This window comes from Nocardioides sp. Z38_18, from assembly GCF_058215695.1.
Genome location: NZ_JBZAJE010000001.1, coordinates 1,853,364 through 1,909,108, shown reverse-complemented (window position 1 = coordinate 1,909,108; position 55,745 = coordinate 1,853,364). Strand labels below are relative to the sequence as shown.

54 protein-coding genes, 1 tRNA gene and 1 pseudogene (2 of these 56 cut by a window edge) are annotated in these 55,745 nt (G+C 69.8%); 17 read left to right on the top strand and 39 right to left on the bottom strand.

Annotation, left to right across the window (positions count from 1 at the left end):
* A protein-coding gene (locus AC4BGC_RS09215; protein WP_490555278.1) for a helix-turn-helix domain-containing protein crosses the window boundary here: on the bottom strand, nucleotides 1-435 show its 5' portion. 144 nt of this gene lie to the left of the window's left edge; the window shows 435 of its 579 coding nt (coding positions 1-435); the start codon lies at nucleotides 433-435; its stop codon lies beyond the left edge, outside the window.
* A 95-nt stretch (nucleotides 436-530) separates the two neighbouring features.
* Here AC4BGC_RS09215 and AC4BGC_RS09210 point away from each other — a divergent pair, with 95 nt between their 5' ends.
* Nucleotides 531-1,448, top strand: a complete 918-nt coding sequence (locus AC4BGC_RS09210; RefSeq protein WP_490555277.1) for an NAD(P)/FAD-dependent oxidoreductase — start codon at nucleotides 531-533, stop codon at nucleotides 1,446-1,448.
* A gap of 120 nt (nucleotides 1,449-1,568) precedes the next feature.
* On the opposite strand, the gene AC4BGC_RS09205 is transcribed toward AC4BGC_RS09210, so the two are convergent.
* The 11 genes from AC4BGC_RS09205 to AC4BGC_RS09155 form a co-directional block, all read right to left on the bottom strand.
* Nucleotides 1,569-4,382 (bottom strand): DEAD/DEAH box helicase, encoded by a 2,814-nt coding sequence (locus AC4BGC_RS09205; protein ID WP_490555276.1) that lies wholly within the window; start codon nucleotides 4,380-4,382, stop codon nucleotides 1,569-1,571.
* On the bottom strand, nucleotides 4,379-5,254 hold the full coding sequence (locus AC4BGC_RS09200) for a diacylglycerol kinase (RefSeq protein ID WP_490544139.1): 876 nt from the start codon (nucleotides 5,252-5,254) through the stop codon (nucleotides 4,379-4,381). Before AC4BGC_RS09200 ends, AC4BGC_RS09205 begins: the two co-directional genes overlap by 4 nt.
* Nucleotides 5,255-5,301: 47 nt before the next feature.
* A complete protein-coding gene (tatC, locus tag AC4BGC_RS09195; RefSeq protein ID WP_490544140.1) occupies nucleotides 5,302-6,141 on the bottom strand; it encodes a twin-arginine translocase subunit TatC in 840 nt (279 codons plus the stop codon).
* An 18-nt stretch (nucleotides 6,142-6,159) separates the two neighbouring features.
* On the bottom strand, nucleotides 6,160-6,447 hold the full coding sequence (gene tatA, locus AC4BGC_RS09190; RefSeq protein ID WP_490544141.1) for a twin-arginine translocase TatA/TatE family subunit: 288 nt from the start codon (nucleotides 6,445-6,447) through the stop codon (nucleotides 6,160-6,162).
* Nucleotides 6,448-6,451: 4 nt separating this feature from the next.
* The gene (locus AC4BGC_RS09185) at nucleotides 6,452-7,483 is read right to left on the bottom strand and encodes a helix-turn-helix transcriptional regulator (protein ID WP_490555275.1); all 1,032 of its coding nucleotides are present in this window, start codon (nucleotides 7,481-7,483) and stop codon (nucleotides 6,452-6,454) included.
* Nucleotides 7,480-8,478, bottom strand: a complete 999-nt coding sequence (locus AC4BGC_RS09180) for a helix-turn-helix transcriptional regulator (RefSeq protein ID WP_490555274.1) — start codon at nucleotides 8,476-8,478, stop codon at nucleotides 7,480-7,482. Before AC4BGC_RS09180 ends, AC4BGC_RS09185 begins: the two co-directional genes overlap by 4 nt.
* 21 nt (nucleotides 8,479-8,499) lie before the next feature.
* Nucleotides 8,500-9,453, bottom strand: coding sequence for an FKBP-type peptidyl-prolyl cis-trans isomerase (locus AC4BGC_RS09175; protein ID WP_490555273.1), 954 nt, complete (start codon nucleotides 9,451-9,453; stop codon nucleotides 8,500-8,502).
* Nucleotides 9,450-10,811 (bottom strand): Pup--protein ligase, encoded by a 1,362-nt coding sequence (pafA, locus tag AC4BGC_RS09170; protein WP_490544145.1) that lies wholly within the window; start codon nucleotides 10,809-10,811, stop codon nucleotides 9,450-9,452. Before pafA ends, AC4BGC_RS09175 begins: the two co-directional genes overlap by 4 nt.
* Nucleotides 10,812-10,845: 34 nt before the next feature.
* Nucleotides 10,846-11,637, bottom strand: coding sequence for a proteasome subunit alpha (gene prcA, locus AC4BGC_RS09165; protein ID WP_490555272.1), 792 nt, complete (start codon nucleotides 11,635-11,637; stop codon nucleotides 10,846-10,848).
* A 109-nt stretch (nucleotides 11,638-11,746) separates the two neighbouring features.
* Entirely contained in the window at nucleotides 11,747-12,577 is an 831-nt protein-coding gene (gene prcB, locus AC4BGC_RS09160; protein WP_490555271.1) for a proteasome subunit beta, read from the bottom strand.
* Nucleotides 12,578-12,583: 6 nt separating this feature from the next.
* Nucleotides 12,584-12,784, bottom strand: coding sequence for a ubiquitin-like protein Pup (locus AC4BGC_RS09155; RefSeq protein ID WP_490544148.1), 201 nt, complete (start codon nucleotides 12,782-12,784; stop codon nucleotides 12,584-12,586).
* Between the two features lie 133 nt (nucleotides 12,785-12,917).
* Here AC4BGC_RS09155 and AC4BGC_RS09150 point away from each other — a divergent pair, with 133 nt between their 5' ends.
* On the top strand, nucleotides 12,918-14,372 hold the full coding sequence (locus AC4BGC_RS09150) for a phospholipase D-like domain-containing protein (RefSeq protein WP_490555270.1): 1,455 nt from the start codon (nucleotides 12,918-12,920) through the stop codon (nucleotides 14,370-14,372).
* 6 nt (nucleotides 14,373-14,378) lie between these two features.
* On the opposite strand, the gene dop is transcribed toward AC4BGC_RS09150, so the two are convergent.
* On the bottom strand, nucleotides 14,379-15,899 hold the full coding sequence (gene dop, locus AC4BGC_RS09145; protein WP_490544150.1) for a depupylase/deamidase Dop: 1,521 nt from the start codon (nucleotides 15,897-15,899) through the stop codon (nucleotides 14,379-14,381).
* 188 nt (nucleotides 15,900-16,087) lie between these two features.
* Here dop and AC4BGC_RS09140 point away from each other — a divergent pair, with 188 nt between their 5' ends.
* Nucleotides 16,088-17,458 carry a phospholipase D-like domain-containing protein gene (locus AC4BGC_RS09140; protein ID WP_490555269.1) on the top strand — a complete coding sequence of 457 codons (1,371 nt, stop codon included), beginning with the start codon at nucleotides 16,088-16,090 and terminating at the stop codon, nucleotides 17,456-17,458.
* 102 nt (nucleotides 17,459-17,560) lie between these two features.
* On the opposite strand, the gene arc is transcribed toward AC4BGC_RS09140, so the two are convergent.
* The 3 genes from arc to AC4BGC_RS09125 form a co-directional block, all read right to left on the bottom strand.
* Complete coding sequence (gene arc, locus AC4BGC_RS09135) at nucleotides 17,561-19,306, bottom strand: proteasome ATPase (protein WP_490555268.1); 1,746 nt, start codon at nucleotides 19,304-19,306, stop codon at nucleotides 17,561-17,563.
* A 145-nt stretch (nucleotides 19,307-19,451) separates the two neighbouring features.
* Nucleotides 19,452-20,390 (bottom strand): tRNA (adenine-N1)-methyltransferase, encoded by a 939-nt coding sequence (locus AC4BGC_RS09130; RefSeq protein WP_490544153.1) that lies wholly within the window; start codon nucleotides 20,388-20,390, stop codon nucleotides 19,452-19,454.
* Nucleotides 20,387-21,556 (bottom strand): site-2 protease family protein, encoded by a 1,170-nt coding sequence (locus AC4BGC_RS09125; protein ID WP_490544154.1) that lies wholly within the window; start codon nucleotides 21,554-21,556, stop codon nucleotides 20,387-20,389. The genes AC4BGC_RS09130 and AC4BGC_RS09125 overlap by 4 nt, the downstream gene beginning before the upstream one ends.
* A 54-nt stretch (nucleotides 21,557-21,610) precedes the next feature.
* On the opposite strand from AC4BGC_RS09125, the gene AC4BGC_RS09120 reads away from it, so the two are divergent.
* On the top strand, nucleotides 21,611-22,636 hold the full coding sequence (locus AC4BGC_RS09120; protein ID WP_490555267.1) for a RecB family exonuclease: 1,026 nt from the start codon (nucleotides 21,611-21,613) through the stop codon (nucleotides 22,634-22,636).
* On the opposite strand, the pseudogene AC4BGC_RS09115 reads toward AC4BGC_RS09120, so the two are convergent.
* Nucleotides 22,631-23,107: pseudogene (locus AC4BGC_RS09115) on the bottom strand (HAD family hydrolase); the annotation flags it as partial. The gene AC4BGC_RS09120 and the pseudogene AC4BGC_RS09115 overlap by 6 nt on opposite strands.
* A 496-nt stretch (nucleotides 23,108-23,603) precedes the next feature.
* Here AC4BGC_RS09115 and AC4BGC_RS09110 point away from each other — a divergent pair.
* The gene (locus AC4BGC_RS09110; RefSeq protein ID WP_490555266.1) at nucleotides 23,604-24,617 is read left to right on the top strand and encodes an AI-2E family transporter; all 1,014 of its coding nucleotides are present in this window, start codon (nucleotides 23,604-23,606) and stop codon (nucleotides 24,615-24,617) included.
* A 19-nt stretch (nucleotides 24,618-24,636) separates the two neighbouring features.
* Here AC4BGC_RS09110 and metH read toward each other — a convergent pair whose 3' ends face one another.
* Nucleotides 24,637-28,422, bottom strand: coding sequence for a methionine synthase (metH, locus tag AC4BGC_RS09105; protein ID WP_490555265.1), 3,786 nt, complete (start codon nucleotides 28,420-28,422; stop codon nucleotides 24,637-24,639).
* Between the two features lie 115 nt (nucleotides 28,423-28,537).
* Between metH and AC4BGC_RS09100 the strand changes: the two genes are divergently transcribed.
* Nucleotides 28,538-29,389, top strand: a complete 852-nt coding sequence (locus AC4BGC_RS09100) for a PAC2 family protein (RefSeq protein WP_490555264.1) — start codon at nucleotides 28,538-28,540, stop codon at nucleotides 29,387-29,389.
* A 10-nt stretch (nucleotides 29,390-29,399) separates the two neighbouring features.
* Here AC4BGC_RS09100 and mshC read toward each other — a convergent pair whose 3' ends face one another.
* Genes mshC through AC4BGC_RS09080 form a run of 4 tightly spaced genes read right to left on the bottom strand, consistent with a single transcriptional unit; the run spans nucleotide 29,400 to nucleotide 32,816 of the window.
* Complete coding sequence (gene mshC / locus AC4BGC_RS09095) at nucleotides 29,400-30,665, bottom strand: cysteine--1-D-myo-inosityl 2-amino-2-deoxy-alpha-D-glucopyranoside ligase (RefSeq protein WP_490555263.1); 1,266 nt, start codon at nucleotides 30,663-30,665, stop codon at nucleotides 29,400-29,402.
* Between the two features lie 23 nt (nucleotides 30,666-30,688).
* Nucleotides 30,689-31,492, bottom strand: coding sequence for an SCO1664 family protein (locus tag AC4BGC_RS09090; protein WP_490555262.1), 804 nt, complete (start codon nucleotides 31,490-31,492; stop codon nucleotides 30,689-30,691).
* A gap of 4 nt (nucleotides 31,493-31,496) precedes the next feature.
* A complete protein-coding gene (locus AC4BGC_RS09085; protein WP_490544161.1) occupies nucleotides 31,497-32,090 on the bottom strand; it encodes a DUF3090 family protein in 594 nt (197 codons plus the stop codon).
* A 9-nt stretch (nucleotides 32,091-32,099) separates the two neighbouring features.
* The gene (locus tag AC4BGC_RS09080) at nucleotides 32,100-32,816 is read right to left on the bottom strand and encodes an MSMEG_4193 family putative phosphomutase (RefSeq protein ID WP_490555261.1); all 717 of its coding nucleotides are present in this window, start codon (nucleotides 32,814-32,816) and stop codon (nucleotides 32,100-32,102) included.
* A gap of 35 nt (nucleotides 32,817-32,851) precedes the next feature.
* On the opposite strand from AC4BGC_RS09080, the gene corA reads away from it, so the two are divergent.
* Nucleotides 32,852-33,832 carry a magnesium/cobalt transporter CorA gene (corA, locus tag AC4BGC_RS09075; protein WP_490544163.1) on the top strand — a complete coding sequence of 327 codons (981 nt, stop codon included), beginning with the start codon at nucleotides 32,852-32,854 and terminating at the stop codon, nucleotides 33,830-33,832.
* Here the strand turns inward: corA and AC4BGC_RS09070 are convergent.
* A complete protein-coding gene (locus AC4BGC_RS09070) occupies nucleotides 33,829-34,653 on the bottom strand; it encodes an undecaprenyl-diphosphate phosphatase (protein WP_490555260.1) in 825 nt (274 codons plus the stop codon). The two genes, corA and AC4BGC_RS09070, sit on opposite strands and share 4 nt — an antisense overlap.
* Before the next feature lie 100 nt (nucleotides 34,654-34,753).
* Between AC4BGC_RS09070 and AC4BGC_RS09065 the strand changes: the two genes are divergently transcribed.
* A complete protein-coding gene (locus tag AC4BGC_RS09065) occupies nucleotides 34,754-35,716 on the top strand; it encodes an aldo/keto reductase (RefSeq protein ID WP_490544165.1) in 963 nt (320 codons plus the stop codon).
* Nucleotides 35,713-35,952, top strand: coding sequence for a DUF5703 family protein (locus AC4BGC_RS09060; RefSeq protein WP_490544166.1), 240 nt, complete (start codon nucleotides 35,713-35,715; stop codon nucleotides 35,950-35,952). The genes AC4BGC_RS09065 and AC4BGC_RS09060 overlap by 4 nt, the downstream gene beginning before the upstream one ends.
* Here the strand turns inward: AC4BGC_RS09060 and AC4BGC_RS09055 are convergent.
* The 3 genes from AC4BGC_RS09055 to AC4BGC_RS09045 all read right to left on the bottom strand — a co-directional run bounded on the left by AC4BGC_RS09055 (nucleotide 35,949) and on the right by AC4BGC_RS09045 (nucleotide 37,970).
* Nucleotides 35,949-37,268, bottom strand: a complete 1,320-nt coding sequence (locus tag AC4BGC_RS09055; RefSeq protein ID WP_490544167.1) for a M20/M25/M40 family metallo-hydrolase — start codon at nucleotides 37,266-37,268, stop codon at nucleotides 35,949-35,951. The two genes, AC4BGC_RS09060 and AC4BGC_RS09055, sit on opposite strands and share 4 nt — an antisense overlap.
* A 33-nt stretch (nucleotides 37,269-37,301) precedes the next feature.
* Nucleotides 37,302-37,667 carry a hypothetical protein gene (locus tag AC4BGC_RS09050; RefSeq protein ID WP_490544168.1) on the bottom strand — a complete coding sequence of 122 codons (366 nt, stop codon included), beginning with the start codon at nucleotides 37,665-37,667 and terminating at the stop codon, nucleotides 37,302-37,304.
* A gap of 108 nt (nucleotides 37,668-37,775) precedes the next feature.
* Nucleotides 37,776-37,970, bottom strand: coding sequence for a CsbD family protein (locus AC4BGC_RS09045; RefSeq protein ID WP_490544169.1), 195 nt, complete (start codon nucleotides 37,968-37,970; stop codon nucleotides 37,776-37,778).
* 324 nt (nucleotides 37,971-38,294) lie between these two features.
* On the opposite strand from AC4BGC_RS09045, the gene AC4BGC_RS09040 reads away from it, so the two are divergent.
* Both AC4BGC_RS09040 and AC4BGC_RS09035 read left to right on the top strand, forming a co-directional pair.
* Nucleotides 38,295-39,047 carry a M23 family metallopeptidase gene (locus tag AC4BGC_RS09040; protein WP_490555259.1) on the top strand — a complete coding sequence of 251 codons (753 nt, stop codon included), beginning with the start codon at nucleotides 38,295-38,297 and terminating at the stop codon, nucleotides 39,045-39,047.
* A gap of 358 nt (nucleotides 39,048-39,405) precedes the next feature.
* On the top strand, nucleotides 39,406-40,089 hold the full coding sequence (locus AC4BGC_RS09035) for a M23 family metallopeptidase (protein ID WP_490555258.1): 684 nt from the start codon (nucleotides 39,406-39,408) through the stop codon (nucleotides 40,087-40,089).
* A gap of 22 nt (nucleotides 40,090-40,111) precedes the next feature.
* Here the strand turns inward: AC4BGC_RS09035 and AC4BGC_RS09030 are convergent, their stop codons facing one another.
* The 4 genes from AC4BGC_RS09030 to AC4BGC_RS09015 are packed head-to-tail and all read right to left on the bottom strand — an operon-like array spanning nucleotide 40,112 to nucleotide 44,836.
* Entirely contained in the window at nucleotides 40,112-41,110 is a 999-nt protein-coding gene (locus tag AC4BGC_RS09030; RefSeq protein ID WP_490544172.1) for a TIGR03617 family F420-dependent LLM class oxidoreductase, read from the bottom strand.
* Nucleotides 41,111-41,124: 14 nt separating this feature from the next.
* Nucleotides 41,125-42,579, bottom strand: a complete 1,455-nt coding sequence (locus AC4BGC_RS09025; protein ID WP_490555257.1) for an aldehyde dehydrogenase — start codon at nucleotides 42,577-42,579, stop codon at nucleotides 41,125-41,127.
* Nucleotides 42,580-42,596: 17 nt separating this feature from the next.
* A complete protein-coding gene (locus AC4BGC_RS09020) occupies nucleotides 42,597-43,709 on the bottom strand; it encodes an Rv3169 family protein (RefSeq protein WP_490555256.1) in 1,113 nt (370 codons plus the stop codon).
* Complete coding sequence (locus tag AC4BGC_RS09015; RefSeq protein WP_490555255.1) at nucleotides 43,709-44,836, bottom strand: phosphotransferase family protein; 1,128 nt, start codon at nucleotides 44,834-44,836, stop codon at nucleotides 43,709-43,711. Before AC4BGC_RS09015 ends, AC4BGC_RS09020 begins: the two co-directional genes overlap by 1 nt.
* 92 nt (nucleotides 44,837-44,928) lie before the next feature.
* On the opposite strand from AC4BGC_RS09015, the gene AC4BGC_RS09010 reads away from it, so the two are divergent.
* Nucleotides 44,929-46,026 carry an NAD(P)-dependent alcohol dehydrogenase gene (locus tag AC4BGC_RS09010; RefSeq protein WP_490555254.1) on the top strand — a complete coding sequence of 366 codons (1,098 nt, stop codon included), beginning with the start codon at nucleotides 44,929-44,931 and terminating at the stop codon, nucleotides 46,024-46,026.
* Here AC4BGC_RS09010 and AC4BGC_RS09005 read toward each other — a convergent pair.
* Entirely contained in the window at nucleotides 46,004-46,438 is a 435-nt protein-coding gene (locus tag AC4BGC_RS09005) for a DUF309 domain-containing protein (RefSeq protein WP_490555253.1), read from the bottom strand. The two genes, AC4BGC_RS09010 and AC4BGC_RS09005, sit on opposite strands and share 23 nt — an antisense overlap.
* A gap of 59 nt (nucleotides 46,439-46,497) precedes the next feature.
* On the opposite strand from AC4BGC_RS09005, the gene AC4BGC_RS09000 reads away from it, so the two are divergent.
* Nucleotides 46,498-47,649: an FUSC family protein gene (locus AC4BGC_RS09000; RefSeq protein WP_490555252.1), complete on the top strand. Its 1,152-nt coding sequence runs from the start codon at nucleotides 46,498-46,500 to the stop codon at nucleotides 47,647-47,649.
* Here AC4BGC_RS09000 and AC4BGC_RS08995 read toward each other — a convergent pair whose 3' ends face one another.
* Nucleotides 47,650-48,708 (bottom strand): hypothetical protein, encoded by a 1,059-nt coding sequence (locus tag AC4BGC_RS08995; RefSeq protein WP_490555251.1) that lies wholly within the window; start codon nucleotides 48,706-48,708, stop codon nucleotides 47,650-47,652.
* Nucleotides 48,709-48,819: 111 nt separating this feature from the next.
* Nucleotides 48,820-48,987: a hypothetical protein gene (locus tag AC4BGC_RS08990; RefSeq protein WP_490555250.1), complete on the bottom strand. Its 168-nt coding sequence runs from the start codon at nucleotides 48,985-48,987 to the stop codon at nucleotides 48,820-48,822.
* Between AC4BGC_RS08990 and AC4BGC_RS08985 the strand changes: the two genes are divergently transcribed.
* Nucleotides 48,979-49,230, top strand: a complete 252-nt coding sequence (locus tag AC4BGC_RS08985) for a LuxR C-terminal-related transcriptional regulator (RefSeq protein WP_490555249.1) — start codon at nucleotides 48,979-48,981, stop codon at nucleotides 49,228-49,230. The two genes, AC4BGC_RS08990 and AC4BGC_RS08985, sit on opposite strands and share 9 nt — an antisense overlap.
* Before the next feature lie 72 nt (nucleotides 49,231-49,302).
* Entirely contained in the window at nucleotides 49,303-49,812 is a 510-nt protein-coding gene (locus AC4BGC_RS08980) for a VOC family protein (protein ID WP_490555248.1), read from the top strand.
* Between the two features lie 259 nt (nucleotides 49,813-50,071).
* Here AC4BGC_RS08980 and AC4BGC_RS08975 read toward each other — a convergent pair whose 3' ends face one another.
* A complete protein-coding gene (locus AC4BGC_RS08975) occupies nucleotides 50,072-50,302 on the bottom strand; it encodes a helix-turn-helix domain-containing protein (RefSeq protein WP_490555247.1) in 231 nt (76 codons plus the stop codon).
* 95 nt (nucleotides 50,303-50,397) lie between these two features.
* Between AC4BGC_RS08975 and AC4BGC_RS08970 the strand changes: the two genes are divergently transcribed.
* The gene (locus tag AC4BGC_RS08970; protein ID WP_490555246.1) at nucleotides 50,398-50,631 is read left to right on the top strand and encodes a helix-turn-helix domain-containing protein; all 234 of its coding nucleotides are present in this window, start codon (nucleotides 50,398-50,400) and stop codon (nucleotides 50,629-50,631) included.
* Nucleotides 50,632-50,654: 23 nt separating this feature from the next.
* Here AC4BGC_RS08970 and AC4BGC_RS08965 read toward each other — a convergent pair whose 3' ends face one another.
* From AC4BGC_RS08965 to AC4BGC_RS08950, 4 genes are all read right to left on the bottom strand, one after another.
* Complete coding sequence (locus AC4BGC_RS08965) at nucleotides 50,655-51,350, bottom strand: MAE_28990/MAE_18760 family HEPN-like nuclease (RefSeq protein ID WP_490555245.1); 696 nt, start codon at nucleotides 51,348-51,350, stop codon at nucleotides 50,655-50,657.
* Nucleotides 51,351-51,355: 5 nt separating this feature from the next.
* Complete coding sequence (locus AC4BGC_RS08960) at nucleotides 51,356-52,501, bottom strand: GmrSD restriction endonuclease domain-containing protein (RefSeq protein WP_490555244.1); 1,146 nt, start codon at nucleotides 52,499-52,501, stop codon at nucleotides 51,356-51,358.
* Nucleotides 52,502-52,860: 359 nt separating this feature from the next.
* Nucleotides 52,861-52,946 (bottom strand) — tRNA-Leu (locus AC4BGC_RS08955).
* 57 nt (nucleotides 52,947-53,003) lie between these two features.
* A complete protein-coding gene (locus tag AC4BGC_RS08950) occupies nucleotides 53,004-54,440 on the bottom strand; it encodes a GuaB1 family IMP dehydrogenase-related protein (RefSeq protein WP_490555243.1) in 1,437 nt (478 codons plus the stop codon).
* Between AC4BGC_RS08950 and galK the strand changes: the two genes are divergently transcribed.
* Nucleotides 54,421-55,539 (top strand): galactokinase, encoded by a 1,119-nt coding sequence (gene galK, locus AC4BGC_RS08945; RefSeq protein WP_490555242.1) that lies wholly within the window; start codon nucleotides 54,421-54,423, stop codon nucleotides 55,537-55,539. The two genes, AC4BGC_RS08950 and galK, sit on opposite strands and share 20 nt — an antisense overlap.
* Nucleotides 55,540-55,700: 161 nt before the next feature.
* Here galK and AC4BGC_RS08940 read toward each other — a convergent pair whose 3' ends face one another.
* Nucleotides 55,701-55,745: the 3' end of an HNH endonuclease signature motif containing protein gene (locus AC4BGC_RS08940; RefSeq protein ID WP_490555241.1), read on the bottom strand. Its footprint extends 1,302 nt past the window's final position; 45 of the gene's 1,347 nt are visible here — the last part of the coding sequence; its start codon lies beyond the right edge, outside the window; its stop codon occupies nucleotides 55,701-55,703.

The following is a 55,745-nucleotide window of genomic DNA, read 5'->3' as shown; positions in this document are numbered from 1 at the left end:
GTCGTGCTCGCCCAGCCGCATCCGCAGCCGGCCGTTGAGCACGTAGAGCCAGTCGTAGCCCTCGTGGGTCTGCAGGTTCGGCGTACGCCGGTCCGACCCGGCCGGGATGGTGATCTTGTACGCCTGCAGGCCGCCTGCTCGCCGGGTGAGCGGGACCATCGTCATCCCGTGCATCCGGATCGGCTCGGTGCGGACCCTGGGGTCGTCGGTCGCCGGCGCCCCCACGAGCTCGTCCAGCGGGACCTGGTAGGTCCTGGCCAGCGGGAGCAGCAGCTCCAGCGTCGGCTTGCGCTGCCCCGACTCCAGCCGGGAGAGCGTGCTGACCGAGATGCCGGTGGAGCCGGAGAGCTCGGCCAGGGTGAGCTCGTGCTCCTGGCGCAGCACCCGCAGGCGCCCTCCCACAGCATCGAGCACGTCATCGGTGACCTCGTCCATGCCGACCAGTTTGCCAGTGTGGCAACGAAGGTTGTCAAGCTGGCCGCACGCGGCGCAGGGTGGGCGTCAAGGAAGTCCGAGGTGAGGAGCAGGACATGGACATCGATCACGAGGTCATCGTCATCGGCGGCGGAGCAGCCGGCCTGAGCGCGGCGGTCGCGCTCGGCCGCTCCCGCAGGAGCGTGCTGGTGATCGACGCCGGCGAGCCGCGCAACGCACCGGCCGAGGGCGTCCACAACTTCCTCTCCCGGGAGGGGACCGCACCTGGGGAGCTGCTCGCGATGGGCCGCAGCGAGGTGGAGGCCTACGGCGGGCAGATCCGTGCGGGCCGGGTCGTCCGCGCCGAGAGGACCGATGACGGTTTCAGGGTGGTCCTGGAGGACGGCGCCGTGGTCACCGCGCGGCGACTCGTCCTGGCGACCGGTCTCGTCGACGAGCTCCCCGAGGTCCCCGGCCTGCGGGAGCGCTGGGGCCGAGATGTCCTGCACTGCCCCTACTGCCACGGGTACGAGGTGCGCGACCAGCAGCTGGTGGTCCTCGGGACCGTCCCAGGGTCAGTGCACCAGGCGCTGCTGTTCAGCCAGCTCACCGACGACCTGACCTTGCTGGCACACGGATTCGAGCCCGACGAGGAGGCGCGCCGGATGCTGGCCGCCGCCGGGGTCGCGGTGGTCGAGGGGCGGGCCTGCGCGGTCGAGGTCGAGGACGACGCCGTCCGCGGCCTGCGGCTGGAGGACGGTCGGCTGCTCCCCGCGGAGGCGATCACCGTGGCGTCGTACCTGCGGCCGAGCGGCGACCTCCTCAGCGGGCTGGGGGTGGAGGTGGCCGCGCACTCCTCGGGCCTGGGCGAGCACGTGGTCGTCGACGAGATGCGGCGTACCTCCGTGCCCGGGGTGTACGCCGCCGGCAACCTGACCGACCTCGGCGCCCAGGTGATGGCGTCGGCTGCCAGCGGGACGGTCACCGGCGCGATGGTGAACCTGGACCTGGTGATGGCGGGGATCGGGGCCTGAGCTGGACGCAGCGGCGTGGTGCGGGGTTCTTCTGCGGGGTTGTGGACGCTCTGGGCCCGGCAGGGGGCTTGATGAGCGTCCATAACCCCGATTTACATAGGGCTCGGGGCCAGCCCCCTGCTACTCGCTGACGCTGGAGTAGGCGACGACCCCGCGGCGCAGGCGGGCCGAGGTCTCGCGGGCGACCTTGCGCAGCTCGGCGCTGGTGGTCGCCCCCGCCACCTGGTCGGTGAGGTCCAGGAGCTGCTTGACCCAGCGGACGAAGTCGCCCGCGGCGAGGTCGGTGGCCTCGAGGATGTCGTCGAGCTCGTCGCCCTCGGCCCAGCGGTGCGCCGCCCAGGCGAAGCCGAGGTCGGGCTCGTGCAGCTGGTCGAGGTGGTGCTCCCGCTCGAGTACCTCGAGGTCGCCCCAGATCGAGACCATCTCGGCCAGGATCCCCTTCACCGCTCCCCCGGGCAGCCGCGGGGCCACGGCGTCGTCGGGCCGGCGGGACTCGTAGACGAGCGTGGAGAGCACCGCGGCCAGACCCGAGGGGTCGAGCCCGTCCCAGAGGCCGGCCCGCAGCGACTCCGCGGTGAGCAGGTCCATCTCGTTGTAGATCCGCATCAGGGTGCGGCCGCGCTCGGTCACCGTCGACTGCCGGCCCTCACCCTCGAGGTAGCCCAGCGTGGTGAGCACGTCGCAGACCCGGTCGAACTGCCGCGCGATGGTGTTGGTGCGCTGCTCGATCCGGCGCTTGAGCGTCTTCGCGTCGCGGTCGAGCTTGAAGTAACGCTCCGACCAGCGCGCGTGGTCCTCACGGTCCGGGCAGCCGTGGCACGGGTGGGACCGGAGCTCGCGGCGCAGCTCCTCGATCCGGCGGTCCTCGACCGGGTTGTGCGCGGACGGGCCGTGGCCGCCGCGCTTCCACGGTGGCGGCTGGGTCAGCCCGTGCGTCCGGTCCCGCAGGGCCGAGGCGAGGTCGCGACGCGACTGCGGGTTGCGGCCGTTGAAGTTCTTGGGGATCTTCACCCGGGTGATCGCGGCGACCGGGGTCGGGAAGTCGATCAGGCTCAGCCGCCGGGCGTGCCGGTCGGCGGTCAGCACGTAGGGCCGGGGGCCCTCCCGGTCCGCCCGGGCCCCGGGGTCGAGGACCACCGCCATCCCGGAGAAGCGGCCGGACGGCACCTCGATCACGTCGCCGGGGCGCAGGGCCTCCAGGGAGTCGACCACTTCCTGGCGCTGGTCGAACCGGCGGGACTTGGCCAGCTTCTTCTCGGTCTCCGAGAGCCGGTGCCGCAGGGCGGCGTACTCCATGAAGTCGCCGAGGTGGCACGCAGCCGCGTCGGCATACCCCGCCAGCGCGTCCTCGCTCTTGCGCAGCTGCCGCGCCAGCCCGACCACGGCCTTGTCGGCCTGGAACTGGGCGAACGAGGACTCCAGCAGCTCACGCGCTCGCTCGCGGCCGAACTGGTGCACCAGGTTGACCGCCATGTTGTACGACGGCCGGAAGCTCGACTTGAGCGGGTAGGTGCGCGTCGAGGCGAGGCCCGCGACCGCCTTGGGGTCGAAGCCCTGCTGCCACAGCACGACGCCGTGGCCCTCGACGTCGATGCCGCGACGCCCGGCTCGGCCGGTGAGCTGGGTGTACTCCCCCGGCGTGATGTCTGCGTGCGTCTCGCCGTTCCACTTCGAGAGCTTCTCGATGACCACCGAGCGCGCGGGCATGTTGATGCCGAGCGCGAGCGTCTCGGTGGCGAAGACCACCCGGCACAGGCCGCGCAGGAACAGCTCCTCGACGCACTCCTTGAACGTGGGCAGCATCCCGGCGTGGTGCGAGGCGATGCCGCGGGAGAGCCCGTCGAGGAACTCGTGGTAGCCGAGCACCTGCAGGTCCTCGTCGGGGAGGTTCGAGCAGCGCTCCTGGACGAACGCGACGATCTCGTCTCGCTCCTCCGGTGAGGTCAGCCGCAGGTTGGCGTTCAGGCACTGCTGCACCGCCGCGTCGCAGCCGACCCGGCTGAAGATGAACACGATCGCCGGCAGCAGCCCGGCCCGGTCGAGCTGGGCGACCACGTCGCTGCGGCTCGGGGTCCAGGCGGCGCGGGGGTTGCCCGGCCCGCGGGCACCCCCCTTGGCCTTGCCGCCGCGGGGCGTGCGGCGGTCCTTCATCCGGCCGCGAGCCCAGTCGTCGCGGGCCACGCGGACGAGCTCGGGGTTGACCTGGGGCTCGCGCTGCCTGGCCTCGAGCTCGGCGGGGTCGGTGCCGGTCTCGTCGGCGAACAGGTCATACATCCGGCGGCCCACGATCACGTGCTGGTAGAGCGGCACGGGGCGGCGCTCCTCGACGATCGTGGTCGTCTCCCCGCGGACGGTGCCCAGCCACTCCCCGAACTCCTCGGCGTTGCTGACCGTGGCCGAGAGCGAGGCCAGCGCCACCGACTCGGGGAGGTGGATGATGACCTCCTCCCACACGGCGCCACGCATCCGGTCGGCGAGGTAGTGCACCTCGTCCATCACCACGAACCCGAGCGAGTCCAGGGTCCGCGACCCGGCGTACAGCATGTTGCGGAGCACCTCGGTGGTCATCACGACCACGGGCGCCTCGCCGTTGATGCTGTTGTCGCCGGTGAGCAGGCCGACGTTCTCGGCGCCGTACCGCCTGGCGAGGTCGTTGTACTTCTGGTTCGACAGCGCCTTGATCGGCGTGGTGTAGAAGGCCTTGCGGCCGCTCTCCAGCGCGAGGTGCACGGCGAACTCGCCGACGATCGTCTTGCCGGACCCGGTCGGGGCAGCGACCAGCACCGAGCGGCCCTCCTCGAGCTCGCGGCAGGCGCGCACCTGGAAGTCGTCGAGGCCGAAGTCGAGCCGGGAGGCGAAGTCCGCCAGCCGGGGGTGCTCACGGTTGCGGCGGTAGCGGGCGTACTGCTCCGAGGGGGAGGTGCCGGTGCTCATGGGACCAGCACCCTCAGCGCGAGCGGGGCGACCTCGACGGTCAGGGGCAGGGCGGCGATCCGCTCGCCGTCGGCGTACGCCGTGATGCCGGGAGCGGCGATGGTGATCTTCCTGCCCTGGTGGTGCCGGTAGTCGCGGTGGTGCACGTGGGTGCCCTTGAACAGCTTCGGGTAGGTGCGGATCAGCGCCGGCTTGCTCATCGGCCGGATCACGACCACGTCGAGGAGCCCGTCGTCGAGAAGGGCGCCTTCGGTGATCCGCAGGCCGCCGCCGAACGAGGGACCGTTGCCGACCGCGACCATCATCGCGTCGAAGCGGTGCTGCACCCCGTCGATGTCCAGGGTGTAGGGCAGCGGCTTGAAGGTGCGCAGCTCGGCGAGGGTGGCCACGTTGTAGCGCATCTGCCCCCGGGGCCAGGACATGTTGTTGGCGCGCTCGTTCACGACTGCGTCGAAACCGGCCGCGAGCACGGTCAGGAAGTACTTCGAGCCGATCCGGGCGAGGTCGACGCGCCGCTCCCTGCCGCCGATCACCACGTCGGTGGCGGCAGCGACGTCTCCGCGCGGGAGGTCGAAGTAGCGCGCGGTGTCGTTGCCGGTGCCGGCGGGGATCAGCCCCAGTCGGGTCTCGCTGCCGGCCAGTGCCTGGAGCGCGAGGTGCACCATCCCGTCGCCCCCGACGACCACCAGGGTGCTCACCCCGTCCTGGACGCACTGGCGGGCCAGGTCCAAGGACTCGTCGGCGTCACGGCCCACCAGGTTGCGCACCGTGTAGCCGGCGTCCCGCAGGCGGGGAAGGGCCTCCTCGACGATGCGCGGCCCCTTGCCCCGACCTGCCTGGGGGTTGGTGAGCAACGCGATCTGGGTGGACACGGTGAAACCCTATCTGCCGTGGTGGGGCCGTCCCGGACGGTCGGTGCTCACAGGGGCGAGGCGGTGTCGTCGTCCCACTGCGAGACAGCCTGCTTGCGGGCGCGCCTGCGGTCGGCGACGCGGGCGATGATCTCGCTGATGAAGATCAGCGCGAGCATCGGCAGGGCCAGCATCAGCATCGAGAACGGGTCGGTGGAGGGGGTCGCGACCGCGGCGAAGATGAACGTGCCCACCACGATCCAGGGGCGGTACTGGCCCAGCGACTTGCCCGAGATGACGCCGGCGAAGTTCAGCAGCACGATGAACAGCGGGATCTCGAAGGCGACGCCGAAGACCAGGAGCATCCGGGTGATGAACGTGAAGAAGTCGCCGAACTCGGTGAGCTGGGTCAGCTCGAGGGGCGTGAACCCGATCAGGGCCGCGATGCCCTTGGGCAGCACGTAGTAGCCCACGGCGACGCCGGCGATGAACAGCGGGCCGGCCACGACGGCGAACAGCCGGGTCCACCGACGCTCGTTCGCGTGCAGGCCGGGGACGATGAAGGCCCAGATCTCGTAGAGCCACAACGGTGAGGTGCCCACGATCCCGGCCACGCCGCACAGCTTGAGCTGCAGGAGCAGCGGGCTGCCGATGCCGGTGATCACCGCCTGGGTCTGGACCTCCTGGTCGAGAGCCTTCGAGGCATCGAGGTAGGGCTGGTAGATCAGGTCGAAGAGCTGCTGCCAGAAGAAGAGCGCGATGATCGTGCCCACGACCAGGTAGAGCGAGCACCGCATGATGCGGGCTCGGAGCTCACGGAAGTGGTCCCCGAGGGACATCCGGCCGCCCTCGCCGACGGGATCCCGTGGGCGACCACGGAAGAGCTCGACGACACCGCCGAGTGACACTGCTGCGCTGCTCCGTCGTCAGATGCTGCCCGGGCCGGCGGGGCCCTCGGGCCGTACGTCGCGCTCGGTGTCCGCGGCGGCACGGTTCTGGGCGTTGATCTGCCGCTGCTCGGGGGTCAGGTCGTCGTCGTCGTCATCGATCAGGCCCTTGGTCTCGGCCTTGAAGATCCGCAGGGCGCGACCGCTGCCGCGAGCCAGCTCGGGCAGCTTCTTGGCCCCGAAGAGGAGCACGAGCACCCCGAAGATGATCAGGAGCTCGGTGGTACCGAGGCCCGCGAACAGAGGAGTGACCAGTGCTGATGTCATGCACTCATCCTACGCCGCCATCATCTGCTTGTGCGGACGCTTGGCCGGAGTGGTCGCTGCCGTCCTCCGCGTAGAGGCCCAGTGTCGCGCGTGCGGTGCGGACCACCTCGTCGCGCAGCGTCGTGGGGGCCACGACGGTGACGGCCGGTGCCAGGCGCATCGCCAGGCGCACCAGCCACCGTGGGTCGCTGACCCGGAGACTGACCTCGAGCCGGCCCTCGCCGAGCTCCTCGACGCTGTCGACCGGGTAGTAGTCGGCCATCCACCGGGCGGGGCGCTCGAGGTGGACCACGGCCACGATGTCGTCGGGGCCGGGCTCGAAGAGTCCCTCGGAGAGGTCGCGCCGCTCCAGGGAGTGCTCCTGGCGCGGTGCGTCGACCAGCTCCACGGCGTGCATCCGGTCCAGCCGGAACAGCCGCCGCGCCGAGGTGAGGTGGCACCAGGCGTCGAGGTAGTCGTGACCGTCGCTGCTCAGCAGCTCCAGGGGGTCCACGGTGCGCTGGGTGGTCTCGTCGCGGGTGGGGACGTAGTAGTCCAGACGGGCCTGCCGGTCGGTCGCGATCGCCTCGGCCAGCAGCTTCGCGTGCTGGTCGGCGAGGTCGGAGCGGGGCAGGTGCACCTCGACGCGTGGGGTGGCCGTGCCGGTGGCGGCGGCGTCCTCGAGCTTGACCAGGCACCGTTCGATGACCTCGTGCGAGGCCTCGGGGCTGCCCTCCCGGAGGGCGCGCAGCGCCACGATCAGCGCGGAGGCCTCCGAGCTGCCCAGCCGGACGGGACGGGCGAGGAACTCCGCGTTCTCGATGTGTACGACGCCTTCGGGATCGTCCTCGATCGCCTCGAAGTCGACCTCGATCATCTTGTCCGGGGTCAGGCCGGGCAGCCCGCACATCCAGAGCACCTTCAGGTCCTTCATGATCTGCTCCGGACCGACCGAGAAGTCCGCCGCGACCTCGGTGAGGGACACGCCGCTGCGGCTCTGCAGGTACGGAACCAGCGCGAGCAGTCGCGAGACCTGCTCCCGGGCGCCGCCGCTCACAGCGACGCCCCCGCCGGGCTCGCCGGGGCGCACAGGTGCTCGAGCCGGTTGCGGACCGAGGTGCGCAGCTCGGCCGGGGACTCCACCACGACCGTGTCGGCGTACCCCAGCAGCTCGCCGGCGAAGTCCGTCTCCGACACGTAGGGCACCTCGAGCCGGTCCCAGCCGGGCGTGCCGTCGGGTCCGGTCAGGTCGCGCGCAGCGACCTCGGCCCGGCGTCGCAGGTCGATGGCCGAGCCCGCCCTGACCAGCACGGTGGCGGTGCGGTCCGGCTGGCGCGGGGCCAGCGACTGCGACAGCGTCCGCAGGTCGGTGCCCTCGGGCACGGTGAACGACCCCGCGGGGCCGGTCGGCTCGACCTCCGAGACGATCCGGCTCAGGCGGAACATCCGCGGCTCCCCCCGGTCGGTGTCGAGCCCGGCGACGTACCACCGGCCCTGGGCGGTGACCACGCCCCAGGGCTCGACGTGGCGGGTGGAGGCGTCTCGCTGGCCCGCCCGCTTGTAGTCGAACCGGACCGGGGTCCGGTGCACGGTCGCCTGCCACATCGACTCGAACGCGGGCTCCTCGGCCACCAGGGTCGGCTGGACCTGCTCCAGCTGCTCGCGGTCGAAGCTCAGGCCGGCGGCCTTCAGCTTCACCAGGGCGTCCGAGGTCGCGGCCGCGAGTCCGGCGTGACGCCACACCCGGGCCGCCAGGCCGAGGACCGCCACCTCGTCGGCGGTGAAGTCGATCGCGGGGAGCTCGAAGGCGTCCCGCTTGATCCGGTAGCCCTGCTCGTCCTCGAAGAACTTGTCCACGAACCCGGTCTCGAGCGGGATGCCCAGCGCACGCAGGTCGTCCTTGTCGCGCTCGAACATGCGATCGAACGCCTCGTCGCTGCTCTCGCGGTAGGGCTCCATCAGCGCACGGATCTGCTCCTTGGTGGTGTAGTTGCGCGCCACCAGCAGCAGGATGACGAGGTTGAGCAGGCGTTCGGACTTCGCAGCGGACACGTGTCTCCTATTTCGGATCGCTCAGCCCACGCCGAGCAGGTCGACGATGAAGGCCAGGGTCGAGTTGGCGGGGATGCCGGGCTGGGGCGTCTCACCGTAGGCGAGGGACGGCGGGGTCAGGATGAGCAGCCTGGCGCCCTCTCGGCGGCCCGCCAGGGCCCGGTCCCAGGCGGGGATCATGCCGGTCGCGGTGCCGAGCGAGACGAACGTGGGCTCGGTGCTGAACGTCTCCTGCGCGGGTTCCTCGGCCCCCCACACCTGCAGGAGGTAGTCCACGGCGACCCGGTCCGGAGTCTCCACGACGTCGCCGGTGCCTTCGCGCAGGGGGATCACCACCAGGGACCGCGGCGCGCGGACACCGGTGAAGTCGAAGCCGGTGGGCGTGCCGTCCTTCTCCACGAGCCGGGGCGCGGCCGTCGAGGAGGCGTTGCTCGCCACGTCCGGCCCGGTGGGGCCGTCGAGCACGGAGGTGGGGTCGGTGGAGAGGATGTCGGCGACCATCACCACGGGGTCGCCCCCCTTCATCCCGAACTGGGGGGCGCCGCTCGAGCCGTAGGCGTCGTCGGAGGTGGAGACGACCACCACCCTGGTGTCAGCCGACTTGCCGACCAGCGCCCGTGCCAGCGCGGGGAACACCTGGTCGCCGAGCTTGATGTCGAGGGGCCGCTGTCCCGCGTCGAGGGTGGAGATCGTCCGCTCCCCGGTGCGACCGTTGGCCAGGGTGAGCTGAAGGATCACGGTGGAGTCCTCCCCCACCTTGTCGCCGTCACCGGGGACCGTGACCCACGCCGTGGTCTCGTCGAGGTCGAGCGGGGCCTGGATGTCGATGCTGGGGAGCCGGTTGAAGCTGCCGCCCACCTTGACCTGGTCACGCAGGCTGGCCACCTGGTCCTGGCCGGCTGAACCGCAGGCCGAGGCCGCCAGCACCGCCGTCATGGTGAACGCGGCAGCGGCGATGCGCTGCCGTTGCGTCACATTCCCTCGATCAGACGCTCGACGCGCTCGTCGTGGGACCTGAACGGGTCCTTGCACAGCACGGTGCGCTGGGCCTGGTCGTTGAGCTTGAGGTGGACCCAGTCGACGGTGAAGTCGCGGCGCCGCTCCTGGGCCCGCTTGATGAAGTCGCCGCGCAGCCGGGCCCGGGTGGTCTGCGGGGGCACGGACTTGGCCCGGTAGATCGCGAGGTCGGTGGTGACCCGCTTGACTGCCCCACGCTTCTCGAGCAGGTAGTAGAGCCCGCGCTCGCGGTGGATGTCGTGGTAGGCGAGGTCGAGCTGGGCGACCCGGGGGTGGCCGAGCGGGAGCCCGTGCTTGGCCCGGTACCGGTCGATCAGCTTCCACTTGATCACCCAGTCGATCTCCCGCTCGACCAGGGACAGGTCGCCGGAGTCGACTGCCTTGAGGCCGCGCTCCCACAGGTCGAGCGCCTGCTCGATGATCGGGGTGCTCAGCTCGCGCCGGTCCACGAAGTCGCGCGCGCGGGAGAGGTACTCCCCCTGGATGTCGAGGACGCTGGCCTCGCGGCCGTTCGCGAGACGCACCTTGCGGCGCCCGGTCATGTCGTGGGAGATCTCGCGGATCGCCCGGATGGGGTTCTCCATGGTGAGGTCGCGCATCACCACGCCCTCCTCGATCATCCGCAGCACGAGGTCGCAGCTGGCCACCTTGAGCATGGTGGTCGTCTCGCTCATGTTGGAGTCGCCCACGATCACGTGCAGGCGGCGGAAGCGCTCGGCGTCGGCGTGCGGCTCGTCGCGGGTGTTGATGATCGGTCGCGAGCGGGTGGTCGCGCTGGAGACGCCCTCCCAGATGTGCTCGGAGCGCTGGCTGACCGAGTACGACGCCCCTCGCGGGGTCTGGGTGACCTTCCCGGCCCCGACGATGATCTGGCGGGTGACCAGGAACGGGATCAGCACATCGGCGAGCTTGCTGAACTCCCCGTGCCGGCTGACCAGGTAGTTCTCGTGGCAGCCGTAGGAGTTGCCGGCGCTGTCGGTGTTGTTCTTGAACAGGTAGACGTCACCGGAGATGCCCTCGTCGCGCAGACGACGCTCGGCGTCGACCAGCAGGCCCTCCAGGACCCGCTCCCCCGCCTTGTCGTGGGTGACGAGGTCGACGATGTCGTCGCACTCGGGGGTGGCGTACTCGGGGTGGCTGCCGACATCGAGGTACAGCCGCGCTCCGTTCGCCAGGAACACGTTGCTGCTGCGACCCCAGCTGACGACCTTGCGGAACAGGTAGCGAGCCACCTCGTCAGGTGAGAGGCGTCGCTGCCCCTTGAACGTGCACGTGACGCCGTACTCGTTCTCGATTCCGAAGATTCGCCGGTCCACGTGTCCAGACTAGGTGGCCACTGGGGATAACGGGTCAGGGCGCGACAGGTGGATCGTCCTCCGGACGTTCGGTGTCTCCCCCGGCGTCCCCCCCGGCGTCCCCCCCAGCGTCCCCCGCAGCCTCTCTCGCGGTGTCCCCCAGGACACCGCGGAGCACGACCTCGTCGAGGCGCTTGAACTTGCGCTCCTGGGTGCGGGTGCGGTCCAGGACGGCAACCTCGAGGTCGCCCGCCGCGATGTCGCGGTGGCCGCTCTCGCTGTGACCCAGTGCTGCCGCGGTGAGCTTGAGGGCGTCGTCCCTGGACAGCCCCAGCGTGTACCGCTCCTGGAGGTACGCCGTCACGGAGTCCGCCGCGCCACCCATCACCGCGAAGTCGCGCTCCTCGACGACCTGGCCGTCGAAGGTGAGCCGGAAGATCTGGTCGTCCCCGGGCGTGTCCCCGACCTCGGCGACGAAGATCTCGATCTCGTAGGGCTTCTCGGCCCCGCTGGAGAAGATCGTGCCCAGGGTCTGCGCGTAGGCGTTGGCCAGGCCCCGCCCGGAGACGTCGCGCCGGTCGTAGGAGTACCCCCGCATGTCGGCGAGGCGGACCCCGGCGATGCGCAGGTTCTCGAACTCGTTGTAGCGCCCCACGGCCGCGAACGCGATCCGGTCGTAGATCTCGCTCACCTTGTGCAGGGCCGCGGAGGGGTTCTCGGAGACGAACAAGACCCCGTCGGCGTAGCGGACGACTGCGACGGACCGCCCGCGGCCGATCCCCTTGCGGGCGAAGTCGGCCCGGTCCTTCATCAGCTGCTCGGGCGAGACGTAGAACGGCATGCTCATGAGCGACCTCCGGTCGCCCATGAGCATGCCGGAGCATGACTGTGTTCGATGGTTCCCTCGCTGCGCTCGGTCACGTGCTCGCTTCGCTCGCTCATGGGTTCGGTCTCTTTCAGATCAGGGGGGCCGCGGGACCGTCGGGACGCTGCATCCGGCCCCCGAGCACCTCGTCGGCGATCGCGGCGACCTCGTCCTGGCTGAGCCGGAGGTGTCCGTCGGCGGTGATCACGCTCACGACCGGGAAGATCCGCCGGGTGATGTCGGGACCGCCGGTGGCCGAGTCGTCGTCGGCAGCGTCGTAGAGCGCCTGGACGACCGCGGTGACGCACTGGGTCTGGTCGAAGTCGTCGCGGTAGAGCTTCTTCAGCGCCCCGCGGGCGAACACCGAGCCGGAGCCGACCGAGTGGAAGGCCGTCTCCTCGTAGCGCCCGCCGGTGACGTCGTAGGAGAAGATCCGCCCGTGCCGGGTGACGAGGTCGTAGCCCGCGAACAGCGGCACCACCGCCAGTCCCTGCATCGCCATCCCCAGGTTGCCCCGGATCAGCGCCGAGAGCCGGTTGGCCTTGCCGTCGATCGAGAGCGTGGCGCCCTCGATCTTCTCGTAGTGCTCGAGCTCGACCTGGAACAGGCGCACCATCTCGACCGCGAGACCGGCGGTGCCGGCGATCCCGACCGCGGAGTACTCGTCGGCGGGGAAGACCTTCTCGATGTCGCGCTGGGCGATGATGTTGCCCATCGTGGCTCGGCGGTCCCCAGCCATCACCACGCCGTCGCGGAACGTCGCCGCCACGATCGTGGTGGCGTGCGGCGCCAGCGAGGTGGCGTCCCCGGGCGGCAGCGGCCTGCGGGAGGGCAGCAGCTCGGGTGAGACCTGGGAGAGGAACTCCGCGAAGGAGGACGTCCCGGGAGTCAGGTAGGCGGCGGAGAGCCGGGCGTCACTCATGGAGGCTCACTGCCCGCCCTTCTGGATGAACGACTTCACGAAGTCCTCGGCGTTGGTCTCGAGGACGTCGTCGATGTCCTCGAGGATCGCGTCGATGTCCTCGTCGAGCTGTTCCTTGCGCTCGGTGACGGAGTCGGCGGGGGCAGCCGTCTCGCTGACCTCCTCCTCCTGCTGGGACTTGCGCGGTTGCTTGTGCTCCTGAGCCATCGCGGACCTCCTAGGTACGTCGGTGTCTCGACCCTATCCAGACGAGGGTCGATCGCGGCCCGCCTCCCACCAAACACGACAAATACGTGGTCCGATGACCCGGTCACACCCCTAGATCTCGCGAAGAGGAACGATGGCTTTCCTTCCCCAGGCCCTCGCCCACGCCCGCAACCGGCACCCGAGCAGTCGCAGGCGCCTCGGGCTGGTGCCCGTGCTCGTCACGGTGCTCGCCCTCGTGGCCGTGCTGCTGCCTCTCTCCGGCCCCGCAGCGGCGGCGCGCAAGCCCAAGCCGCGCGCGCCCAAGGCGGCTGCCGCGCCCGCCGTGGTCGGTAAGCCTCCCAGCAACTACGTGCCGGCGCAGACCAGCTACTTCAGCTACCCCAACCGGGGCAAGCGCGAGCAGCGGATCATCCGTGCCCGCGTGCTGAGCACCATCAACAGCGTCTGGGGCGGGCCACGGACCTCGATCGGCACGCCCAGGCCCGGGAACGGCTCCATCCGGATCGTGACGTGGACGTTCAACGACTGGGCCATCGCCAAGGCGCTGGTCGCCGCCCGCAAACGGGGGGTCACGGTCCAGGTGGTGTCGACCAAGAAGGCCAACAAGCCCCACGCGCCGTGGAAGTATCTGCGCAAGAAGCTCGGCCAGAAGCTCTACCGACCGGGTCACCCGAGCACGGCGGCCACGGTGAGCTTCGCGCGGCAGTGCAAGGGGGCGTGCCGGGGACCGGGAGGAACCGCCCACTCGAAGTACTTCCTGTTCGACAACGTCGGTTCGCGCCACGTGCGCAACGTCGTGATGCAGACCTCGGCGAACCTGACCACGACGGCGTTCCAGTCGCAGTGGAACCACGCGCAGGTGCAGCACTCGAAGGCCGTCTACCAGGACTTCCTCAAGGTGTTCTGGGAGTCCCGGGTGGGCCAGCCCACGGTCAGGCCCTTCCACGCGGCCAGGTTCGGCTCGCTGGTGAACTACTTCTTCCCCCGCATCGGCGCCACCCCGGCCCAGGACCCGGTGCTGCAGACGCTTGCCCCGGTCAAGTGCACCGGCGCCCGCACGGGCGCTCGCGGGGGTCGCACCGTGATCCGGGTGATGCAGTACGCCACCTTCGGTGACCGGGGCGTCTGGATCGCCAAGCGGCTGCGCCAGCTGTGGGAGGCGGGCTGCAACGTGGCGATGGTCTACACGGTGGTCAACCGTCCGGTGATGCAGATCCTCAGCCGGAAGACCGGCCGCGGCCCGGTCCCGATGAAGCAGTCGGTGGTCGCCGACTCCGCGGGCCACATCGTGAAGTACAACCACAGCAAGTACATGGTGGTCGCGGGTCGCTGGGGCAACCGGCCGGCCGCGTTCCTGACGTTCACGGGCTCGGCGAACTGGTCGGACCTGTCCTTCACTGCCGACGAGCAGATGCAGCGCCTGGACAACGAGGCCCAGGCGAAGCGCTACATCACCAACTTCAAGAAGGTCTGGCGGCAGAAGTCCTCGAAGCGGGCCCGTCCCGGGCAGATGGCCGCCTTCGGCCGTGGTGCGGCGGACGAGCCCGTGTTCGGCAAGGGCATCTACCGCTACCTGCCGCCGGACTGAGTGGGCTCAGCGTCCCCTGGTCAGGGCCTCGAACAGCCCGGCCGCGGTGTCGTGGCTGTCCAGGAGCGCCCCCACGTGCGCCTTGCTGCCGCGCAGCGGATCGATGGTCGGGACCCGCTGCAGTGACTCGTGCCCCGGGAGATCGAAGATCACCGAGTCCCAGGAGGCCGCGGCGATGCTGTCGGAGTACTTGCTCAGGCACCGTCCGCGGAAGTAGGCGCGGGTGTCCTCCGGAGGCTCGTGCATCGCTTCCTCGACCGCTGCGTCGTCGACGAGCCGCTTCATCCGGCCGAGCTTGAGGAGCCGGTGGTAGAGCCCCTTCTCGGGCCGCAGGTCGGCGTACTGGAGATCGATGAGGTGGAGCTTGGCGTCGGACCAGGACAACCCGTCGCGGTCCCGGTAGGAGTTCAGGAGCCTCAGCTTGGCCACCCAGTCGAGCTCGTCGGCACACTCGAAGGGATCGCGCTCGAGCCGGGTGAGCACCGACTCCCACCGCTCGAGGACGTCGCGGGTGGCGGCGTCGGCCTCGCCCCCGCGGCGCTCGGCGATGTAGCGCTGGACGAGGTGGAAGTACTCCCACTGCAGCTGCACCGCCGTCATCGTGCGGCCCTCGCCGACCTCGAGCAGGTGGGTCAGCCCCGGGTCGTGGGAGACGTGCTTGAGCGAGGCCACCGGGCGCGAGACGCTCAGGTCGGTGGTCAGGAACCTGTCCTCGATCATGCTCAGCACCAAGGCTGTGGTCCCGACCTTGAGGTAGGTGGAGATCTCCGCGAGGTTGGCGTCGCCCAGGATGACGTGCAGCCTGCGGTACTTCTCCGGGTCGGCGTGCGGCTCGTCCCGGGTGTTGATGATCGGCCGCTTGAGGGTGGTCTCGAGTCCGACCTCCACCTCGAAGTAGTCCGCGCGCTGGCTGATCTGGAAGCCGTCGCCCTGCCCGTCCTGTCCCAGCCCGACCCGGCCGGCGCCGCAGACCACCTGGCGGCTGACGAAGAACGGGGTCAGGTGCCGGACGATGTCGCCGAAGGGTGTGGAGCGCCGGACGAGGTAGTTCTCGTGTGCGCCGTACGAGGCGCCCTTGTTGTCGGTGTTGTTCTTGTACAGCAGCAGGTCGCCCTGGTCCCCCTGGCCGCCGGTGGAGGCGAACCGGCACGCGTCCAGGGCGATCTGCTCCCCCGCCTTGTCCCACCGGACCACGTCGAGGGGCGTGGTGCACTCGGGGCTGGAGTACTCCGGGTGGGCGTGGTCGACGTAGAGGCGCGCGCCGTTGGTCAGGATCACGTTCGCCAGTCCGAGGTCCTCGTCGGTGAGCTGGCTGGGGTCGGCGTTCTCCCGCGACATGTCGAAGCCCCGGGCGTCGCGCAGCGGGGACTCCTCCTCGAAGTCCCACCGGGCGCGGCGGGCCTTGAGCGTCGCCGAGGCGTAGGCGTTGACCAGGCGGGTGCTGGCGACCATCGGGTTCGCGTGCGGGTGTCCCTGCACCGAGATGCCGAACTCGGTCTCTGTCCCCATGACCCTGTGCACGCTCACGTGGCGAGCGTACGTGGGACCCCGGCGAGTGCCCGGGAAGACTCCATCGTGAGACTGGAAATGGATTGCTGAGGGCCCCCACATGTTAGGTTTCGGGTGCCCCGGAGCGGGCATCTCGGTTTCTTTCCTCTGGGGGCATCACCTTGTTCACACGCCGAAGCATCACCTCGTTGGCCAGCCTGGCCCTGATGGTCAGCACGCTCACCGTCACCGGATCGGTCGCCGAGGCTGCAGGCGCACCCGCCGCGATCAGCCCGAGCCAGCCCTCGATCGCCGTCAAGGCCGCAGTCTGGGGCACCCCTCCACGCAACTACGTGATGCCTCCCGGGTCCGCCTTCACCTTCCCCAACGGCTCGAAGGCCGACAAGGTCGCCATCCGCAACCGCGTCCTGGGCACCATCCAGAGCACCTGGGGTGGCTACCGCGACGCCCACCGCCTGCCGGCGGCCGGCAACGGCTCGATCCGCATCGCGACCTGGACCTTCAACGACATGGGGATCGCCAAGGCGCTCGTGGCCGCCCACAAGCGGGGCGTCAGCGTCCAGGTCCTCGCCGCAGCCAAGGCCAACAAGAAGCACAAGTCGTGGAAGTTCCTGCGCAAGAACCTCGGCACCGCCTACTACAAGCGGGGCGTCGCGGGTTCCACCGACAAGGTCAGCTTCGCCCGCTCGTGCCCCGGCGCCTGCCGTGGACGGGGCGGTACGCCGCACTCGAAGTTCTTCCTGTTCAACAACGTGGGCGCCAAGCACGTCAAGAACGTGGTCATGTCCACCTCCTCGAACCTGACCAACTTCGCGGTGCGGGGCCAGTGGAACGAGGCCCAGACCTACCACTCCGCGCAGATCTACAACCAGTTCCTCACGATCTACCGCGAGGCCCGCCTGGCCAGGCCCCAGCGCTCGACCTACCGGGTCTACCCGGCCGGCAACGTCACCAGCCTGTTCTTCCCCCGCTACGGCACCAACGCCGCGAACGACCCGGTGATGCAGGCCCTGAACCAGACCACCTGCACCGGCGCCGGCCTCTCGGGCAAGGGTCGGACCCAGGTCCGCGTCTCGATCTACGCGCTCTACGACAAGCGCGGCACCTGGATCGCCAAGAAGTTGCGCTCACTGTGGAACGCCGGCTGCGACCTCAAGATCATCTACGCGGTCTCCACCCGCCCGATCCTCTCGATCCTGCGCAGCGGCAGCGGCCGGGGGCCTGTGCCGATGAAGCAGTCGGTGATCACCAACAGCAAGCGCATCGTGACCAAGTACAACCACAGCAAGTGGCTCACGATCGCCGGCAACTGGGGCGGCTACCGGGCCAACTACCTGACGTTCGCGGGCGCCGCCAACTGGAGCAACGCGGCGTTCTACAACGACGAGCAGATGACCCAGGTCAGGGACTACGGCACCGTCCAGGCGCACCACCGCAACTTCAACCGCACCTGGGCGCAGAAGTCCTCGCACCCGCCGGGCTACGGCAGCCACTCCACAGAGGGGCGCGCGATGCCCTCGGGCAACACGATCCCCTGGGGCAAGGGCGTGTTCAAGAACATGACCCCCAACGGCTGACCGCTCCCCCGGGCCGAGCAACGGACCCCGGCAACGGGGCCGAGCACGACGAAAGGCGCCGACCACCTGGTCGGCGCCTTTCGTCGTGTCTGCCCAGAGGTCCTAGAGGTACTGCCCGGTGTTGGCCACGGTGTCGATGGAGCGGCCGGGCTCGGTGCCCTGCTTGCCGGTGATCAGCGTCCGGATGAACACGATCCGCTCACCCTTCTTGCCCGAGATCCGCGCCCAGTCATCGGGGTTGGTGGTGTTGGGCAGGTCCTCGTTCTCCTTGAACTCGTCCACGCACGCTTGGAGCATGTGCTGGACCCGCAGTCCGGGACGGTCGTGGTCGAGGACGTCCTTGATCGCCATCTTCTTGGCCCGGTCCACGATGTTCTGGATCATCGCGCCGGAGTTGAAGTCCTTGAAGTACAGGACCTCCTTGTCCCCGTTGGCGTAGGTGACCTCGAGGAAGCGGTTCTCCTCGGACTCGGTGTACATCCGCTCGACGGTGGCGGTGATCATCCCCGCGACGGTCGCGTCGCGGTCGCCCCCGAACTCGGCGAGGTCGTCGGCGTTCAACGGCAGCTCGGCGGTGAGGTACTTGGTGAAGATGTCCCTGGCCGACTCCGCGTCGGGACGCTCGATCTTGATCTTCACGTCGAGCCGTCCGGGGCGCAGGATCGCCGGGTCGATCATGTCCTCGCGGTTGGAGGCGCCGATGACCAGGACGTTCTCCAGACCCTCCACACCGTCGATCTCCGAGAGCAGCTGCGGCACGATCGTGTTCTCGACGTCCGAGGAGACCCCCGAGCCGCGGGTGCGGAACAGCGAGTCCATCTCGTCGAAGAACACGATCACCGGCGTGCCCTCGCTGGCCTTCTCCCGCGCCCGCTGGAACACGAGCCGGATGTGCCGCTCGGTCTCGCCGACGTACTTGTTCAGCAGCTCGGGGCCCTTGATGTTCAAGAAGAACGACCGACCGGACTGACCGGTCCTCTCCGCCACCTTCTTGGCCAGCGAGTTGGCCACGGCCTTCGCGATCAGGGTCTTGCCGCAGCCGGGAGGGCCGTAGAGCAGCACGCCCTTGGGTGGCTTGAGCTGGTAGTCCTTGAACAGCTCGGGGTGGAGGTAGGGCAGCTCGACCGCGTCGCGGATCTGCTCGATCTGTCCGGCCAGCCCGCCGATCGAGCGGTAGTCGATGTCGGGGACCTCCTCGAGCACGAGCTCCTCGACCTCGGACTTCGGCACCCGCTCGTAGACGTAGCCGGACTTGGAGTCCAGCAGCAGGGAGTCGCCGGCGCGCAGGGTGACGTCGCGCAGCGGCGCGGCCAGGCGCACGACCCGCTCCTCGTCGGCGTTCGCGATCACGAGGACCCGCTCACCGTCGGCGAGGACCTCCTTGAACATCACGACCTCGCCGACCTTCTCGAAGTCGAGTGCCGCGACGACATTGAGGGCCTCGTTGAGCATCACCTCCTGCCCCTTGGTCAACGCGTCGAGGTCGACCGAGGGACTGACGTTGACCCGCAGCTTGCGGCCGCCGGTGAAGACGTCGATGGAGTCGTCGTCGTTGCGCTTGAGGAAGGTGCCGAAGCCGGTCGGTGGCTGGGCGAGCCGGTCGACCTCCTCCTTGAGGGTGACGATCTGGTCGCGAGCCTCACGCAGCGTCTGGACCAGCCTCTCGTTCTGGGAGGTGACCCCTGCCAGGGTGCGCTGGGCGTCGAGCAGCCGCTGGTCGAGGGCACGGGCGGTGCCCGGCGCCTCGACGAGACGACGGCGCAGGTCCGCGACCTCCGCTTCCAGGTAGGCGACCTGGTTCAGGAGCTGGGCAGTGGTCGGTCCTTGTTCGGCACCTGACTCAGGCACGTGAACCACCTCCGGATGGGCTGGGGCTGGATTTCGACCCTACTCGGCTGCGCCCACAACCCAAGTGGATACGGCCGTGTCTCATTGCCGACGTTGCCGATCTGCAACAGAAGGGCCCTGCCCGGCGCCGCCGCTAGTCGCACACCTAGGCGGGCTGCGGAGGCAGGCCCACCGGCCGCGGGCCCTCGTAGTCGACGCCGTAGGCGCCCGGGGCCGGCCGACGCTTCTTGACCGGTGCGGTGTTGCCCGGAGCCATCCGGCGGGCCGTGACGAGGAACCCGGTGTGACCGTTCATCCGGTGCGAGGGACGGACCGCGAGACCCTCTACGTGCCACTCGCGCACCAGCGTCTCCCAGGGCTGCGGCTCGGTGAACTCCCCGTGGGCACGCAGGGTCTCCACGACCTTCCCGAGCTGGGTGGTGGTGGCGACGTACGCCACGACGATCCCGCCCGGGACCAGGGCGTCGGCGACCGCGTCGATGCACTCCCAGGGGGCCAGCATGTCCAGGACCACGCGGTCCACGGTGCCCGGCTGCTCCACCGCCGGCAGCTCCTCGACCAGGTCCCCCACGGTGAGGTTCCAGGCCGGGTGCTCACCACCGAAGAACTGGTTGACGTTGCGGCGGGCGACGTCGGCGAAGTCCTCGCGCCGCTCGAAGGAGGAGACCCTGCCGGTCGGGCCCACGGCCCGGAGCAGTGAGCAGGTCAGTGCGCCCGAGCCGGCTCCTGCCTCGACCACGTGGGCGCCCGGGAAGATGTCGGCCATCGCGACGATCTGGGCGGCGTCCTTGGGGTAGACGACCGCGGCCCCGCGCGGCATCGAGACCACGAACTCGTTGAGCAGCGGGCGGAACACGAGGTACTCGCCCCCTGACGTCGAGGTCAGGGTGAACCCCTCTTCGCGCCCGATGATGTCGTCGTGGGAGAGCCCGCCACGGTTGGTGTGGAAGCTCTTGCCCTCCTCCAGACAGATGTTGTGCCGGCGCCCCTTGGCGTCGACGAGCCGGACCCACTCCCCCGGCCTGAGTGGCCCGCGGCGCACCCCCGACCAGTCGGGTGCGTCGGATGCCTCTATGTCACTCACTTGCGAATGCCCTCCTCGAAGGCTCGATCCACGTCCTTGGTCGTCAGTACGCCGAAGACGGCGCCGTCGGGCTCGACCAGCAGGTATTCCTCGGCGGGGGTCCGGGACATCGCCCGGACAAGCTCCTCACCAGTGAGGTCGGCGCTGAGCACCATGCCGTCCTCGATCGTGCGGGCCAGCGAGCTCACCGGCACCCAGGCGCGCCGCTCCTCGGGGGTGGCGAGCAGGGCGGTCTCGTTAACCACGCCGCTGAGCCGGTCATCGCGCCCCTGCACCACGATGCCGCCGGCGCCGGCCTCCTGGGCCCGGCGTACGGCCTCGGCGATCGGCACGTCGGCGGGGACCACCACGACACGGCGGGCCAGCGGACGGGCCTGCAACGCGGGCAGACGGCTGCGCAGGCGCGCGTTCATCAGCGACGCGGTCGCGCCGGACCACAGGAACGAGGCGATGATGAAGGTGATCAGGTAGTCGAAGATGTCCGGCGTGGTCCCGAGCAGGGTCCCGGCCAGCAGCGGCCAGCCCAGCACCAGCACCGCCGCCACGCGGCCGCCCCAGGCGGCCACGATCGTGCCACGGTGCATGCTCTTGGTGACGCCCCAGACGGCCGACTTGAGCACCCGGCCCCCGTCGAGCGGGAGCCCGGGGACCAGGTTGAGCACGCCGACGACGAGGTTGGCGCCCGCCAGTCCCTCCACGGCGAGACGGAGCAGGCCGTCGGGCGTGACGAACCACAGCGCCACGGCAGCCAGGCCGATCACGATCGAGGTGAGCGGACCGACGACCGCGACCTTGAACTCCTCGCCCGGGGTGCGGGTCTCGGAGTCGATCTCGGTCGCGCCGCCCAGGAAGTGCAGGGTGATCGAGCGGACGCCGAGTCCCTGGCGCTGCGCCATCAGCGCGTGCGCCATCTCGTGCAGCAGCACGGAGAGGTAGAGGAGCACCGCGAACGCCACGCCCGCGACGTACTTCAACGCGCCTAGGCCGGGCTGCACCTGCTCGACCCGGGGCGCCAGCAGGACCGCGATCAGCAGGGCCACCAGCAGCCAGGACGAGCGGACCAGCACGTCCACTCCGGCGATGGAACCGATGCGCAGCGTGCCCGGAGGGTACGGCGAACGACCCGGGCCGCCGCCCGATCCAGGGGGCCCGTCGTGTGCGCTCACCCCGTAACGCTAGCGCGGGTCGAACCTGTCGGAGCAGCGACCTACTGTGAGGCCATGCAGCAGGCCCAGTCTCACGCCCGGATCGGGACGCCGGTCGACGGCGAGCGGGTGCTCGGCTCCCTGTCGCCGAGCCGCGCCGGGGACTTCAAGGCGTGCCCGCTGATGTATCGCCTGCGCACGATCGACCGGCTCCCCGAGGTGCCCTCGCCCGGCGCCGTACGCGGAACCGTGGTGCACAAGGTCCTCGAGGACCTCTTCGACCTCCCCGCGGAGCAGCGCACGCCCGAACAGGCCGAGACGATGGTCCAGGACGCCTGGGACCACGTGCTGGACCTGGAGCCGGAGCTGGGCGCCATGTTCGCCGGGGACCGGGACGGTGCCGGGGCTGAGGCCAGCGCCGGCGGCGAGCTCACGGCCTGGCTGGCGTCGTGCCGCGAGAGCCTGCGGAGGTACTTCGACCTCGAGGACCCGCGGCGGCTCGAGCCTGCCGAGCGGGAGGTCTACGTCGAGGCCCTGTTGGACTCCCGGCTGCTGCTGCGCGGGTTCGTGGACCGGATCGACGTCGCCCCGGACGGTGCGGTGCGGGTGGTCGACTACAAGACCGGCCGCTCCCCCGGCGTCGGCTACGAGAGCAAGGCGCTGTTCCAGATGCGCTTCTACGCACTCGTGCTGTGGCGCACGCGCGGGGTGGTCCCGGCCCTGCTGCAGCTGATCTACCTCGCGGACGGGCAGGTGGTCAGCTACCGGCCCGACGAGCAGGACCTGCGGGCCACCGAGCGGCTGGTCGAGGCCCTGTGGCGGGCGATGGAGGAGGCTCGCGCCGCTGGTGAGTGGCTGGCCAGCCCCGGACCGGCCTGCGGGTGGTGCAGCTACCGGGCCTTCTGCCCGGCGTACGGCAACGAACCGCCGCCCCTGCCGGTCGCGGAACCCTCAGGCGTGCAGGCCGACCAGTTCCTCGGGGGCGAGGCCGAGCAGGCTCTCGCGCAGGACCATCCCGTCCCGGGCAGGGACCTGCACGTGGCTGGGCACGACGAGGACGCGGCAACCGGCGGCGAGGGCCGAGGCCGCGCCGGTCGGTGAGTCCTCAATCGCCACGGTGTCCGCAGGCGCGGCGCCGATCAGCTCGCTCGCGCGCAGGTAGGGCTCCGGGTGCGGCTTCCCGCGGGAGACCTCGTCACCGCAGACCAGCACGTCGAAGGAGTTCTCCGGGAGCGAGCGCAGCACCGGCTCCACGAAGCGCCGCCACGACATCGTGACCAGGGCGCAGGGCACCTCCAGGTCACGCAGGGCAGCGAGCAGCTCGCGCGCCCCCGGCCGCCAGGGCACCCGGCGCTCGACCCGCTCGATGACGCCGTCGAGCAGCTCGTCGACGATCTGCCGCGGGGTGCGGTCGATCCCCATGTGCTCGCGGATGTAGGTGGCCGAGTCGGTCAGGTCACCACCGACGATGGCCAGCGCGTGCTCCTGGGACCAGGTACCGCCGTACTTCTCGGCGAGCGCGAACTCGCACTCCATCCAGTAGGGCTCGGTGTCGACCAGGGTGCCGTCCATGTCCCACAGCACGGCGGCTGGCAGCCCGGACGTGCCACCTGGTGCCTGACCTGCAGGAACACGAGAAAAGTCGGTACTCAGAACGCCCTCCGAAGAACTCCACGCACGTGCCGTGCGACGAACCACCCTAGAACCAGGGTGCACAGCATGCGCAATCAGCATGGGAGCGGCCCGTCTCACCTGCGGGCGGTTACCACACAGGGTCCATCGGGTACCGGCAGTCTGGTGGCGGAAGCACGGGCGCTCCAGTCACGCCGGAGAGGCAGGTCACCTCGTGGCGGATCCTGTAGACGATCCTCGCCGGCCCGGAACCGACCCTGGATCCGAGCCTGGCCCCGATCCTGAATCCGGGCCGAGCCAGGTGGAGGAGGAGACTGCGCGCGCTGACCAGGAGACAGAAGCTCTGATCGCTGCCGCCGCTTCTGGGGACCTCGGCGGGACGGAGGCAAGCGCGCCGGGTTCACCGCTGCGCCGGTCTCCCTTCAGCACTGGCTTGATGGCCGGACTGGGTCTGCTCCTTGCCTACGGGCTGGTCCACGTGCTGCTCGAGCTGCATCAGATCCTCGTCTTCATCGTCTTCTCGGTCTTCCTGGCCCTGGGACTGGAACCCCTCGTGGCCTGGCTGATGCGTCACGGCCTCAGGCGGGGGTGGGCGGTACTGGCAGTGATGACCTCGCTCGTGCTGCTCGTCGCTCTTGTCGGCCTCCTGGTGGTGCCCCCGGTGATCGACCAGGCCGACGCTCTGGTCCGCGGGGCACCGAAGTATCTCGACGACCTGCAGCACGAACCGTTCGTGATCGACCTCGACTCGCGATTCCATCTTGCTGCTCAAGCCCGGGATCAGGCCTTCTCGGCCCTGGACGGTCTGAGCGCCACCTCCGTGCTGGGAGGAGTCGTGGGTGCGGGGAAGGCTGTCGTGGACGGCGTCGTCGCCGTGGTGACGGTGCTGGTCCTGACCCTCTACCTGATGGTGGCACTCCCCGCGGTGAAGGCCGCCGGGTACAAGCTGGTGCCACAGAGGCGGCGTGCTCGCGTCGTGTTCCTGGGTGAGGAGATGTCTCGCCGCGTAGGAGGCTACGTCCTGGGGCAGACGACGGTAGCCGTGATCAACGGGGTGCTTGCCTACATCATGATGCTGATCCTCGGCCTGCCGTTCTCCGTCGTGCTGGCGGTGCTGGTCGGGCTCCTGGCCCTGGTTCCCATCATCGGCACCGTGATCGGCGCGGTCCTGGTCACCCTGGTGGCACTCACCGTCGGCCCGATCACCGCTGTCGTCGCACTGGGCTACTACATCGCCTACCACGTGTTCGAGGCCTACGTCCTCTCCCCGCGCATCATGCACCGAGCCGTCGAGGTCCCCGCGATCGTCGTGATTCTCGCCGTCCTCGCCGGTGGCACGCTCCTCGGAGTCGTCGGGGCGCTGATCGCTATCCCGGTCGCGGCCGGACTGCACCTCATCTACGAACAGGTGCTCGTCCCCAGGCAACAAGGCCTCACCGAGACCTCGTAGCGTCCATCGGGCCGCCTGCTCAGTCCTCCGGGTCGTAGCCGAGGTTGGGCGAGAGCCAGCGCTCGGCCTCGGCCAGGGTCCAGCCCTTGCGCTCGGCGTACGACGCCACCTGGTCGCGGGCGAGGCGACCGACCACGAAGTACTGAGACTGCGGGTGGGAGAAGTACCAGCCGCTCACCGAGGCGCCGGGCCACATCGCCATCGACTCGGTGAGCTCGATCCCGGTGCGCTCCTGCACGTCGAGCAGCTCCCACAGGGTGCGCTTCTCGGTGTGCTCGGGGCAGGCCGGGTAGCCCGGCGCGGGCCGGATGCCGGTGTACTTCTCCGCGATCAGGGCCTCGTTGTCCAGGCCCGCGTCGTCGGAGTAGCCCCACAGCTCGGTGCGCACCCGCTGGTGCAGCCGCTCGGCGAACGCCTCGGCCAGCCGGTCGCACAGGGACTCCAGCAGGATCGCGCTGTAGTCGTCGAGGTCGTCCTTGAACTCCTTGATCTTGTCCTGGCCGCCGAGCCCGGCGGTGACTGCGAACCCGCCGACGTGGTCGCGCAGCCCGGTCTCCTTGGGCGCCACGAAGTCGCTGAGGGAGCGGTTGGGGACGCCCTCGCGGTGCTCACCCTGCTGGCGCAGGTGGTGCAGCGTGGTGAGCACCTCGGTGCGGTCCTCGTCGCGGTAGACCTCGATGTCGTCGCCGACCGCGCTCGCCGGGAAGAAGCCGATCACGCCGTTGGCGGTGACCCACTTCTCCTTGATCATCGCGTCGAGCATGCTCTGGGCGTCGTCGTAGAGCTTGCGCGCCGCCTCGCCCGTCGCCGGGTTGTTCAAGATGTCGGGGAACCTGCCCTTCATCTCCCAGGCGTTGAAGAACGGCTGCCAGTCGATGTACTCGCGCAGCTCGGCGAGGTCGTAGTCCTCGAAGACCCGGGTGGTGGTCCCCATGGCCGGCACCGGCGGGGTGTACGCCGACCAGTCGACCGGCGTCGCGTTGGCCCGGGCCGCCTCGAGGGGGAGCAGCGGCCGGTCGTTCTTGGCGGCGTGCCGCTTGCGCAGCGAGTCATAGTCGGCCTCGGTGTCGGCGAGCAGCTTGGGGCGCTGTTCGGGCGAGAGCAGGGCTGCGGCCACGGGAACGGAGCGGGAGGCGTCCTTGACCCAGATCACCGGGCCCTCGTAGCGCGGGGTCACCTTGACCGCGGTGTGGGCGCGCGAGGTGGTGGCTCCCCCGATCAGCAGCGGGATCGTGAGTCCCTGGCGCTGCATCTCCCCGGCGAAGTGCACCATCTCGTCCAGCGAGGGGGTGATCAGCCCGGAGAGGCCGATCAGGTCGGCGTCGACCTCCTTGGCCTTGTCGAGGATCTTCTGCGCGGGCACCATCACGCCGAGGTCGATCACCTCGTAGTTGTTGCACTGCAGCACCACGCCGACGATGTTCTTGCCGATGTCGTGGACGTCGCCCTTGACGGTGGCCATCACGATCGTGCCGTTGGTGTCCTTGGCGGTGGCGTACTCCGGCTTGTCGAGCTTCTCCTGCTCGATGAACGGGATCAGGTAGGCCACGGCCTTCTTCATCACCCGGGCCGACTTCACCACCTGCGGCAGGAACATCTTGCCGGCGCCGAACAGGTCGCCGACGACGTTCATGCCGTCCATCAGCGGTCCCTCGATCACCTCGATGGGACGGCCGCCGCGCGCCTCGATCTCGGCCCGCAGCTCCTCGGTGTCCTCCTCGACGTGGGCGTCGAGGCCCTTGACCAGGGCGTGGGTGATCCGCTTGCCGATCGGCAGCGAGCGCCACTCGCTGACGGCCGCCTCCTGCTTCTCCCCGCTCCCCCGGTGGGCCTCGGCGATCTCCAGCAGCCGCTCGGCGGCGTCGGGGCGCCGGTTGAGCACGACGTCCTCGATCCGCTCGCGCAGCTCGGGCTCGATCTCGTCGTAGATCACCAGGGCACCGGCGTTGACGATGCCCATGTCGAGCCCGGCCTGGATCGCGTGGAACAGGAAGACCGAGTGGATCGCCTCGCGCACCGGGTTGTTCCCGCGGAAGGAGAACGACACGTTGGAGATGCCGCCGGAGACCAGCGCCCCCGGCAGGTTCTGCTTGATCCAGCGGGTGGCCTCGATGAAGTCCACGCCGTAGTTGGCGTGCTCCTCGATGCCGGTGGCCAGCGCGAAGCAGTTCGGGTCGAAGATGATGTCCTCGGCCGGGAAGCCGATCTCGTCGACGAGGATCCGGTAGGCCCGCTCGCAGATCTGCTTGCGGCGCTCGAGGTTGTCAGCCTGTCCCTCCTCGTCGAAGGCCATCACCACGGCGGCGGCGCCGTACTTGCGGCAGAGTCGGGCGTGCTCGCGGAAGGCGTCCTCGCCCTCCTTCATCGAGATCGAGTTCACGATCGACTTGCCCTGCACGCAGCGCAGGCCGGCCTCGATCACCTCCCACTTGGAGGAGTCGATCATCACCGGGACCCGGCTGATGTCGGGCTCGCCGGCGATCAGCTTGGTGAAGCGGTCCATCGCCGCGACGCCGTCGATCATCCCCTCGTCCATGTTGACGTCGATGACCTGCGCGCCGGCCTCGACCTGCTGAGCGGCCACGGAGAGCGCGGTCGTGTAGTCGCCGGCCTTGATCAGGTTGCGGAACTTCGCCGACCCGGTGATGTTGGTGCGCTCGCCGATGTTGACGAACAGGGAGTCCTCGGTGATGTTCAGCGGCTCCAGGCCGGAGAGACGCATCGCCGGCTCGGGCTCGGCAGGGACCCTCGGCTCGGCGCCCGCGACGACCTCGGCGATCCGGGAGATGTGGCCCGGGGTGGTGCCGCAGCAGCCGCCGACGAGGTTGACCAGGCCGGCGGTGGTGAACTCCTCGAGCACGGCCGACATCTGGTCGGGGGTCTCGTCGTACTCCCCGAAGGCGTTGGGCAGCCCGGCGTTGGGGTAGCAGTGCACGAAGCAGTCGGCCACCCGAGAGAGCTCGGCCAGGTAGGGACGGATCTCGGCTGCGCCCAGCGCGCAGTTCAGGCCCACGGCCAGGGGACGGGCGTGCCGCACGGAGTTCCAGAACGCCTCGGTCACCTGGCCCGAGAGCGTGCGCCCGGAGGCGTCGGTGATCGTGCCGGACACGATCACCGGCCAGCGCCGGCCCCGCTCCTCGAACAGCGTCTCCAGGGCGAAGATCGCCGCCTTCGCGTTCAGGGTGTCGAAGATCGTCTCGATCAGCAGCAGGTCGGCACCGCCGTCGACCAGGCCGGCGGCCTGCTCGGAGTAGGCCTCGACCAGCTGCTCGAAGCTGGTGTTGCGGAAGCCGGGGTCGTTGACGTCAGGCGAGATGGAGGCGGTCCGGTTCGTGGGGCCCAGTCCCCCGGCCACGAAGCGCGGGCGCTCGGGGTCGGTCTCGGTGACGGCGTCGGCGGCCTCGCGGGCCAGCCGGGCCGACTCGTAGTTGAGCTCGTAGGAGAGCTCCTCCATGCCGTAGTCGGCCTGGGAGATGCGCTGGGCGTTGAAGGTGTTGGTGGCGACCACGTCGGCACCCGCCTCGAGGTACTCCCGGTGGATCGACCGGATGATGTCGGGCTGGGTCAGGCTAAGCAGGTCGCTGTTGCCGCGTACGTCGCTGGGCCAGTCGGCGAAGCGCTCACCGCGGTAGCCGTCCTCGTCGAGGCCGTGGCCCTGGATCATCGTGCCCATCGCGCCGTCGATGACCAGGATGCGCTCGCTCAGCAGGGACGTGAGCGCCTCCGTGGCGTCCGGTCGCTCGAGCGACGCTCGGCCATTGGCTTCGCGGCCGGTCTCGTGCTCGGACTTGCTGGTGCTGCTCACAGATGTACTCCGGTGCGTCGAGGAACCCCAAGCCTAGGTAGCGGACCGACCCGGGACAGACCATTTTCACATGGTGGCCACCCCGCTCCCTGGGTAGGAGTCCTAGGGTTGGCACGTGATCGAGATCGACGACGTGCCCCGCCTCGTCAGCCCGGTGATGGTGGCTGCGTTCGAGGGTTGGAACGACGCCGCCTGCGCTGCCTCCGGGGTGGTGGACCACCTGATCGACGTCTGGGGGGCCCGCCTGGTGGCTGCCGTGGATCCGGAGGAATTCTACGACTACCAGGTGAACCGCCCCATGATCGGTACGACGGACGAGGGGATGCGCCGGATCACCTGGCCGTCGAGCCAGGTCTACGTGGCCCGGCCCACCGGCGCGGACCGTGACGTGGTGCTGGTGCGCGGCATCGAGCCGAACATGAAGTGGCGCCAGTTCTGCGCCGAGCTGCTCGCGTGCGCCGACGAGCTGGGCGTCGAGCTGGTGGTGACCCTGGGGGCGCTGCTGGCCGAGACCCCGCACACCCGGCCGATCCAGGTCAGCGGCACCGCCACCGAGCTCGACCTCGAGGACCGGCTCAAGCTGGAGCCCGCGACCTACGAGGGACCCACCGGGATCATCGGCGTGCTGCAGGACGCCTGCGGACGCCTGGACATCCCCGCCGTGTCCTTCTGGGCAGCGGTCCCGCACTACCTGCCGCAGCCGCCCTGCCCGAAGGCGACGCTGGCGCTGCTGGGACAGCTGGAGGACCTCCTGGAGACCGGCATCCCGCTGGGAGACCTGCCCGAGGACGCGCGGGCCTGGGAGCGCGGCGTCGCCGAGCTCGCCGAGGAGGACGAGGACGTCGCGGAGTACGTCCGCGGCCTCGAGGAGAGCCAGGACACCGCGGAGCTGCCCGAGGCCAGCGGCGAGGCGATCGCCCGTGAGTTCGAGCGCTACCTGAAGCGACGGGACAAGCCCGAGGAGTAGCGGTCGGGTCCTACAGCTCGACGCCGAGTGCGGAGTCGACCAGGGCCCGCACGACCTCGCCGGCGCCCGGCTCGGAGTCGTCGCCGAAGGTCGTCGAGCTCGCCCAGTGGTCCAGCAGACGCAGCGCGAACGGTGCGTCGAGGTCGTTGGCCAGCGCCGTGAGGACGTCGGTCACCAGGTGGGCGGTCGGTGCCCCCGCGCCCCGCGAGACGGCCTCGCGCCAGCTCTCGAGCCGGGTGGCCGCAGCCGTGACCTCGGACTCCTGCCAGCCCCAGTCGCCGCGGTAGTGGTGGCCGAGCAGCACCAGCCGGATCACCATCGGGTCCAGGCCGCTCTCGCGCAACGTGGAGACCAGCACCAGGTTGCCCTTGGACTTCGACATCTTCTCACCGCCGAGCCCCACCATGCCCGCGTGCACGTAGGCCTTGGCGAACGGCTTGCCGCCGTCGGCGACCTGGGCCTCGGAGGCACTCATCTCGTGGTGCGGGAAGACGAGGTCGCTGCCACCGCCCTGCACGTCGAGCGGGGTGCCGAGGTGGACGCGTGAGATCGCGGAGCACTCGACGTGCCAACCGGGACGCCCCCGGCCGAACGGTGAGTCCCAGGCGGGCTCACCGGGGCGCTCGGCCAGCCAGAGCAGGCAGTCCAGCGGGTCCTTCTTGCCGGGACGGTCGGGGTCTCCCCCGCGGTCGGCGAACACGCTGAGCATCTGCTCGCGGGTCCAGCCGGAGACCTTCCCGAAGCCGGGGTCGTGGGTGACCGAGAAGTACAGGTCGCTCGCGTCGGTGCCCGGAGCCGGCACCTCGTAGACGCTGCCGGCCTCCTGCAGCTCGCGGATCATCTCGATCACGTCCGGGATCGCCTCGACGGCGCCGACGTAGGCGTCGGGCGGGAGCACCCGCAGCGCCTCCATGTCGGTACGGAACAGGTCGGTCTCGCGCTCGGCGAGGGCCACCCAGTCCTGGCCGGTGTCGTTGGCCCGCTCGAGCAGCGGGTCGTCGACGTCGGTCACGTTCTGCACGTAGTGCACCTCGTGGCCCGCCGAGCGCCAGGCGCGGTTGAGCAGGTCGAAGGCGACGTAGGTCGCCGCGTGGCCCATGTGGGTGGCGTCGTACGGCGTGATGCCGCAGACGTAGAGGCGGGCGGCGCCGTCCGCGGGAGTGACCTCGCGCAACGCCCCGGTGGAGCTGTCCACGACCTGCACCGCGGGTCCACGGACGCCCTCGGGAAGGTTCTTGGTCCCGGTGGTGCCCCCGGGCGAGCTCCAGGCACGCATGGCGGCGAGCCTATCGGCCAGCCTCAGAACGGCGGCCACGGGATCGGGGGCCACCCACCTCGGGGCACCGGGAACGTGCCCGCACGCAGCAGTCGCTCGCAACGGCGACCCACCGCATCCACCTCCGCCACGGTCAGCAGCGACTCCAGGGTCTCGCGCAGCGCCGACCCCGGGCTCGACCGCACGGCCTCCCGCACCGACTCCACGCCGGTGAGCTCCTCGTCGGTCAGCGGCATGCCCGCCCAGCCCCACAGCACCGTGCGGAGCTTGTCCTCGGAGTGGAAGCAGACCCCGTGGTCGACGCCGTAGCGGTGTCCGCCCGGCATCGGCAGGATGTGCCCGCCCTTGCGGTCGGTGTTGTTGGTGATCACGTCGAAGACCGCCATCCGCCGCAGCGCCGGCGAGTCCTCGTGGACCAGGATCACCGGCTCGTCCCTGGCTCCCGTGGCGTCGAGCACGTGCAGGAAGCCCGGGGGCACCTCGCCGGCCGGGACGATGTCCACCGGGTCGAGCTGTCCCTCCGGCGTCTCCTCGGCCTCCATCCACAGCTGCACCATCCCGCGCCCGGCAGGACCGTCGCGCAGCACCGTGGGCGGGACGATGTTCCAGCCGAGATGGTCCGAGACCACCCAGGCGGCGTACTCGCGATCGGCCAGGGTGCCGTCGGTGAAGTCCCACAGCGGGCGCTCCCCCGAGCTCGGCTTGTAGACGCACTGGGCATCGGTGCCGGCCAGCTGGGTCAGGAAGGTGTGGTTCGAGGCGGGCATGATCCGCCCGAGCACCACCAGCTCGGATTCCAGCAGCTCACAGCGGTCCGGGGCCGGCACGGGCTCAGCTCTGGGTACGCCGGTAGCCGTTGGCACGGGGGCACAGGTGCCCCTGGGGGTCCATCGGTCCCCCGCAGAACGGGCACGGGGCCCGCCCGGCGCCGACCACGGACTCGGCCCGGGTGGCGAACGCACGCGCCATCGCGGCCGTCATCCGCACCAGCAGCACCTCGTCGGGCTCGGGCTCCTCGATCGGCAGGTCGATGAGCTCCTGCTCGGCGGCATCGACGACGACCTCGACCTCGACCTCGACGACCGGGAACACCTCGATCACGACCCGCTCGTCCTCGGCGTCCCAGGACAAGGTGATCGTCCCCGCGCGGAACTCCTCCTCGATGGGCTGCTCGAGGGGGTCGTTGTCGATCATCCCGACCGGGGTCATCGCGGGGATCGTCGACTCGGAGTCGGCGGCCGAGATCAGCTCGTCGAGCAGCTCTGCGACGCGCTCACCGAGGATCTGCACCTGCTGCTTCTCCAGGGCGACCGAGGTGACCTTGCTGCCGGCCCGTGCCTGCAGGAAGAAGGTCCGCTGCCCGGGCTCGCCGACGGTCCCGGGCACGAAGCGCTCGGGCGGGTCGAACTGGTGCACGACGGCCATGCCCCGACCCTATTGCTTCCTCGATGGAGCCTGCGCCGAGGGACCCGCGCCGCCCCCGACGTCGGCGTCGCCGGAGCGGCCGCGCCGCCGTCCCGCCGGCTTGGCCGCGAGGTGGGACAGGCTTCCCGACCTGGAGTTCATCGTCAGCACGAACGCCCGTTGGGGCGTGTAGCGGATCACCGAGAGGCTCGCGGGGTCGACCACGATCCGCTGGAAGGCGTCGAGATGCATCCCGAGGGCGTCGGCGAGGATCGCCTTGATGACGTCCCCGTGGGAGACCGCGAGCCACACCGCGTTCTCCCCCGCCTCGGACTCCACCAGCGCGTCGCGGTCACGGATGGCGGCGATGCCCCGTGCCGACATCTCCGCGAGGGACTCCCCGCCGGGGAACCGGGCGGCCGAGGGCTGGGCCTGGACGGTGCGCCAGAGCTTCTCCTTGGCGAGGGTCTTCAGCTCCTTGCCGGTCCAGTCGCCGTAGTCGCACTCCACCAGCCGCCGGTCGGTGACCGCCCGCATGCCGGGCATCAGGATCCGGGCCGTCTCCCGGCACCGCTCCAGGGGGCTGGTGACGACGGCCGCCAGGGGAAGACCGGCGAGGCGCTCAGCAGCGGTACGTGCCTGCGTCGTCCCCTCCTCGTCGAGATGGACGCCCTTGCTGCGGCCGGCCAGGACGCCGGTGGCGTTCGCGACCGTCCGTCCGTGGCGCGCCAGGATCACGGTTGCCATGCCCGGAGCGTAGCGGGGCGGACTAACCTGATCGGGTGATCGTGGACAACGCCTTGTACCGCAAGGGTGAGCGGGTCGATCTCGGTCTGGAGATCGAGGACCTCGCCGGTGTCCTCGACCAGGCGACCGGGCCCGACGACTTCGTGTGGGTCGGCCTGCACACGCCGGACTCGGCCGACCTGGAGGCGATCGCCAAGATCTACGACCTCCATCCACTGGCGGTCGAGGATGCGATCGCGGCGCACCAGCGCCCCAAGGTCGAGCGCTACGAGGGCTCGCTTTTCATCGTGCTCAAGACCCTCTGGTACGTCGACGAGGAGGACGCGGTCGAGACCGGGGAGATCAGCATGTTCGTGGGCCACAACTTCGTGATCACCGCCAGGCACGGCAGCGGTGGTGGCCTCAGCGACACCCGCCACCGGCTCGAGGGGATGCAGTCCGTGCTCAAGCACGGTCCCTCAGCGGTGGTGTACGCCGTGGCCGACCAGGTCGTGGACCACTACACCGAGGTTGCGGCCTCGCTGCAGGTGGACGTGGACGAGGTCGAGGAGTCCGTGTTCTCCACGAGCCGGACCAACGACGCCGCGAGGATCTACGTCCTCAAGCGGGAGCTGGCCGAGATGCGCCGCGCGGTCCTCCCCCTGCGCGAGCCGATGACCGCTTTCGCCGGCGGCAGGTTCGAGGGCATCCACGAGGACGCGGCGCCGTACTTCCGCGACGTCGCCGACCACCTGGCCAGGGTCGCGGAGAACGTCGACACCTTGGAAACGCTGCTCTCGGCGGCGTTCGACGCCCACACCGCGCAGATCTCGGTCCAGCAGAACAACGACATGCGCAAGATCTCTGCGGGAGCAGCGCTCGTCGTGGTGCCGACCCTGATCGCCGGCATCTACGGGATGAACTTCAAGTACATGCCCGAGCTCGACTGGCGCTTCGGCTACCCGTTCTCGCTGCTGCTGATGCTCAGCGCCATGGGCGCTCTGTGGGTGCTGTTCAAGCGCTCGGGCTGGCTCTAGGCCGCAAGGACACCGGTCCACAGCAGCCCGAGGGTGAGGAATCCGAGGGCGACCCGGTAGATCACGAACGGCAGGTAGGACCGCGTGGAGACGTAGCGCAACAGCCACGCGATGGCGGCGTACCCGACCACGAAGGAGACGACGGTGGCCACCAGCGTGGGACCCCAGCCGTAGTCGTTGTGCCCGTGGGGGATCTCCTTGAGCTCGAACAGCCCGGCGCCGACCACGGCCGGGATCGCGAGCAGGAAGGCGAACCGGGTGGCTGCCTCACGGCCCATGCCGAGGAAGAGCCCCATCGAGATGGTGGCGCCGGAGCGGGAGACGCCCGGCACCAGCGCAGCCGCCTGGGCGAGGCCGAGGAGCACCGCGTCGCGGATCCCGATCGACTTCAGCTCGCGCCGCTGCGAGGAGAACCGGTCGGCGAGCCCGAGGACGAGTCCCATCACGATCAGGGCGCCCGCGATGATCCACAGGTTGCGTAGGTCCCGCTCGATGACGCTCTTGAACAGCACGCCCAGCACCACGATCGGCAGGGACCCGATGATCACGTACCAGCCCATGCGGGCGTCGAGATGTCCGCGGTACTCCGGCTTGAACAGCGAGCGCAGCCAGGTCGAGCCGATCCGCCAGATGTCGTGGCGGAAGTAGATGAGGACCGCGAGCTCGGTGCCGATCTGGATGACCGCGGTGAAGGCTGCGCCCGGGTCTCCCCAGCCGAACCACTCCGGGAAGATGCGCAGATGAGCACTGCTCGAGATCGGGAGGAACTCCGTCAGCCCCTGGATGAGTCCTAGGACGACGGCCTTGAGGAAGTCGAGCACGCGGGTCAGTCTAGGGACGCCGACCCCTCCGGTAGCGGCGCAGGGTCCCGACCGGCGAGCCGCCCGCGCCGTTCCGGGGTCGGCTGGGTAGCGTCTGGCCATGCAGCAGCGGTTCCTCGGTTCCAGCGGTCTCGCGGTCTCGCGACTGGGTCTGGGCACGATGACCTGGGGCCGCGACACCGACGAGCACGAGGCCCGTGAGCAGCTGATCGCCTTCGTCGAGGCGGGTGGGACGCTCGTCGACACGGCAGCCGGCTACACCGACGGCGACTCCGAACGCCTGATCGGCTCGCTGATCGGCGATGTGTGCGAGCGCGACGAGATCGTGCTGGCCACCAAGGCGGGGATCAGCCGCCGGGGTCGCGAACGCGTCACCAACGCCTCCCGGGGCCACCTGATCGCGGCTCTGGACGCGTCCCTGAAGCGGTTGGGCGTCGACCACGTCGACCTGTGGCAGGTGCACGTCTGGGTCGACGACGCCCCGCTCGAGGAGACGCTCTCGGCTCTCGACTACGCGGTCAGCACCGGCCGGGCGGCGTACGTCGGGGTGAGCAACTACACCGGCTGGCAGTCCGCCCAGGCGGCCACGTGGCAACGCGCGGTGCCGGGCCGGCCACCCCTGGTCTCCCACCAGGTGGAGTACTCGCTGCTCAACCGGGCGGTCGAGGCCGAGGTCATCCCCGCGGCACAGGCACTCGGGCTCGGAATCCTGCCCTGGTCCCCCCTGGGCCGGGGCGTGCTCACCGGCAAGTACCGCGGCGGCACCCCGGCCGACTCCCGCGCCGCGTCGCCGCACTTCGCGTCCTTCGTGGGTCGCTACCTCGACGTGCCCTCGCAGCGCATCGTCGAGGCCGTCGCCCGGGCCGCGGACGGCCTGGGCTGGTCGATGCTCGAGGTGTCCCTCGCCTGGGTGCGTGACCGTCCCGGCGTCACCGCCCCGATCCTGGGGGCACGTACCGCAGCCCAGCTGCGGGACTCGCTGGGCGTGGAGGCGTGCGAGCTGCCCGTTGAGATAATCGAGGCGCTCGAGGACGTCTCGGCCGGCCTGGAGGTGAGCACATGACATCGGCGAAGGCACGCAAGCAGGAGCGACGGGCGCTGCGCCCGGGCGTGGAGTACGAGTTCGACAAGCTGGTGATCCCGCCCGAGCACTCCCGCGGTGCGGTCACCCGGATGCTCGTGGACCTCGCCGAGCACGGCGGCTGGGAGCTGGACCGGCTGCGGCTGGCTCCCGACGGGACGCGGCGGGTGCAGCTGCGCCGGCGGATCATCCGGCAGCGGATCGCCTACCTGATCTAGAGCTTGCCCAGGAAGCGGTCGAAGACGCGGGCACCGAACTCGAGTGCGTCCACCGGGACGCGCTCGTCGACGCCGTGGAACAGGGCGGTGAAGTCGAGCTCGGCGGGCAGCCGCAGCGGGGCGAACCCGAAGGCACGCATGCCGAGCTTGGTGAAGTGCTTGGCGTCGGTGCCGCCGCTCATCAGGTACGGCGCGACCAAGGCGTCGGGGTCCTCCTCCAGCAGTGAGCTCGTCATCGCCGCGGCCATCTCCCCGTCGTACGGCGTCTCCAGCCCGGCCTGCTTGCTGATCCACTCGATCTCCACGTCGGGACCGGCGAGCTCGCGCAGCGTGGCCACGAAGTCCTCCTCGTGGCCCGGCAGGAAGCGCCCGTCGACCTGGGCACTGGCCTGTCCGGGAACCACGTTCACCTTGTAGCCCGCCTGGAGCATGGTCGGGTTCGTGGTGTTGCGGATCACGGCGCTGAGCATCCGGGAGGCGGAGCCGAACTCCGCGACGAGCTCCTCGGCGTTCTCCGGGGTCGCCTCGGTGCCGGCGAGCTCGCCCACCGCAGCCAGCAGCACCTCCATGGTGGGCGTCAGCACGACCGGCCACTGGTGCCGGCCGATCCGCGCGACCGCCTCGGCGAGCGTGGTGACCGCGTTGTCGGGGTGCCGCATCGAGCCGTGGCCGGCGTGGCCCTTGGCCGTGAGCCGCATCCACGCCATCCCCTTCTCGGCCGCCTCGATCAGGTAGAGACGTCGGCCCCGCACGGTCGTGGAGAAGCCGCCGACCTCCCCCACCGCGAAGGTGCAGTCCTCGAACCACTCCCGGTGGTGCTTGACCAGCTGACCGGCCCCCCGGTGGCCCCCCGCCTCCTCGTCGGCGGTGAAGCAGAGGACGAGCGGACGATCCGGCACCGCGCCCGCCCGCGCCCGGGCCCGGACGGTGGAGAGGAGCATCGCGTCGAAGTCCTTCATGTCGACCGCACCCCGGCCCCAGACCTGGCCGTCGTGGACCTCGCCGCTGAACGGAGGGATCTGCCAGTCCGAGGCGTCCGCAGGTACGACGTCAAGGTGCCCGTGCAGCAGCACGGGGTCCCCCGTCGAGCCGCCCCACCGGGCGACGACGTTGGTGCGCCCCGGCTCGGCCTCCCACAGCTCGCTCTCGATCCCGACCTCGTCGAGGAGCGCAGCCACGTGCTCGGCGGCCAAGCGCTCCCCGGGTCCCGGTTGGTCCCCGTAGTTCGTGGTGTCGATCCGGATCAGGTCGCGGCAGATCTCCGTGACCTCGGCTGCGGGGTCGTAGCCGGCAGGGTCGGCTCGGTGGGCGCTCATGCCCACATCCTGCCCCAGCGAGGGGGCTGGGAATCAGCGCAGGTGCCGGGCGCCCGCGTGCGGGGTCATCGCCCGAGGATCGGACCAGCGCACGACGCCCGCCCCGGTCACCACGCCGAGCTGGAGGGCTTCGGCCGTGGGTCGGCTGCGGGTGGTCTCCCAGGCGCGGGACCGGCGCCAGTTCTCGCCGAAGACCTGGATCTCCAGGACGGTGGCGCCGCGCGGTGCGCGCTCCACCGATCGCTCGCACCAGGCACGCGCGGACGCCATGTCGGGCCAGCGGCGCTCGACCAGGATCTCCTCGAAGCCGTCCTCCTGGGGAACCCGCATCTGAACGCGTCCCAGAGCTGTGGTCCCGATCCCGGTCAGGTCTCGCGCCGGGGCCTGCGTCTCATCCATGCACGGAGGTTAGAGCCGCGGAGGCGCCAGGGGGGCCTTGACGCCGGTGAGGGCCGACACCTGTCTAGCCCGGAGACCCCCGGGACTCGCCTGAGCCCGCTTTGTCGGCTATTTCGTGAAAGCGTCCTTGACGTTGCCGGCAGCGTCCTTGAGGTTCTCGACGGTGTCGCGGAGCGAGGCCTCGGCCTGGTCGCCCTTGCCCTCGCCCTCGAGTCGCTCGTTGTCGGTGACCTTGCCGGTCGTCTCCTTGACCTGCCCCTTGACGTCCTTGAACTTGTTGCTGGCCTTGTCCTCGGCACCCATGACGTGTCCTCTCGTGGTCGGACTGCGGACCCTAGCGAGCCAGTGCTCGTGTGACGTCGGTCAACATTTCGGACTGCGCTGAGCGTGAACGGGTCTCGGAACTGTGACGGCGCTAACAGGTGCTAGCACACGTAACTTGAACTAACGCGGCGTGTCGCTCACCTTGGAGGGACGCGTTGCTTGCTATAGGCAGCACGCCGAACTGAAACACCAGCTGCGAAGAAGCGCCCCGCTCGTCTCGCCTGGTGAGCCCCCTCACAGAAACCTCGGACGAGCACGAACGGGACCTCCCGTGTGGCGCAGAGGAGTGGATCCCAACACCCCATGTTCAAGAACCCCCTGGTCCGGCGCATCCTGGCACCGACTCTGCTGGCCGCGTCGGTCACCACGGCCACCGTGGCCTCCCCTCCCCCGGCCGGCGCCGCGGCGCCCGCCAACAGCAAGGTGGAGGTCGAGGCGAATGCCTCGGAGCCGCAGGTCTTCACCCCCGAGCTGATCATCCCCCGGTCCGAGCCGGAGCCGGAGCCCGCACCGGAGCCGGCCGCCCCTGAGTCCGCGGCGCCCGCGCCTGCCGCTCCCCCGGTCGAGGCGAAGCCCGCTCCGGCGCCGAAGCCGGCCGCGAAGCCGAAGCCGGCGGTGAAGGCGAAGCCGGCTGCGAAGCCGAAGCGGAAGAAGGCGAAGCGCTGGGTCCTGCCGGTGCGCAACTACGTCCTCACGGGGCGCTTCGGCCGGTCCGGCGCCCGGTGGGCCAGCACCCACACGGGTCTGGACTTCGCCGCCCCCAAGGGCACCAGGATCCGCTCCGTCGGCTCCGGCAGGGTCATCGCGACGTACTACCACTCGGCCTACGGGAACATGACCGTCGTGCGGCACAAGACCGGCACCGTGTTCTGGTACTGCCACCAGAGCCGGACCGTCGCGAAGCCCGGTCAGAAGCTGAAGGCCGGGGACACGATCGGTCGCGTCGGCTCCACCGGCAACTCCACCGGCCCCCACATGCACCTCGAGGTGCACCAGCCCCGGCAGGGTGCAGTGAACCCCGAGCGCTGGCTGCGCAAGCGGGGCCTGAACGCCTGATCCCCGGCACCCACAAGGCTCTGAGGAGCTCGAACCGAAGGCCGTCGCGGAGCTCCCTCGAGCTCCGCGGCGGCCTTCGTGGTCCCGGTCACGCCGGGAAGGGCGGGCGTTGGAAATGGCGTGTCCAACGTTCTGAAAAAGTGATCGTGCTAACGCCTGCTAGCGTCGAAAAACGCAGGTCAAGCGCATTCCGAGCGTTAAAATATAAGTGGTTGCTAGCGATAAGCAGCGACCAGATTGACAGTCCAGTTGTGGGAAGCGCCTCGGCTCGTCCCCCGTCTGGGCCCCCTGGGACCCCTGTCACCACCCGGGGCGAGTACGTGCACCTCCCGCACTAGCGCAGAGGAGATGCATCCAGATGCTCAAGACACCCACGTTCCGTCGCATCCTGACCCCGGCCCTGCTGGCCGCCTCGCTGACCACCGCGAGCCTCGCCACAGCGCCCTCCGCAGCCGCGTCGGCCCCGAAGGCCGGAGCGACCACGTCGAAGGCCGAGAAGGGCACGCCCGTGCCCGAGGTCTTCACCCCCGAGGAGATCAGCCCCGTCCCCGAGGCGAGACCTGAGACGCCCGAGCCGAAGGCGGACACCGGGCAGAAGCCTGCCCCCGCGGCCCCGGTGAAGAAGGTGAAGAAGGTGAAGAAGAAACGATGGATGCTCCCCGTCCGCGACTACGTGCTGACCGGTCGCTTCGGCGGCACGGGAGCGCGGTGGGCGAGCAGCCACACCGGTCTCGACTTCGCGGCGCCCAAGGGCACCAGGATCCGCTCCGTCGGTTCCGGAAAGGTCATCTCGACCAGCTACCACAGCGCCTACGGGAACATGACCGTCGTGCGGCACAAGACCGGCACCGTGTTCTGGTACTGCCACCAGAACAGGACCGTCGCCAAGCCGGGTGAGCACCTCAAGGCTGGGGAGACCATCGGCCGCGTCGGCTCCACCGGCAACTCGACCGGTCCCCACCTGCACCTCGAGGTGCACCAGCCCAGGCAAGGGGCAGTCAACCCCGAGCGTTGGCTCAAGGCACGGGGACTGGGCGCCTGACCCGGTAACCGTCCGCGGCAGGTCATCGCAGGGCTCTTGCGAGCCCTGCGATCTCCGCCGCTCCCGGGTCATGACCCGGGAAGTACGCACACACCCGTTCGGCCACATCGCCGAACCGCTCGAGCAGCTCGGTTCCGCACTCCTCGGGCGAGCCCACCACCGCCAGCGTCCGGACCATGTCGTCGGTGACCAGCGAGCCCATCGCGGCGAGGTCGCCTCGTTTGGACAGCGCGTTCAGCTCGGGCTGGAGATCACCCCAGCCCTCCACCTCCAGGACCGCTCGGTACGCCGGGGTGGAGCCGTAGAACGCCAGCAGCAGGCGGACCCCCTCCATCGCCGCGGTGAGCGACTCCTCGGTCCGGCCCATCGCCAGGATCGCCTGCGGGAAGACGTCCACGTGGGAGCGCCCGGAACGGGCCAGCCCCTCCGCAACTGCGGGGAGCGTCCGCTCCCGGAAGTGCCGGCGGCTGTGGAACGGCATCACCAGCAGTCCGTCCGCCACCTCCGCGGCCGTTCGCGTCATCACCGGCCCGAGCGCCCCCAGCAGCACCGGGGGCGGCCCGAAGGGGTTCGGGCCCGGCACGAACGTCGGCGGCATCAGCGTGTGCCGCGTGTGCTCGCCGCGGAAGTCCAGCGCGGTGCCGTCCTGCCACGACGCCAGGATCGCCTTGACCGCGAGCACGATCTCGCGCATCCGTGCCGCAGGAGGCGACCAGGTCGCGCCGTACCTGTTCTCGATGTGCGGCCGCACCTGCGACCCCAGGCCCAGGCGGAACCGGCCCCTGCTCATCAGCTGCAGGTCCCAGGCCGCGTGCGCCAGGTGCATCGGGCTGCGCGGCATCGCGATCGCCACGTTGGTCATCAGGTCGGTCTCGACCGTGCCCGCGCACACGGCCAGCGGCAGGAACACGTCGTGGGGGCCCTCGAAGGTGAACAGCCCTGCGGCACCCGCGGCGACGAGCTCACGGGCGCGCTCGGCGGAGCGGTCGGGGGAAGCGTCCAGCTGGAGGTCGAGCAGCACGGTGCGCCGGCCCGCTACATCGGGGGTGCGCTGGTGTAGATCGCCTTGTACTCGGTGTACTGGGCCAGGCCCTCGGGACCGAACTCCCGCCCGACCCCGGAGGCCTTGTAGCCGCCGAACGGCGCCGCGAAGTCCATCGTGTAGGTGTTCACCCCGTAGGTTCCGGTGCGCACCCGGCGGGCCACGTCGAGCCCGGCTGCCGCGTCCGCGGTCCACACGGTGCCGGCGAGGCCGTACTCGGAGTCGTTGGCGATCCGCACCGCGTCGTCCACGTCGTCGTAGGCGATCACCGAGAGCACCGGCCCGAAGATCTCCTCCTGCGCGATCCGCATCCGGTTGTCGACGTCGGCGAACACCGTGGGACGGACGTACCAGCCACGGTCGACGCCGTCTGGCATCCCGAGCCCTCCGGTGACGATGCGGGCGCCCTCCTCCTGCCCGAGCGCGATGTACTTCTCCACCCGTTCCTGCTGCCGGCGCGCCACCATCGGGCCCACCTCGGTGGCCGGGTCGGCGGGGTCGCCGACGGTCATGGCGCCGACGGTCTCGGCCAGGGCGTCCACGACCTCGGCGTACCGGGAACGGCTGGCCAGGATCCGGGTCTGGGCCACACAGGCCTGCCCGCTGTTCATCAACGCGGTGAACTTCAGCCCTTCCATCGTCGGAGCCAGGTCGGCGTCGTCGAGGACGATGGCCGCGGACTTGCCGCCGAGCTCGAGGCTCACGCGCTTGAGCTGCTGGCCGCACACGGAGGCGATGGAGCGCCCCGCGGCCGTGGACCCGGTGAACGCGACCTTGTCGATCCCCGGGTGCGCGACCAGGTGGGCGCCGACCTCGCGGCCCCCGGCGACGATGTTCACCACCCCGTCCGGGACGCCGGCCTCGACCAGCAGCTCGGCCATCAGGTAGGCGTCCAGCGGCGTCTCCGGCGCGGGCTTGAGCACGACGGTGCAGCCGGCCAGCAGGGCCGGGACCACTTTGGAGATCGTGGTGAACTGCGGCACGTTCCACGGCGGGATCGCGGCGACCACCCCCACCGGCTCGCGGCGTACGACGACGTCGGCACCGAGCGCGCCGGGGCGGATCTCCTCCCAGCCGAACTCGCGGGCGATCGCGAGGAACGCCTCGATCATCATCCAGGGCGCCGGCGACTGGGCCAGCTGGGAGAAGGATGCGGGCGAGCCCATCTCGGTGGTGATCAGGTTGCCCATCTCCTCCATCCGCCCGGCGTAGAGGTTCGCGAACTCCTGCACCACCGCGATCCGCTCCTCGGGAGGCGTCCGGGGCCACGGGCCCGAGTCGAAGGCGCGGCGCGCGGCGGCAACGGCGGCGTCGATGTCGGCGGTCGTCCCCTCAGGCACGGTGGCGACCACCTCCTCGGAGTGTGGCGAGACCACCTCCAGGAGGGATGCGGAGGAGGGCGCTGCCCAGCCGCCGTCGATGAAGAAGCTGTCGCGGTCGAGATCCATCGGGGAGTCCTATCGGGTCAGGGTGCGGTGGAGAACCAGTCGGTGAAGCCGGTCGGGTCGTGGCGGCCGATGCAGAAGTGCTCGAGCAGGCCCCAGCCCTCGACGGTGCGCCCGCCCTCGTGGAGCAGGGCGCGCCCGACGTGGTCGACGCAGCCGAACATCATCCGGCCCTGCACCGCGTCGTCGGCCAGGTCGTAGGTGAGCCGCTCGGCGTACTTCTCGCCCTTCCAGGTGCCGTGCAGCCAGTCGGGGTCGCCGCCGTACCCGCCGCCCGCGTGGAGCGGAGTCGCCAGCAGCGAGGACACCTCGAGCTCGAGGGGCTCCCCCGCCGGCGTGGTGCAGCCGATGGTGGCGCCGGTCGGCGTACGGGTGCCGGAGGCGTAGTGCACCTTCACCTGCGGCCAGCCGAGCTGCTCGACGCGGCCGTCGCGATGCACCCGGTGGCAGTCGTTGAGCGTGCGGTACCCGTCGGGGTCCTCCTGGAGGATCAGCACGATCGCGAAGTCGTCGAAGCGCATCGGGACGTAGAGCCACCACATCCCGTCGAAGGGCGGATCGGTCGGGGCGCTGGGTGGCTCGGACTCCCCCACCGGGCGAATGCCCCAGGACCGGTCCCGGGTCCCGACCCAGGTGTCGGGGCTGACCTCGACCCGCTCGCCGTCGACGACCAGGTGCCCGCTCCAGGTGCCGACCTGGGCGAACCTCTGCGCGTCCAGCGTGGTGCGGGCACCGGCCCGGAGCACGTGCCGCTGCTCCTGGATCACGGGGAAGGACCCCTGCCAGGTCAGGTCCGCCGCGATCCCCTCGGTCTCCTCCAGGGTGAGATGGAGCTGCTGCAGCGGTTCCACCACGTCGATGCGGTAGCCGCCGACGTGCTGGTTCAGCCGGTCGTCGTCGATCAGGTCGGAGAGGTGCACCGCCGTCTGCCGGCCGTCCCGGGCGACCAGCAGGAACGCGTCCTTGGTGCCGAGGTTGGGGTAGTAGCCCAGGCCGGTGATCACGAAGATGTCACCGGTGCGGTCGTGGGCGTTGAAGTAGCACCGGTCGTAGAAGTTGCGGTCGCTGCTGGCGGGCCAGGTCACCGGCAGCGGCGCCTGGTGCAGGGGGTACTCGTCGAGGTGGCTGACCATCAGGCACCGACCTTCGCCAGGAGGCTCTCGAACAACGGCCGGTGGTGCATCAACCCGTCCACGTCGTCGGGGCGATCGATCTCGCCGAAGTGGATCTGGCGGGCGCCGGTGCGCATGAACACGATGGCCCACTGCAGCGCGTTGTAGACGTGGTACCAGTCGAGGTCGCCCAGGGTGGTCCCGGTGAGCTGCTCGTACGTCGCGACCACGTCCTCCTCCCGCAGGAGGTGCGGCATCCCCGGCAGCTCCAGCAGGCCGGTGATCGACTCGAAGACGCGGTGCGCGAACACCATCCAGGAGACGTCGAGCTCGCGGGGACCGAGCGTGGCCATCTCCCAGTCGAGGACGCCGACCGGTTCGAAGTCGGCGTACAGGACGTTGCCGATGCGGGCGTCGCCCCAGCACAGCACCGCCTCCTCGGTGTCTGGCAGGTGCGCATCCAGCCACGCGAACGCCCGCTCGGCGATGATGGAACGCCCGACGCCGGGAACCGCGAAGTCGTACCAGGACCGGGTGCGGGCGAGGTTGCGCGCGAGGGCGGTCTCCCCCTGGTGGGCCGGGTCGAGGAAGGCGAAGGTGGCGGCTGCGTCCGGGATGGAGTGCAGGTCGGCCACGACCTTCACGGTGGCGTCCTGCAGCCGGCGCTGGTCCGCGAGCGGGGCGTCGTGGAGCCAGTTGTCGCCGAAGTTGTAGGGGAGCACGTCGCGCGGCACCAGGCCGTCGATGCGGTCCATCAGGAAGAACGGCGTGCCCAGGACCTCCCCGGTGGTCTCCAGCCACCGGACCTGCGGGACGGGGACATCGGTGGTCTCCCCCACGATCCGGATGGCGGCGTGCTGGTCCTGAAGGGCGTAGCGCTCGAAGACGGGGACGTCCTCGGTCGCGGGCTGCACCCGGGCGACGTACTCGCCGGTGCACTGCTGGCCCTCAGCGGTCCAGGTCACGTCCAGGAGCACCGTCTCGGAGGAGAGTCCGTTCTCCTCGATGCCGGCGTGGACCACGACGGCAGGCTCGGCGCCCTCTGGCAGCACGGTCGCGAGCCAGCTGGTGAGGCGGGCCCGGAAGGCCTCGGGGTCGCGGCTGGAGCGTTGCAGGGTCATGTCCGCGGCCGGCGGTGTCTGGGTCACTGCGCTCCCTCGTGCCCGCACTCGTGTGACGAGTGTCTCGGCTTCTGACAGCATGGGTAGAACATGTTCTAGTGTCAACCGTCGGGAGCCCCATGCGCACCACCGTCGCCCTGAAGACCGGGCCCAACGCCGACTTCACCTTGGAGCACCTGGAGCTCGACGCTCCGCGCGGCGACGAGATCCTGGTCCGGGTGGTGGCGGCCGGCCTCTGCCACACCGACGTGACGGTGCCCGCCCTGTTCCCGCGCGAGATGTTCCCGTTCGTCCTCGGGCACGAGGGCGCAGGCGTCGTGGAGGCGGTCGGCCCCGACGTGGTGGGCGTCCGGGTGGGCGACCACGTGGTGATGAGCCTGCGCTCGTGCCGCGCGTGCGCCCAGTGCGCTGCCGGCAGGTACGGCTACTGCGACTCGAACCTGGTGCTGAACTACATGGGGATGCGGATGGATGGGTCGACGACGTACTCGCGCCGGGGGACGCCGGTGTTCGGGTCCTTCTTCGGCCAGTCGAGCTTCTCCCAGCACGCGCTCGCCTACGCAGACAACGTCGTGGTCATCGACCCGTCACTGGACCTGACCCGGGCCGCGCCGTACGGCTGCGGCTTCCAGACCGGGGCGGGGGCGGTGCTCAACGTGCTGCAGCCCGCCGAGGACGACTGGCTCGCGGTGTACGGCGCCGGGGCCGTGGGGCTGTCCGCGATCGCGGCCGCCGCCGGTGCCGGGGTGCGACAGGTGGTCGCGGTCGACCTGGTCCCAGAGCGGCTGGCGCGGGCCGCGCGGCTCGGGGCCGTCACGATCAACCCCGCCGAGCTGGGCGAGCAGACCGTGGTCGAGGCGGTGAAGGAGGCGACCGGCGGCGGATCCACGCACGCCATCGACACCACCGCCGTCCCCGGCGTGCTGACCGGGGCCGCGCAGGCGCTCGCCGTCCGCGGCACGCTGGTGGTGCTCGGCCTGGGCGCGCCGGAGTTCAGCATCGACGCGATCGACCTGTTGCAACAGGGCAAGGTCGTCCGCGGCTCCGTGGAGGGCGACTCGGACCCGCAGGAGATGGTGCCGCGGCTCCTCGAGCTCAACGCCGCTGGCAGGTTCGACGTGGACGACCTGGTGGTGACCTACCCGTTCGAGGAGATCAACCGGGCCGTGGCCGACTCCGTCTCCGGAGCCGTGGTCAAGCCGGTGCTGGTCTGGTGACGCCGCGGGCGCAGGCCACGATCTCGTCCAGGTCGAGCCCGTACGTCGGGGCCGCGGTGTCCTGGTAGCGCAGCAACCGGCCTGCGGCCCGCTCGACCAGCCGCTCGGCCCCCACCGCGTTGCCGCGGGCATGGTGGGTCAGGCCGACGCAGACCTGGGCCAGTCCCTGCCAGAGCTCGCGTTCCTCCTCGGGACAGGACTTCCAGCGCGCCTCCAGCACCTCGTGGGCCGAGAACGGCCGGCCCTGGTCGAGGAGCTCACGGGCGAACCGGATGGTCTCTTCAGGCGGAAGCGGATCCTCCGAGACCGGCTCCACCCCGGTGGCGCCGTACGGCAACGGGCGGCCCAGCTCGTCACGGGGCCGGGCCTGTCTGGCGCGGCCCTCCTCGTCCCGGTCTCGTTCACTGCTCACGTCGTCACGTCCATTCCCGTGATCCTAGAGCCGCCCGGGCGACAGGTACGTTTGCTGCCATGCGGCCGTTCAGGGAGGACCGTCGCGCGTCGTGGTGGGAACGCGTCTCCGCCCGCAGACCCGATCCGATCCTCACGGTCGACCTGCTCCAGACCGGCAAGGCCGCCCTTGCCGGCGTGCTGGCCTGGGTCATCGCAACGGACGTGCTGCACCTCGAGCAGGCGTTCCTCGCCCCGTGGTCGGCGGTCCTGGTGGTGCACGCGACCGTCTACCGCACGATGTCGCGAGGCGGCCAGCAGATCGCGGCCACTTTCGCGGGGGTGTTCCTGGCCTGGGGCTGCGGCGAGCTCCTGGGCGTGGGTGCTGTCGGCATGGGCGTGATGCTGCTGGTGGCGTTCGCCCTGGGCCGGAACCGCTGGCTGCGGGAGGAGTCGACGACCATCGCCACGACAGCGATCGTGGTGCTGGCCACCGGGGCCATCAACGAGTCGAACCTGCTGCTGAGCCGGTTGCTCGACACCACGGTCGGCGTGCTCGTCGGCCTGCTCGTCAACCTGCTGGTGTGGCCGCCTCTCGGTGACCGGGCGGCCTGGGCTCGCGCGGCCGAGCTGCCCGGTGAGCTGGCCGACGTGCTCGCCAAGATGGCGGCGAACACGGCGTCGAACCTCGAGCCGGCTGTCGCCGAGCAGTGGGTGGCCGACCTTCGCCTCCTCGACGAGCGCCTCGACGAGGCGTGGCACCTGCTCGGCCAGGCGCGGGAGAGCACCAAGCTGAACCCGCGACGGAGCCAGCCGGCCGGGTTGGACGATCTCGTGCGCATCCTGCAGCTGCTCGAGCAGGCCGTGGCCGACACCATCAGCATGGCCCGCACGGTCGCCACCAGCGCCGCGAACGAGACCTTGTGGGAGGAGGAGTTCCGCGCCCCCTGGAAGGAGCTGCTCGAGCAGACCGCGCAGGGGGCCCATGACCAGGACGAGCAGTGCCTGCGCGAGGTGCGGTCGCGGCTGAACGTGGTCGCCAACGACCTGTCGACCGACAACCTCGCCGGCAGCGCCTGGCACGAGTACGGCGGCCTCCTGGTGAACCTGCGCAACGTGGTGGACGCGATGCTGGAGCTCACCGAGTGGGGCAAGGGCTCTGCCTTCTCACCGCCCCGGGTCAAGCGCCAGCGGCCCAGGCTGCGCCGTCGGGGAGGCAGCGGCGGCTCCTGACTACTCGGCGACCACGCATCCGCTGGCCGTCTTCACCGAGACGAAGCCGGGTTCGAGCTGCACCACCAGTGCGGCTTCGGTCTCGCCGTTCGCGAACGTCATCGCGCGAAGCGCGCCGCCGCCACGTCGCGTGTCGACCAGGCTCAGGTCAGCGCGTTCCGCAGCAGCGCTCACCTTGGAGATGTCCGCACTGGTGTAGGGGCGCGGCTCGGTCGTCTCCGCCGCCATGATCCGCTGCCACCCGTCACCGGTTCCGCAGTCCCCAGCCTTCAGTGGGGCGTGGTCCCAGGGGGCGTCCGTGCCGAGCATCAGCTGGACCTCGGCCTGGAGACGGTTCTGGGTCGTGTTCGCGGCACGTGAAAGCTGCTGCGCGGGGGACTTCGCCTGAGGGCGGCTCCGGGCCTCCCCGCCGGAGTCAGTGGCATCGCCACGGACTGCTGTGAGAGCCGCGATCGCCGCCATGACCCCCACGACGGCGAGCACGGCGACGAGGACGAATCCGATGGCGAACCGGTGCGGATGCGTGGTGTGGAACGGCAGCAGGCCGGGGAACTCCTGGTCGAACTGCTGGACGGTGACGGCCGCGGGATCGGTGGTCCATCTGACCCGGTCCCCCGCGATTGCGACGAGGTCCTCCTCGGACCACATCTCGATGTTCAGCCTGAAGCTGCCCCCGTCGCCGGCGAAGACCAGGTAGCGGGACTCGAACCCGTGCTGGTCGACGACGAGCCGGGCAGCGGCGGTGGTGTACTCGTCCAGCCTGATCGTGGTCCAGCGCCCGTAGCTCCGGAACGTGAGCTCGGCCGCCGACACGGTGACGCTGAGCTGGCGCGGGAGCGTCAGACGCCAGATGAGCACGAGGACGAGGGTGACCACCGCGGTCCACCCCATGATGGGCAGCGCCCTGGCGGGGCCGAGTGCGAAGAAGCCGCCGGCTCCGAGCGGCACTGCGGTCAAGAGCGCCGTGAGCGCGGCACGGTAGGGCTGCTTGCGCTTGCTGCGGTGCCGGAGGTCGGGGGCGTAGCGAACGCTGCCGTCGGGGAGAGGGGTGCGACTCACCGGGGCACCCTCGCACGCCCACGACGCGCGCGGGGGGCGGCTCGCCTGGGGCAGCGATCACCGAGCCACCACGTCATTCACACCCCCGGGTCGGTGCCGGGGTCTCCGGCTCTAGCAGAGCTCGGCCAGGAGATCGGCTGCCCGGGCCGCCCCGTCGGTCTCCACGGGACGGCCGTTCGAACCGGCCGCGAGCGTCGTCGAGGCGAGCACCTGCGGATCGCAGGCCCGCGCGTAGTCCAGGTGCCGGCCCGCGCCGTACCGCTCCAGTCGGTGGCACACCTGGAACGTCTGCTCGAAATGGTGTCGCAGCGGGACGTGCACGAAAGGCGTTCCTGCTGCGGCCAGCTCCATGCATGTGGACAGACCGCCCTGGAGGCGGCAGAAGCGATGTTCCTCAGCCCCAAGACCGTGGAGTACCACCTGCGCCACGTGTACACGAAGCTCGGCATCATCGACCGGGCGCGCCTGGCTGCGGCCCTGGCCGAAGCGCCTCGCCGGACTGTTCGGACCAGCCTGTCGTAGAGGACGGATTCTGACCTGAACGCTTCCTACGCTTTCTGTGCCGCTACTCACCAGCTGCCGAAGGAGGCCGTCATGAGCACCCCCGCTGGATACACCACCGTCGCCCCGTGGATCGTCACCGACGACACCCGAGGGCTGCTCGAATTCATCGCCGAAGCGTTCGGGGGCGTCGACCCCGGGTTGGTGCCGCTTGAGGACGGACCGATCGGCCACGCCGAGATCCGCGTGGGAGACACCGTTCTGCTCGCCTTCGATCGGAAGAAGGGCTGGCCCCGCACCCGTTCGCTGTTGCGCGTGTTCGTCGAGGACACCGATGCTGCGACGACCGCGGCGGTGGCTGCCGGTGCGACGATCGTGACACCGCCGCTGACGCAGGCGTTCGGTCAGCGCATCAGCCGGGTTCGTGATCGGTTCGACAACATCTGGTGGATCTTCGCCACCGTCGAGGACGTTGCCCCCGACGAGGCATTGCGCAGACTTTCCGAGCCCAGGTACGAGGCCATGCGCCAGGCACAGAAGAGCCTGGATCGTGAGCTCAGCGGCCCCGAAGACAGCGAGGCCAGTCCTCCGGCCGCGCTCTAGCCAGCGCTGCGCCTGCGAGGCAGTACTCACCTCGATGTTCCCCAGATCTTCCCCGGGGCCCTGGACGCAGAACAGCCTCTGACCTGTTCTCGCAGGTCAGAGGCTGTTTCTCTACGTGTCCGAGGGGGGACTTGAACCCCGCAGTTGCGGACCTATTTCCGCAGGTCAGCGGCCTGCGAGCGTGAGGTGCGGAACTTTGTCCGCGTGAGTCCATCTCAATCCATCTCAGTCCGAGGTTGTGTTCCACGGTGGAACACGATCACAGGCGCCTACGCCGGAAGGGCTTGGGCCCTGCAGGCGACGCCACCTCCCCCTGTGGTCGACGCTCATTGCTCACTACGTATTCGTCGAGTTGGGCTTGAGTGAAACGGACGTGCTTGCCAATACGGACGTGTGGAAACTCGCCCGCCTGAACACGTGCTTCGAGCCAGGACCGGGGGACGCCTAGCCACGCAGCTGCCTGGTCGTAGTTCCTCAGCGGCTCGCTCACGCGCCATCTCCTCGTGTCCCCAATAAGTGCCTACCTTGGGTAATTGTTACTCATAGAGTACGGCGTGTCGTCCGTGATCATCAGAGGGTTGCGAGGTGCCCGTCTCGCGTCCATCCTTCGAGCAGCGGGCCCACCGACGGGAATTTGGGGATCGCGTCTCCGCCCTCCGACATGCGGCCGGCTGGACGCAGGAGCAGTTGGCTGAACGCGCCGACCTACATCGCTCGTACGTCGCAGGCCTTGAGTCGGGCGCCAGGAATCCGACACTCGACGTGATCGTGAAGCTTGCGCACGCACTGCACGTGTCGCCAGCGAGCCTCTTTGATTGACCTGAAGATTGTCGCGGCTGAGTTCAAGGGGACACGAGCTCGACCAGCGCCGCTGATTTCCGATCCAACCTCTTTGCGAGAGCGACCAGGAACCGGAGGTACCGGTTGACGTCGGTGCCTGTGGGTTGACGAGAGACGTCACCGTGGGCAATGTCGTTGCGGCACTTCACCACGTCTGCGAGGCCCAACCGAATGCTGGCCGGCACTGGGTCACCGTCTTCATCTGGGACGTCGAGATCCCCGTCACAGACGGCCGCTGAGCTCCCCATGATCTCGAAGAGGGAGTCGATAGTCTCGCTGTAGGCGTTCGTGACCACCCGAGTCAGAACGCTCGCACTCAATGTTCCTGGGGCTGGCTTGGCACTTTCGTTCCACAGAGCCATGGTGCCGGCCCCTTGGAGCTTCTTCAGCAGGGATGCTCGCTGCGTATCGTTCTTGCAGTTCAGGATCTCCGAGAGCTGGGGCAACGTGTGAAGCTCCTTCAACCCCTTCGGGATCTGCCGCGACTCGAGTTGTCCGGTGCTAACGGAATCAGTGAACTCTTCCGCGATCGACTTCAAGTAGCTCTCAAAGTGGCTCACGAGCAGAACGACACAAGCGCGGTGGACAGCGTTGTCTCGATGGAGGGCATCTACCCCTTCTGGGGGATCGATCTCGCAGAGGGCGAGGAGGACCCCAACCTCCGCAACACCAGAGTCGAAGTTTTCGAGCGATGTCATCAAGCTCAGGTGGTCTCGTTGGTGCGCGACTCGGGCAGGCCCAAGCCCTCCGGCAACGCCACGGGGATTCCTGCCTTGCGCAACCGATCAGCGACGATGCCAACGCGAAACAGCATGCGTTGGCGGTCCGCAGTGGCACGGCCGATGGCGGTGCGGAACGCTTCATCGGCTTTGACCTCTTCGATCACCTGAAGGACGACTTGGGGAGAGCGCCGCATCGCAGCCTTGTCTGCGTGTGCTGCGGGGATCATGAACGCATCGAACATCGCCTTGTTCACTAGGTTCCGGGAACCCTCCACGCGGAACGGGGTCGCGCCCAGAATCTCTTGGACTACCTCGCACGTTTCCTTGAACAGGCCCGTGAGAGCCGAATCAGGTGTGGAGTGACGCTTCGTTCGCATGTATTCGTTCAGGAACTGTCGCAAGGGGGGCTTGTAAGCCTCGAGCCCCTCGAACAGCGCGAAGAACCGGAGGATCAGTTCTTCGAAGTCCATCCGCTTGTTGCTCGCGGTGCCCAGGAAGTCGGTGAAGTATGCCTCGCTGGCGATCCTCTTCAGCGCGTCATTGAAGGGCCCGCGGTAGACCGAGTTTCGCAACTCTTGAGCGGTCAACATGGCGGCGCCTGTATTAAGGCGCTCGAACACGTCAAACTTGATGTCCGGGTTGCTGTCCTCGGTGATCACGATGCAACGGATCGTTCGGTTTTCGAGTCTTCGCTTGTCCCGGGGCGCGAGCTCGCTGAAGCTCTTTCCGTCCAACTCTGACAAGACTGACAAGCCGCTGAGAGCGAACTCCCCTTCCAGGTAATTCTTGATGGTGGTCAGGCGCTGAAGGCCGTCGATCACCTCATAGTTGCCGTTCTCGTCTTCGGCGAAGTAGCACACAGGAATGGGGACGTTTAGGAGCAGGGACTCGATGAGGCGGCTCGCCTTGGCGAGGTCCCAGACGTACTTGCGTTGGTATTCGATGTTCAAGCTGATGCGACCCTGCTCGATGTCGCGACTCAAACTCTTCACGCCCAAGTCATAGGGCTGTGTGACGAGCTTTCGGTCGTCGCCGGAGAGGTCGAGCGCTTCAACCTGTTCCTGGGACGACTCGTAGTCGTCGTCACCGTCCGCGAAGTCCCCCGCCGGAACCGGTTCCTGAGTCACTGTGCCCCCTGGTCGACATTGCTTCGAGCTCGGCTCGGAAGGCTACCCCGGTCCCCCGACTCATGTCCTCTGACGAGGCCGCGCATCGGAGTCAACCTTCGAAGCTTCCCTCCCTAGGTGTCCGATGGGGGACCAAAACCCCCCTCGGATGTCTCCGCAACCTCGGCATCAGACCAGGGCAAGGCGTTACCCCAAGCAGCGTCTGTGCAGGTCAGATGCCCACAAGTTCCGCGGGGTTGCGGAAGCAGGTGCCCACGTTGGGCCTGGTTGGCCCCCGTTGCACGTGTTTTGTGTTCCTCTGTGGAACACAAAACAGGCCTCTGATCTGCGTTTCCGCAGGTCAGAGGCCTGTTGCCTTGTGTCCGAGGGGGGACTTGAACCCCCACGCCCGATAAAGGGCACTAGCACCTCAAGCTAGCGCGTCTACCTATTCCGCCACCCGGACAAGCGACCGCAACCTTAGCAACAGGCCGCCCGAACAAGTAATCGGGGTGGGTACCCGTCACCAGCCACCGGGCAACGGCCTGCCCTCGGCGAATCCGGCCGGGGACTGCACCCCGACCACGGCGCGTTCCGCGAACGAGGCGAGGTCGCTGGAGCCGGTGTAGGTGCAGGCCGAGCGGACGCCGGAGCAGATCTCGTCGACGAGGTCCTCGACGCCGGGACGATCCGGGTCCAGGAACATCCGCGAGGAGGAGATCCCCTCCTCGTAGAGGGCCTTGCGGGCGCGGTCGAAGACGCTCTCGTTCGACGTACGGTTCGCGACGGCTCGGGCCGAGGCCATCCCGAAGCTCTCCTTGTAGGGGCGCCCGTCGGCGCCCACGTGCAGGTCCCCGGGCGACTCGTGGGTGCCGGCGAACCAGGAGCCGATCATCACCTGGGAGGCCCCGGCCGCGAGAGCGAGGGCGACGTCGCGCGGGTGCCGCACTCCCCCGTCGGCCCACACGTGCTTGCCGTGCCGACGCGCCTCCTGGGCGCACTCCAGCACCGCGCTGAACTGCGGCCGGCCGACTCCGGTCATCATCCGGGTCGTGCACATCGCGCCGGGACCGACGCCCACCTTGACGATGTCGGCACCGGCCTCGATCAGGTCGCGCACGCCCTCGGCGGCGACCACGTTGCCGGCCACGACGGGCACGGCCGGGTCGAGGGCACGTACGACGGCCAGCGCCTCGAGCATCCGCTCCTGGTGCCCGTGGGCGGTGTCCAGGACGAGGCAGTCCACGCCCATCTCGAGCAGGCGACGGGCCTTGCCGGCGACGTCGCCGTTGACCCCGACTGCCGCCGCGATCCGCAACCGGCCGTGCTGGTCGAGGGCGGGCTCGTAGATGGTGGAGCGCAGCGCCCCGGTCCGGGTCAGGATCCCGACGAGCTCGCCGTCGTCGCCCACCGCGGGCGCGAGGCGGTGCCGGGAGGAGGCGAGGACGTCGAAGGCCTCGCGCGGGTCCATCGTGGCCTTCAGCGTGACCATGCCGGTCGTCATCGCGTCGCCCACCTGGGTGAACCGGTCGACACCGAGGCAGTCGGCTTCGGTGACCAGCCCGACCGGGACGCCGTCCTCGAGCACGACCGCAGCCCGGTGGGAGCGCTTGGGCAGCAGCGCCAGGGCGTCGCTGACGGTGTCCTGCGGGGAGAGGGTGATCGGTGTCTCGAAGACCGGGTGCCGGTTCTTGACCCAGGCCACGACCTCCTCGACCACGTCGAGCGGGATGTCCTGCGGGATCACGGCCAGTCCACCGCGGCGGGCGATGGTCTCGGCCATCCGGCGACCGGAGACAGCGGTCATGTTGGCGACCACGATCGGGATCGTCGTACCCGTCCCGTCGGTGGAGGCCAGGTTCACGTCGTACCGGGACGCGACCGCCGAGCGCCGCGGCACCATGAAGACGTCGTCGTAGGTGAGGTCATACGCTGGCTGCGTGTCTGAGAGGAATCGCACGGAAACCGAATCTACCGGGCAGGTGTTCGAGGCCGACGCTGTGACCGGTGTCGCGCCGGGACGAGTGAACCTGATCGGTGAGCACGTGGACTACAACGGCGGCCGGTGCCTGCCGATGGCGCTGCGCCAGCGGACCCAGGCCGTGGTCAGCCCGAGGTCCGACGACCGGGTGCGCGTCACCAGTGCGGCGCGCCGCTGGGAGGGCTCGGTCGACGAGCTCGCCGGGGCGGATCCGTGGGCGCTCTACGTGACCGGGGTGCTGCTGGCCCTCGGCGTACGCCGCGGGATGGACATCGACATCACCAGCGACGTGCCGATCGGCGCGGGGCTCTCCAGCTCGGCTGCGCTGGAGTGCAGCGTCGCCGTGGCCGTCGACGAGCTCTTCGACCTCGGGCTGTCGTCGCAGGAGCTGGTCGAGGCGTGCATCCGCGCCGAGCAGGACCACGTGGGGGCCCCGACCGGGGGGCTGGACCAGACGATCGCGGTGTACGCCGAGCCGCGGCACGCCCTGCTCATCGACTTCGCCGACGGCACCCGTGAGCAGGTGCCGTTCGATCCGGAGGCCCACGGTCTCGCGCTGCTCGTCATCGACACCCGGGTCAGCCACGAACTGACCGACGGCGGCTACGAGACCCGCCGTGACGAGGCCTGGGCGGCTGCGGAGAAGCTCGGCGTCAACCACCTCGGTGAGCTCACCGGGAGCGAGGCGATGGACGACCTGCCGGATCCGTTGCGGCGCCGAGCACAGCACGTCACCAGTGAGATCTCACGTGTCGATGCGTTCGTGGAGGCACTGCGCCGTGACGACTGGGCCGCCCTCGGTCCGCTGCTGCAGGCCTCGCACGTCTCGCTGCGCGACGACTACGAGGTTTCCTGCGAGGAACTGGACGTCACCGTCGACGTGGCGGTGCAGGCGGGCGCCGTCGGCGCCAGGATGACCGGCGGCGGCTTCGGCGGTTCCGCGATCGCCCTCGTCCCCGTGGAGCGGATGGCCGCGGTCGAGGCTGCGGTGACCACCGCCTTCACCGCCCGCGGCTGGAAGTCCCCCGACTTCATCACCGCCGCCCCCGGCCACGGCGCCACCACCGTCCCCGAGTAGTCGAGACCCCAAGGTGGTCGAGCAGCGAGCGAAGCGAGCGGATAGCCGAGACCCAAGGTGGTCGAGCATCGAGCGAAGCCTTGCGTCGAGCAGCGAGCGTCAGCGAGTGGTCAGTCGAGACCACTCCGTGAGCCGAGGACCAGACCCGACCCCGCCGGGGCTCAGTCGTCAGGCGGTTCTCGCCCCACGGCTCTCATCCGGCGTAC

Coding starts and splice junctions, on each gene's coding strand:
- AC4BGC_RS09045 (WP_490544169.1), bottom strand. CDS start 37,970: ATGGGTGCCGAGGACAAGGCCAGCAACAAGTTCAAGGACGTCAAGGGG.
- AC4BGC_RS09040 (WP_490555259.1), top strand. CDS start 38,295: ATGTTCAAGAACCCCCTGGTCCGGCGCATCCTGGCACCGACTCTGCTG.
- AC4BGC_RS09055 (WP_490544167.1), bottom strand. CDS start 37,268: ATGAGCGCCCACCGAGCCGACCCTGCCGGCTACGACCCCGCAGCCGAG.
- prcA (WP_490555272.1), bottom strand. CDS start 11,637: ATGAGCATGCCGTTCTACGTCTCGCCCGAGCAGCTGATGAAGGACCGG.
- AC4BGC_RS09140 (WP_490555269.1), top strand. CDS start 16,088: ATGGTCAGCACGCTCACCGTCACCGGATCGGTCGCCGAGGCTGCAGGC.
- AC4BGC_RS09065 (WP_490544165.1), top strand. CDS start 34,754: ATGCAGCAGCGGTTCCTCGGTTCCAGCGGTCTCGCGGTCTCGCGACTG.
- AC4BGC_RS09110 (WP_490555266.1), top strand. CDS start 23,604: ATGGCCGGACTGGGTCTGCTCCTTGCCTACGGGCTGGTCCACGTGCTG.
- tatA (WP_490544141.1), bottom strand. CDS start 6,447: ATGACATCAGCACTGGTCACTCCTCTGTTCGCGGGCCTCGGTACCACC.
- AC4BGC_RS09010 (WP_490555254.1), top strand. CDS start 44,929: ATGCGCACCACCGTCGCCCTGAAGACCGGGCCCAACGCCGACTTCACC.
- AC4BGC_RS09035 (WP_490555258.1), top strand. CDS start 39,406: ATGCTCAAGACACCCACGTTCCGTCGCATCCTGACCCCGGCCCTGCTG.
- AC4BGC_RS09020 (WP_490555256.1), bottom strand. CDS start 43,709: ATGGTCAGCCACCTCGACGAGTACCCCCTGCACCAGGCGCCGCTGCCG.
- AC4BGC_RS09120 (WP_490555267.1), top strand. CDS start 21,611: ATGCAGCAGGCCCAGTCTCACGCCCGGATCGGGACGCCGGTCGACGGC.
- AC4BGC_RS09000 (WP_490555252.1), top strand. CDS start 46,498: ATGCGGCCGTTCAGGGAGGACCGTCGCGCGTCGTGGTGGGAACGCGTC.
- mshC (WP_490555263.1), bottom strand. CDS start 30,665: ATGCGTGCCTGGAGCTCGCCCGGGGGCACCACCGGGACCAAGAACCTT.
- AC4BGC_RS09085 (WP_490544161.1), bottom strand. CDS start 32,090: ATGGCCGTCGTGCACCAGTTCGACCCGCCCGAGCGCTTCGTGCCCGGG.
- AC4BGC_RS08980 (WP_490555248.1), top strand. CDS start 49,303: ATGAGCACCCCCGCTGGATACACCACCGTCGCCCCGTGGATCGTCACC.
- AC4BGC_RS09050 (WP_490544168.1), bottom strand. CDS start 37,667: ATGGATGAGACGCAGGCCCCGGCGCGAGACCTGACCGGGATCGGGACC.
- AC4BGC_RS09205 (WP_490555276.1), bottom strand. CDS start 4,382: ATGAGCACCGGCACCTCCCCCTCGGAGCAGTACGCCCGCTACCGCCGC.
- AC4BGC_RS09060 (WP_490544166.1), top strand. CDS start 35,713: ATGACATCGGCGAAGGCACGCAAGCAGGAGCGACGGGCGCTGCGCCCG.
- AC4BGC_RS09080 (WP_490555261.1), bottom strand. CDS start 32,816: ATGGCAACCGTGATCCTGGCGCGCCACGGACGGACGGTCGCGAACGCC.
- AC4BGC_RS08965 (WP_490555245.1), bottom strand. CDS start 51,350: ATGACATCGCTCGAAAACTTCGACTCTGGTGTTGCGGAGGTTGGGGTC.
- prcB (WP_490555271.1), bottom strand. CDS start 12,577: ATGAGTGACGCCCGGCTCTCCGCCGCCTACCTGACTCCCGGGACGTCC.
- AC4BGC_RS09210 (WP_490555277.1), top strand. CDS start 531: ATGGACATCGATCACGAGGTCATCGTCATCGGCGGCGGAGCAGCCGGC.
- AC4BGC_RS09150 (WP_490555270.1), top strand. CDS start 12,918: ATGGCTTTCCTTCCCCAGGCCCTCGCCCACGCCCGCAACCGGCACCCG.
- AC4BGC_RS09155 (WP_490544148.1), bottom strand. CDS start 12,784: ATGGCTCAGGAGCACAAGCAACCGCGCAAGTCCCAGCAGGAGGAGGAG.
- AC4BGC_RS09025 (WP_490555257.1), bottom strand. CDS start 42,579: ATGGATCTCGACCGCGACAGCTTCTTCATCGACGGCGGCTGGGCAGCG.